The organism is Nocardia sp. CWNU-33, assembly GCF_046764895.1.
Taxonomy (GTDB): Bacteria; Actinomycetota; Actinomycetes; order Mycobacteriales; family Mycobacteriaceae; genus Nocardia.
On sequence record NZ_JBKOQN010000024.1, the window covers coordinates 1 to 57,671 of the forward strand.

Consider the following 57,671-nt stretch of genomic DNA (forward strand, 5'->3'; position numbering starts at 1 on the left):
GGTGCTGTTGCCGAACAGCTGTGAGCGGCCGGGCCCGAAGTCGGTGAGCGCCGCGACGAACTGCTCGGGCGTCGAGGTCGTCGTCTCCTTGAAGTGAATGGTGGACATGTTCGCTCCTTGTGTTTCGGCGGTGATGGGTGTTGTTCCTTCGTCGACGACGTTCCCGCCGCAGAGCGACGGCGGCCGCTGCGATTAGACCGGGAACGTCACGCCGGTCAATTTCTCCGAGACCGTCCACAAGCGTTGCTGGATCGCTGTGTCATGCGATTGTGGACTCGATTCGACGATTTTCGGATAGCCGCGGGTCTCCAAGAATCCACCTGGTCCGTAGTACTGACCGCCGAGCACGTCGGGGTCGGTGGCCGCGCGGAGTATCGACAAGGCACCCATCGCCGGGCTCTGCGTGGCGATGGGTGCGATAACAGGCACGAGCGCACGCAGCGCAGCCGGCATGTTGCGCATCAAGTCGGTGTTGGCGGCACCAGGGTGAGCCGCGACCGCGATCGTCTCGCCGGTGCCGGACAGGCGACGTTGCAGCTCGTAGGTGAACATCAGATTCGCCAGCTTGGACTGGCCGTACGCCGCCACCCGGTTATAGGACCGTTCCCCTTGCAAATCGTCGAAGTTGATCCGCGCCCGGATGCGATGGCCGACGCTGCTGACCGTGACTACCCGCGAGCCCGGTACCGGCAGCATTCTGTCGAGCAACAGCCCCGTGAGCGCGAAGTGTCCCAAATGATTCGTGCCGAATTGCAGCTCGAACCCGTCGCTGGTGATCTGCCTCGGCGTGTACATCACCCCAGCGTTGTTGACCAACAGATCGATCGTGGAATACGCGGACCTGAGCTGTTCGGCAGCATTGCGCACGGATTCCAACGAGGTTAGATCGAGCTGTTGAACGGTGGTGTCCGCGCCTGGGACTACAGCGGCAATACGGTCCGCGGCATATTTACCCTTGTCTACATCGCGCACTGCCAACACCACCGACGCGCCGTGCGCCGCAAGTGCCCGAGCGGCCTCGAACCCGAGTCCGCTATTGGCGCCGGTGACGATCGCCAGTCGGCCCTTCTGAACTGGTATGTCTTGCTCCGTCCACCTGTTCGCCATATTTTCCTCCCAAAGATCGGTCGGTCCGTCGGTTCACCCGACGAGCCCGGCGAGGGGCGAGACTTATATCCCCACCGTCGCGCTCCCGGTGCAGTTGCGCAAGGGGCGGCAACCGCCACGCACGCGTGCACGACACATCGCCGTGGTCATCGGTGTCCTGGCTCAATTAGGAGCGGGACGATGTCGAGTGAGCTCAGATGTTCGGGATCGGCGACGATATCGATGGCAGTGATCCGTGTGCCGGTGACGGTGACGTCGAGTACCAGCGCCGCACGACCAGGCGGTGTGTTGAGGATGCCGATGCGGCCGTCGATGAGCGCGATCCGCGCGTATCTGGCCCGCTCGGCGAAGGCGCGCGCCCCCCGTGCGACAGCCGTCGCGCCTCGCACCTCCAGCGGGTGGTGTGTCGGGGCCACGGTGGCGTCGACGTGCAGCACGACGTCGGGGTCGAGGACCGTGAGTAGGTCTTCGAAGTCACCGCTGCGTGCAGCGACGAGGAAGGCTTCGACGATGCGCCTGCGACGGGCTTGATCCGAGTCGAGGACAGGATCAGCTCCGCGGACCCGGCGGCGAGCACGAGAGGCCAGCTGGGCGGCCGCGTTCACCGAGCGGCCCAGAATCGGCGCGATCTCGGCCAACGGGACATCGAACAGGTCGTGGAGCACGAAGGTAACGCGCTCGGCCGGCGTGAGTGTCTCGATGACCGTGAGCAACGCCAACCCGACCGAATCGGCGACGATCGCCTCATGCTCGGGGTCCGTGCCGGTGCCGGGTGCGGGCTGACCCGGTTCGGGTGTCTGCAGTCCCGACGGTTCTTCACGCCGGGTGCTGCGAGCGCGGAGCATGTCCAAGCACACCCGCCCGACGACGGTGGTCAGCCAGCCGGTCAAGTTGTCCACGTGGTCGGTGTCGGCGCGGTCGAGCCGCAACCAGGCTTGCTGGACGGCATCGTCGGCCTCGCTGAGCGAGCCCAGCATCCGGTAGGCGACCGACCGCAGGTGGCCGCGGTTGCGTTCGAACCGTTCGGCAAGCAAGTCCCTGTCGTCCATCTGTCACCTCCGACGCCACTGTCATCTTCCTCCGCCGTCATTCGTCATAGATATGACGGAAGCAATCGGCCTCGGATGTCATCGCCGAGGCCGATCACCGAGGAGGAACCACTGCCATGCTCGAGAACTCGCGCCCGATGAAGCAGACAGCAGTCGAGCTGGGCGGCGAGCTCGACCGGGAGGCGGCTGCGTCGGCGCTGGACCCGCGGCGCTGGCTCGCGCTGGTCGTGATGCTGGTCGCCGGGTTCATGGATCTGCTCGACGTCACCATCGTCAATGTGGCGATCCCGAGCATGCTCGAGGACCTGGAAGCCGCCTACGCCCAGATGGAATGGGTCCTCGCCGGCTACGTGCTCGGGTTCGCAGCGCTGTTGATCACCGGCGGCCGGCTCGGTGACATCTATGGCCGCAAACCCGTATTCCTGATCGGCGTCGCCGGGTTCACCCTCGCGTCGGGACTGTGCGCCGCCGCCGACCCGGCCATGCTCATCTCGTCGCGGCTGTTGCAGGGCGCGATGGCAGGGCTGATGGTTCCGCAGATTTTGGCCATCGTGCACGTCAGCTTTCCCGCGAACGAGCGGGGCAAGGCGCTGGGCATTTGGGGTGGGGTGCTGGGCTCGGCGTCGGTGGCCGGGCTGGTCCTAGGTGGCGCGCTGCTGCAGTGGGATCTTTTCGGTTGGGGGTGGCGCCCGATATTCCTTATCAACGTTCCGGTGGGCATCTGCGCGCTGGTCGCGGCGTGGTTGCTGGTCCGCGACTCGCGGTCACCGGCCGCGTCCCGGCTCGACTCGGTCGGGTCGCGCTCGCCACGACTGCCGTCGTCATGGTCGTCTATCCCCTGACCGAGGGACGCAGTCTGGGCTGGCCCGCATGGACAATTGGGCTGATGACCGCAGGGGTGATGCTGCTCGGCGTGTTCGTCGTCTACGAGGGCCGGCGCACCCGCACCGTCGGGTCACCGTTGATGGCGCTCGCCCTGTTCCGAATACGGGCCTTCTCGACGGGCATGACGACGTGGGCGATCTTCTGGGTCGCGCTCGGTGGCTTCTTCTTCGTGTGGACGCTCTATATGCAGGTCGGCCTGGGCTGGACACCCCTGCGGGCCGGGCTGACCGCCGCCCCGTTCGCCGTGGCCGCGGCCGCCGGATCCGGGCTGTCGGTGCAAGTGTTCGTGCCCCGGGCCGGGCGCCGGGTCCTCGCGACCGGTGCCCTGGTCAACGCCGCCGGGTTCGCCGGCTACATCTGGGTGGCCATCCATTACGGACCCGCAATCACCTCCTGGCAGATGATCATCCCTCTGACGATCTCCGGTTTCGGATTCGGTCTGGTCGTCGCCCCGATGGTCGACCTGATCCTCACCGGCGTCCCCGCACCCGACGCGGGATCGGCATCCGGAACGTTGAGCACCGTCCAACAGGTAGGGATGGCCCTCGGGATCGCCCTGGCAGGCATCGTGCTCTTCACGCAGCTCGCCGACGACTCCGGACGCGGCGTCAGCGCCGTCACCCCCGCCCTGCATCAGCAACTCACCTCGGCCGGTGTGCCGACTGCGGATCAGGATGCCGTTATCGCGGGGTTCCGCGTCTGCGTCCGCGACAGGTCCGCCGCGACCGATCCCCCCCAAATCCCCGAGAGCTGCAGGGCCCGCCCTGACACGCCGCCTGCGGTGCAGCGCATCCTGATCATCGCCGGCCCGCAAGCCAACGCCCACAATTTCGCCCACGCGTTCGGCTACACCCTCTGGTACGGGGTGGGCACCATGATCGCGGTCTTCCTCGGCATCTTCGGGCTGCCGCATCAGATGCGGCGAACAGACCTCTCCGAACAACTGGCCTCGACCGCTGCATGACGGGGTTCCGGTAGTAATCGTGCGGAAAACAACGACAATGGCTTGACCAGCGGCGATGTCGGGCTTTCGGTTTGAGCTGCGGGACATCGTGATTGGTGCTTGGCTTGGCTGCCGATGAGGTTGGTCGGTGTGCTGGAGGTCGGGTTTCGTGGCGATACAGGTGTTCGCGGACGAGGAGTTGGCACGTCTGCGGGAGTTTCCGGAGATCAGCCGCGAGGAGTTGTTCCGGTTCTTCACGCTCACCCCGGCCGATATCGCATTCCTCACGCCCGGCCGCGGGCGCGGCCCGGCGGAGCGACTCGGACTTGCTGCCGCACTCTGCACGCTGCCATGGCTCGGATTTGTGCCGGACAGGGTGGCCGCCGCGCCACCGGTGGCGGTCGCGCGTCTGGCGGAGCAGTTGAAAGTCGATGCGTCGCTGATCCGTTCGTACGGTAAGCGGGCGCAGACGCGCACCGAGCATCTGCGGTTGGCGGCCCAGTATTTGGGGTGGCGGCCGGCGGGGACGATGGAGTTGAAGGAGCTCGACGAGTTCTTGCTGGCGCGGGCGATGGAGCATGATTCGCCGACGTTGTTGTTCCGGTTGGGGTGTGAGTATCTGCTCTCGGGGCGGGTGATCCGGCCCAGTCCCGACACTGTTGTTCGTCGCGTCGTGCATGCGCGCGAGCGGGCACAGCGCGAGACCTACGACCGGTTGGCGCACGTACTGACTCCGCAACGGTGCTCGGAGTTGGACGGTTTGCTGGTCACCGATGCGTCGATCCGGATGTCGCGGTTGCGGTGGCTGTCGACCGGGCCGGTGGAGGCGTCGGCGGCTGCGGTGCGCAACGAGGTCGAAAAGCTGGGATTTGTGCGCGGCCTGGGTGCGGACACCTTGGATATGTCGGTGCTCCCGGCGGAGCGCCGTCGATTTCTGGCCGCGCTGGGCCGCCGTCTGACCGGTCAAGCCCTGGAGCGGCGCGATCCGCAGCGGCGGTATCCGATCTTGTTGACGGTGTTGGCGCAGTCGGCCGCCGAGGTGCTCGACGAGGTGGTGGCGTTGTTCGATCAGTCGCTGTCGGCGAAGTTCAGTGCTGCCGAGAACCGGATGCGTGAGGAACTGGCCGAGCGCGGCAAGACCGGAGAAGACCGGCAAGCGCTGCTGGATGAGCTGCTGGCGATCATTATCGACCCGCAGATCCCCGACGAGGATGTCGGTGGATTGATCCGGGGCGAGGGCATCGGGTGGGAGCGGTTGCGGGCGGCGAAAGCCCAAGCCCGCCCGCGGTTGCCGCGCGATCATGGACATCTGGCCGCTCTCGATACCTCGTATTCGTATCTGCGGAAGTTCACTCCGGCGGTGTTGTCGGCGGTGCGGTTCGCTGGCGGTACCGCGTCGACGGAGTTGCTGGTCGCGGTGAACATGCTGCGCGAGCTCAACGCGACTGGTCGCCGGAAGGTGTTCGACGACGCGCCGACGGGATTTGTGCCGACCAAGTGGCGCGGCTATCTCGACGAAGCGCGCAAGACCGGGAACACCGTCGGCTACCGGCACTATTGGGAGCTGTGCGTGCTGCTCGGGTTGCGGGACGGGCTGCGCACCGGGGACGTGTTCGTACCCGGATCCCGCCGCTACGCCGACCCTGCGGCCTACCTGCTCACCGGTGAACAGTGGGAACCCCAGCGCGCCGAATTCTGCCGCCTGGTCGACAAACCTGCCGACCCGGCCTGTGCATTGGCCGCGCTCACCGACGAGTGGCAGGAGGCGGTCGGCGAGCTCGAGCAGATGCTCGCCACCGGCGACGGGCAGGTGCGCCTGGATGAGGCCGGTGATCTGGTGATCTCACCGCTGACCGCCGAAGACATCCCGACCGAGGCCATCGCGTTGAAGGCCGAGCTGACCGAGATGTTGCCGTTCGCGCCGATCGTGTCGCTGCTGATCGAGTTAGACAAACGCACCGGCTACCTGGACTGCTTCACCCACGCGGGCGGCAAACACGCCCGCAGTCCGGAGCTGAAACGCAACCTCATCGCGGTGCTGCTGGCCTCGTCGACCAATCTGGGGTTGACCCGCATGTCTGAAGCGTCCGGGATCTCCTACGACATCCTGGCGTGGACGGAGGAATGGTATGTGCGGGAGGAGACGCTGCGGGCAGCGAACCTGGCGCTCATCGGCTACCACCAAAGACTGCCGCTGACAGCGGCTTTCGGCACCGGCACCCTGTCCTCCTCGGACGGGCAGCGGTTTCCGACGCGCGGCAAATCGGTCACCGCGCGTACAGTGCCACAATTCTTTGCTGACCAGGGCTTGTCGACTTATACCCATGTCACCGATCAGCACACCATCTATGGCACCAAGGTGATCGTCACCACCCGGCGCGAAGCCCACTACGTACTCGATGAGATCCTCGGTAACGCAACCGATCTGCCGATCACCGAGCATGCGACAGACACTCACGGGGTGACCCTGGTGAACTTTGCGTTGTTCGACCTGCTCGGGATGCAGCTCTCCCCGCGGATCCGGGACCTGGGCAAGATCACCCTCTACCGGCCGTCGCAGCGCGCCGAGGTCGAGGCACGGTTCCCGCACGCGGGACCGCTGCTGACCCGCAAGCTGAACCTGGACCTGATCGCCGAACACTACGACGACCTGCTGCGGCTGGCCGGATCGCTGAAATTCGGCCACGCCACCGCATCCCTGCTGGTTGGCAAGCTGTCGGCATCGGGTCGCCAGAATGCCCTCGCGGCGGCGCTCAAGGAATACGGTGCCATGCGCCGCACCATCTACGCCTGTCGGTATCTGACCGATCCGGACTACCGGCGCAAGATCTCTCGTCAGCTCAACAAGGGCGAATCCATCCATGCACTGAAACGTGGCCTCATCTACGCCCACGAAGGGGCCTTCCACGCCCGTCATCTGGAAGCCCAGACCGAACAAGCCTGGTGCCTGACCCTGGCCACCAACGCGGTAATCGCCTGGACCACAGAGTATTACGGGCTCGCGGTAGACCAGATGCGCCGTCAGGGCCGCCGCATAGACGCCGATGTGCTGGCCCACATCTCGCCCGCGCACAGCGAGAACATCAATTTCTTCGGCGCGATCGAGGTCGACATCGACGCCGAGCTGGCCGCGCTCGGCCCGACCGGGTACCGGCCGCTGCGCGTGCGCGACACTGTTCTGACAACCCGTGCTGGGGTCGGCCGGGCGGCGCCACCCCATCAGGCACCCAGCCGCGATGAAAGGCCTTGCCGACCTCGCCGACCCGCACAGCTATCCACGATCTGGAATTGACTCGGTAGTGCCGGTCGAGCTCGTTTCGGGTTTCGTGTAGAGGACCTCGCGGCCCTGCGCTGCGGCGCGCAGGATGCTTTCGCTGATGAAGTCGCTGAAGCGGGCCATGTTCTCGAGGCGGGTGGCGGCCGGGGTGCCGCGGCCGTAGATGTCGACGCCTTGACGGGTGATCTCGGCGACCTTGGCGAGGCCACGGGCGCTCTCGATCGTCGACTGATACCAGACGTTGTCATCGACGATGTAGCGCTCGCGACGGCGTTCGTCGCGTTCGCGCCGGACCAGGCCCTGGCTTTCGAGGAACGCGATCGCCTTCGAGATCGAGGCCGGGGTGACCTGGAGGCGCGCGACGAGTTCGGACACGGTGGAACTGCCCGTGTCGGCAGTGAAAAGGCAGGTCAACACCCGGGCCATCATGGTGGGCATGCCCTGTGCCATGAGCAGGGTGGTGAACGTCTCCTCGTAGGCGCGCATGGCCTCGACATCGCGTCCGTGCGCTTGCGCCGGTGTTCGCTGCCCTCGGGGCGCGGCCTGGCGGCGCTGGTGCGCGCGGCGTTCGGTGGCGCGATGGGCCAGATCGGCGCGGTAGGCAGTCGGGCCGCCGTTGCGCATCACCTCCCGCGTGATCGTCGAGGTCGGCCGATCGAGGCGCCGGGCGATCTGGGCATAAGGGAGATTGTCGGCCAGTCCCAGTGCGATCTGGCGGCGTTCGGCCTGGGTGAGCCTGCCTCCCGACATCGCGACCTCCTTGGTGAATCCGTCGTGGCGGTCCGAGGTCCCGACTGTAGCGTCCAGTCCCCATTCAACGCAACGAACAAAGAACGGTTTCGTTGCGTTAGATCTACTGCTTTCGCAACAGTTTATGCGCATTTAGCTGGATTGACCCATATTCTACGCAACGTTTATGTTGCTGAAGAATGGAATGCAACATAGCGTTTGCGATGTCAGAAACAACAAACCAGTACCGGAGAGAACGATGCAGACCTTCGACACCCCCACCCCGATCACCGCCGTCCTGGACATCCCGGCCGGACGCATCCAGGTCATCGCCTCAGACCGCACCGACACCACCGTCGAGGTCACACCCGCCAACCCCGCCAAGAGCCGCGACACCAAGGTCGCCGACCGCACCACCGTCACCTACACCGAGGGCGTCCTGCGGATCACGGCCTCGACCCCGGGCAACCAGCTCTTCGGCCCCTCCGGATCCCTGGAGATCACCGTGCAACTGCCCGCCGGCTCCCATATCGAGGCCACCGCGGCCGGCAGCGAACTGCGCGGCGTCGGACGCCTCGGCGAGGTCGCCTTCGACGGTGCCGCACAGACCAAGATCGACGAGGCCGCGAGTGTCCGCCTCGCCGCGGTCGACGGCGACGTCGAGGTCGGCCGCCTCACCGGCCCGGCGGACATCAGCACCACGCGGGGCGATATCCAGATCGCCGAGGCCGTGCGCGGCACGGTTGTGCTCCGCACCCAGTCCGGCACCATTTCGGTCGCCGCCGCTGCCGGGGTCTCGGCCGCACTGGACGCGGACACCATCCACGGCCGAGTCAGCAACGCCCTGAAGAACGACGGCACGGCCGAACTCGACATCCGGGCCACCACCTCCCGCGGCGACATCATCGCCCGCAGCCTCTAAAAGGACCAGAACCCAGACACGACCAGGAGCAGACCCATGACGAACAACCGCACCCACCCGACCGATACGACCTGGACCGGCATGGTGCCCGTCGATGACACCACCCTGGCCGTCACCGACACCGGCGGCCCCGGCATCCCGGTGCTCTATGTCAACGGCCACGTCGCCACCCAGAAGAACTGGCGGCACGTGATCGCCGATCTCGGGCCGGAATGGCGCCACATCACCTACGACATGCGGGCCCGCGGCAAGTCAGGGACCTCGGCGGACTACTCGTTCGAAACCAACGTCGCCGATGTCGACGCCGTGCTCGCGGCCAGGGGTGTGGAGCGTGCGCTGGTAATCGGCTGGTCCTACGGCGCATTCGTCGCCGCACACTTCGCCAGCCGCAACCCCGACCGCACCGTGGGCGCGGTCCTGGTCGAGGGCGCCCAACCGCACGACTGGATCGACGAGGTCGATATCGAGGCGATGCGGAAACTGTGGCGACGGCTGGGCTGGATGATGCCGCTGATGCGCGCGATGGGTATGGGCGCGCGGATGACCGCCGAACAGATGGCCGACAGCAATATCGAGGCCGGCGAGATCGCCCGCGAACGAGTACTGGGTCCGGTGATGGACAACATCACTGTCCCGACCCGGTATGTGAACGCTTCGGGATCCTCGTTCGGCAGCAAGGGCGATTCGCAGGAACGCATCCGCGCCAGCCTGCACAAGGTGGTCGAACGCAACCCGAACATCACCATCCACGCGAAAGTCCCCAGCAACCACGGCAACATCCTGCGCAAGGACTACCGCACCGTCGCCCAAGCCGTCCGCGAGGTCGCCGGGCCCGAGGGCGGGCAGCACTGAAGACGAGACCAGCGAACTCGGTCAGCCAGGCAGCACGTGTGCCGGTGTCACGATGAAAATTGTGACACCGGCACAGTTGGTCGACGGCCCGGCGTCCGAAGCTGTTCCGTTAAGCGACCGGTGAACGGAACACCCCGTCGCGCGGCTCGGAGCCCCGGTCACGAGTGTTCCGTAGAGGTGTTCCGGGAACCGTCCCGGTCAACCCCCGCTATCCGGAACAATTCGACCATGGGTGAGCCATTTCGGGTGGGGTACTGCCGCTGCTCCACCGACGAGCAGGACATCGAGATCCAGACCGATCAACTGCTCGCGCTCGGAGTACCGCGCGAACGGATCTTCATCGATCGAGGCTTCTCCGGCACGACACGCAAGAACCGCACCGGACTCGATAACGCGCTCGCCGCGGTCACCTCGGCCGCCGCGGCCATCACCGGGCGGCAGGTGGTGCTGACGACAACGAAGTTCGACCGGTTCGCGCGGAACATGGCCGAAGCCGGGGAGATCCTGACCGGTCTGCGTTAGCGCAACGTGCTGTTCGGGCTCGGCACCTCGATCTACGACTGGCACGACCCGTTCGGCAAGCTCTTCCTGCAAACCCTCGCCATGGTCGCCGAGTTCGAGGCGAACCTGAACCACCTGCGCACCCGCGAGGGCATGGCCAAGGCCCGCGCGAAAGGCCGCCTCAAGGGCAAACAGCCGAAACTGCCTCTCGCAGCACGGAAAACGATCCACCGCCGTTACCACGACCCCGACGACGACGCGAGCCTGGCCGACCTCGCCGAGGAATACAGCGTCGGCCGCTCCACCATCCACCGCATCATCAGCGGCACCGCACCACGGGCATAGCGCCCACGGCGTTCATCTACCCGGTACTGGACACCCCGAACCACTCGACATCACCGCTGGTCAAGGCATTGTCGTTGTTTTCCGCACGATTACTACCGGAACCCCATGACACGACCGTTGTCCGCCATGTCGGCCTTCCGGAGAATCTTGCTCGGCCCGCCAAGGGAATCGACGATGAATTTCGACTCCTTGTGCGTTCAGGAGCAGCGGGGCTACGCGATATCCTTCGTTCTTCAACGGCTACTACTGGAACCTGTATCGGTGTTCTGAAGTGTCAGTGGGACGCGATGGGTCCCAGCGGACGCAACGACCAAGGCATCGCCTCGATCGGGACTGTCGCAACAGACCTGTCCATCCGGCTCGTCTTGGATCCGGTCGTGAATTCGGGATCGGTCCCCATAATGACGCGGCCTTCGCTGTTGACCAGCACTACTCGCTGACCGGATGCCTGGAATCGCGGAAGCAAGACCTCCTCGATCGCGGCGACCGGTACGTCGGCCCCGGCAATTCCGAGGAATGTTCCCGATGTGGTCGTGACCGGTATCGAGAATGTGCAAACATACTGATCGGAGCACGCGTAATCGAGGTGCGGCCCCTGCACCCATCGCCGACCCTGCTCGCGCGGAATCGTGAACCAGTCCATTCCGGTGTAGTCGTAGAAGTATTCGCTATCGGGATTCAGTTCCAGCAGCAGGCGTTGCGCGTCCGGAAGCCACCATTCCAGGTGACGGGGGCGATCAGCGAGAACGCTGTCGGCCATCACTACGCCTGCGCCGGTGAACAGCTTTCCGCGCCGCTCGAGCTCACCGGCAATAGTCTCGCGCAGCGGTGCCAGGTCAGTCGACTGGGGAGCGGACCGCAGATTCTCGGTGAGACCACCCCACAAGATTGTCAGTGCGGTTCCGATAGTTTCCAGCGACAGGTAGATCTCGTCGACCAGTTTTGCGACGGAACTAGCGAGCAACTCGACGGTCGCCGGGGCCGGAAAGCTATCGGTGTCCCTCATCAATCACTGAGCTCCAAGCGTAGGGCGACGAGACGGCGGATGCGTGATTCCGTATGCGATTCTGCCAGTTCTCTCGCCTGGGCATCGTCTTCTCGTTCGATCGCGTCCACCAGGTCATGATGGGAGGCCGCCTCAGCTGCCGGCTCCAGTTTCAGCCGCGGCAGCCAGAGCAAGGCGGAGAGTTCTGCTTGCAGACCGACCTCGGCGCGGGTCAGCCGGGTTGACTGCGCACACACCGCCATCTCGATATGAAAGCGGCTGTCGGCTTGGCGTGCCGCGACAAGTTCGGTGCTGTCCTTCAGCCGGTCGGTCAGGGTGCGGAGCCGAACTATGTCGGCCCGCACCCCGCGGCGTGCGGCAAACACAGCAACCGCTCCGGTGACGGCGAAGTGCTCGTCCCCCAGATCACGCAGCTCCTGGATGCTCATCTGCTGCAACCGCGCCAGCGAGGTGTTCTCGAAAACCTCCGCTGAAGCGCTGATGAAGCTGCCACCCCCGCGCCCGCGCTTGGTGTGCACGATGCCCTGCTGCCGAAGCACCACCAGCGCCTCCCGCAGGGTCATCGTCGATACCCCCAACTGGTTGGCGAGATCAGCCTCGCTCGGCAACTGCTGGCCGTCGACCATCACGCCGAGGCTGATCGCAGCGGACAACCGCTGCGCCACGGCCTCGGTTTTCGGACCGCCGCCCTCGAGCGGCGAAAGCACGGCGCCGAGCGCGGTCAATCCGGCCCTCTTCTGGTGAGGCAACGCGACTCCTCGGGTGGCGGGGACGTGACACGATTCTAGTCGACTAACACTTGAAATATGAACTCTAAAGTTAGATGTACATCACAGTGGGTCCCGCCCGCACCCGTGGTCACCCCGGCAGTGTTCGCAATCGCCAGGCGGCGGGGCGGTGGATGCCGAGCTGCCTGGCGACGAGGCGCGTCCTGGGTGGGCGGCGGGACTTAATGCGATTTTTACTGAAGAACCTCTTGAACTATGAAATCTAATGTCTTATGTTCAAGGCATGTGAACTGCCCCACCCGGACAACTTGACGCGCCGACGTCACGATCGAAGCAGGAATTCCTCATGTCCGAGAACCCGACCTGTCCTAGCGGGCACCTCCAGTGGTGCATCCGTGGCCGTGCCGAGTTGCCAGCCGAGATGGTGGCGCATAGCCGGGTGCGGCCGGTCGATGGTGGTCGCCAAATACCCGAGGCAAGAGTGCGACGGCGGGGTATCGAAGATGGATGATATGTGGCGAACGGAAGTCGACGGACTGCGTGTGACGTGGCGCTTGGTTCAGCATCATCTGATCGCAATTATCGCGGTGGACAACGCATCCGACGCTTCGCCGGTAGCTTCCTTCTGCCCGAGCAACTACCCGGATCTCGCCCTGGCGCGAGAACTGCTTCCGGAACTGGCGAGGCTGTGGGATGCGGTCCGTCACGAATTCTGGACGAAACTCATTCCGCCGATGTCTCTGGCGGCGAGGCAGCGGGTATTGGCATAGCGTGCCGAACGCCGACCACTCCGGTGCGTGCTCAGCCCCGGACGTCGTGGCCCACCCCCGCGTGGACTCGGAGTCTCGGCGCCGCCACCAGGGCCGGCTGTGTCATCGCCAGGAATGCTCCGCGTGGGCTCGACTCTCCGTGAACGCGCCTCGCACAATGCCGCGCGGGTCGTAGGGGCGGCGACAACCCACTTTGTTGTCCTTCATCGCGATCCCGGCACCGAATCGCTTGCTGCTCTTCCAAGCAAACTGCGGGAAATGCCCTGCCCGCATCAAGAAGCCGGGGTTGCCGACACGCCCCACAAGGTGGTGGGCTGTTTGGAAACGCCACATCACTCATATCCTGATCAGCTCGCAGTCCGGTCGGGAAAGAAGGCGGTTCACCAGGCAACCGCTTGGAATAGCCGGCCAGATATCAGCGCCGAGACGACCATGGAGCAACACATGGACGACGAGACCGAACGCACGCCGCGACTCACCGCGTTCCCGCGCATCGACGACTACGGTTTCATCTCCGATTGCGAGGTCACCGCACTTATCGCCCCCAGCGGAGCCATCGAGTGGATGTGCCTACCCCGCATGGACTCCCCCAGTGTCTTCGCAGCCATACTCGATCGTTCCGCCGGTTCGTTCCGGTTCGCCCCTGCCGACTTCATGGTGCCCACCGATCGCCGCTACGTCCCCGGCACGATGGTCATGGAGACGAGTTGGCGCAGTGGCGAAGGGTGGGCGACAGTTCGCGATGTGCTGCTGGTCGGCCCCTGGCGGCACCAGACACCCGGCCATAGCGCCCATCGCCGAACTCCCACCGACTACGACGCCGAGCACATTCTGCTGCGGACGGTGCACTGTGAGACCGGGCAGATTCAGTTCGTGCTCGACTGCCAGCCGTCCTTCGACTACGGCAGGCATCGCGCTCATTGGGAGTATCTCGACAGCTACCACCTCGCGCAGGCCAGCGCTGACGGAATCGATCTGCAGCTGACGCTGAGCACCGACATGCGCTTGGGGCTGGAAGGTACGCACGCGCTTGCCCGCACCCTGCTGAAGGCGGGCGACACACGCTTCTGTGCGCTCTCCTGGGGTAGTCGCGACGCCCCCCGCGCCGTTGACGACGCCGACGAACGGCTGCTACGGACAATCCACCATTGGCGGCACTGGCTGGCCGGCGGGCGGTTTCCGGATCATCCGTGGACTGCCCAGCTCACCCGCAGCGCGCTGACCCTCAAGGGTCTGACCTTCGCCCCCACCGGTGCCATCAGTGCTGCGGCCACCACGTCATTACCCGAAACCCCAGGTGGACAACGCAATTGGGACTACCGCTACTCGTGGATACGCGACTCCGCCTTCGCGCTGTGGGGACTGTACACACTGGGCTTCAGCTGGGAGGCGAACGAATTCTTCTCGTACATCATCAGCTTGACCGAAGATGTCCGCGACATGCAGATCGTCTACGGCATCGGCGGCGAAACCGACCTCACCGAACGGACTCTCACCCACCTGCGCGGCTACGAAAATGCCGGCCCCGTGCGCATCGGCAACGGCGCGTACCAGCAACGCCAGCACGATGTGTGGGGCGCTGCGCTGGACGCGGTCTATCTCTACGCACGCAACCAAGACCAAATCGACGCACGAGCGTGGCCGCTGCTGGGCCGGGCGGTCAAGAGCGCCCTCACCTACTGGCGCGAGCCCGACCACGGCATTTGGGAAGTACGCGGGGAACCCCAACACTTCACCTCCAGCAAGGTCATGTGTTGGGTTGCCGCTGATCGCGGCGCCCGGCTGGCCCGCATCCACCAGGACTTCGAACGCGCACATCGCTGGCAAAAGGCCGCAGACGAAATCCACGCCGACATATGCACCAATGCGGTCGACTCCCGGCAGGTGTTCACCCAGTACTACGGCAGCACGGCACTGGATGCTTCGACCTTGCTCATCCCGCTGGTTCGTTTCCTGCCCCCCGACGACGACCGGGTACGTAACACGGTGTTGGCCATCGCCGACGAACTGACCGAGGACGGCCTCGTATTGCGGTACCGCGTCAGTGAAACCGACGATGGATGTGCGGGGGAAGAAGGCGCTTTCACGATCTGCTCGTTCTGGCTTGTCTCGGCACTGTCGGAGATCGGCGAAAAGAAGCGAGCCAAACAGCTGTGCGAGAAACTGCTTGCCTACGCCAGCCCTCTTGGCCTCTACGCGGAGGAGATCGACCCACGAACCGGCCGGCACTGGGGCAACTACCCCCAGGCATTCACCCACCTCGCGCTGATCAACGCCGTAATGCACGTCATCCAGGACGAACAAGCCGTACTGCGGCAGGCGCTGGGCGGGGAATCGATCGCCCCACGACTGGACGTTGCATCATTTACACCGGGATACATGCACCGCTAACCCTGACGCTCGGGATAACGACGACAGCTCGACCACCGGACGCGAGAGGGTGCGGTTCGCCGATCGGTAATGCCACCGCTACAGTGGCTTCCGCGATCCAGGCGCAAATGTAGGTGATCTGGTCTTACCGCTCGAGCACCCCGAGTGTCGAGGCTTCGGACCGAAACGTGTCGGAGGTGGTGGCGATAGATGGGGCAGTCCCACGAGTGTCCGTACTGCGTAGGGCCTAAATCGACTGTAGACCCACAATTCTGGGTACGGTCCGTGCGTGGTGAACCACGGTAAGACGTGTGTGCTCCTTGTCAGGGGAAGCGGCTTACCAAGGCCGACGCTCGGACGCGCGCCTCTACCTCGGAATCAGGCAACCATGGCAATAACACGGCGACATGCCGTCGTCCTCAGTACTTTCGCGGCAGTCACGCTTGCTGCCTCGGCGTGTAGCACCCAGTCCACGTCGACACCGCCAACCAGCGCGCGGCTCACGACCTCGGCGGCACCCGCCACCCGCGCGACGCCCGCCCCGACGACAACCTCCTCGGTGATACCGACTACCCCGGCCACACCACCAGCGATCATCGCGCCCGCACCGCCGGCTGCCGCACCCGCGCCCGTCGCACCGCCGGCTGCGGCGCCCGCGCCGACAACCCCCGCATCTCCCAGCGTCTACTACTCGAACTGCGCCGCAGCTCGCGCTGCCGGCGCCGCGCCGCTACGACGCGGCGAACCCGGCTACAGTTCGAAACTCGACCGCGACAACGACGGCATCGCCTGCGAGTAAAGGCCGGCGAAGCCACCGAAAACCGCTGCGGCACACCCTTACTCGTGATCAGTGTGGGCACCCGGCTGGATATGGCGCCGACCGGCACCGCGACAAGTACAGTTTCGGCAAGCTCAGCGCCGTACGAGCGGGCGCGCCACCCGTCACTACGTGCGTGCGAGAGGGCCGCGCCGGATCGCTTCATTCCCCGTCGCCAACACCGCCGGAAGGCGATTCACCTACCGCGTAGGGGTGGTTGTGGTGGAAGGTGTCGCGTGCGCGGTGGTAGTGCTCATGCTCGCTGGGATGCCGAGCTCGACCTCGATATAGGGCCTCAGAAGGGTCTCCCACGCGGAGCGCATCCTGTTGTATTCGTCTACACACCCGGCGGCACGCTGATACGGCAGGCGCCCTTTTGCTCCAGCTCATCCGGTTGGGCCAACAGAACGCTGAGCGCGCTGGGTAGGGCACCGTAATCCCAGCACAACAGGTTGTAGGCGCGTACCTGGGAGAGCGAGTGTCGTCGGCGAAGGTGCGTGCGTCGAGACTGGCCGGATCGTTGGAGATGTCGAACCACAAGTCGGCCGCCGCGGCCACGCTGCCGACGCGACGGGGCCGGGGGTGGTCAACTCGAGCAGCGCGCCGAGCTGGTCTGCAGAGTCCTCCTCACGTCCCGTTGTTGGCAGCGAATACAGGTTGAATTGCGTCGCGGCCAACCCTGAGCAGTCAGACCGTGAGGACCATGCGGTATCGGGCCCGCCCCTGTTCCAATGCGGCATAGGCCTCGGCAGCTTGATCCAGTGGCCGTTCCTGGGTTCGCGCGCGCACACCGGATTGGACCGCGAATTGCATCGTTTCCTCGATATCGCGCGCGGTGCCGGAGGCGTGGCCGGTGACGCTGAGTCCGGTCATGATCAGCTGCGTCGGGGTGATCGGCAATGGCTCGGCGGTGACGCCGATGGCGATGAGTTCACCGCGCGGTAGCAGCCCACCAACCGTTTCGGCCATGGCTGTGGCGCTGCCGACGGTCCCCAGAACGACCGACACACCACCGAGCCCGCGCAATGCCTTGCTGACATCACCGGCGGTCGAGTCGATGTAGTGGTGGGCGCCGAGCGCGCGGGCGTCCTCGGCTTTGTCAGGGCCGCGGGCGATCGCAATCGTTTCAAAGCCCATCGCGCGCGCGAACTGCACGCCGAGGTGGCCCAGTCCGCCGATCCCCAGAATGGCCACACGGTCGCCGGGCACCGCCCTGGTTTCGCGAAGCGCGAGGAAGGTGGTGACTCCGGCGCAACCCATCGGCGCGGCCTCGGCCAGGGAAAGCTCGTCGGGGATGCGGGCCAGCGCATTGGCCGGTACGGTCACCGACTCGGCGTATCCACCGGGGTAGTGCCAGCTGGGGACCTGCAAGTTCTGGCAGTGGATGAAGTCGCCTTTCCGGCATGGGATGCACTTACTGCAATGCCCACCGAACCAGCCCACAGCCACGCGGTCACCGACGACGTAATTGTCGACATCGGCGCCCAGTTCGGCGATCGTGCCGGCGATCTCATGCCCGGGTGTCAGCGGCCACGCCATGCCGGGGAACGCGCCGCTGATGAACGCACGGTCGGTGCCGCAGATCCCACACGCCGAGACCGCGATGCGCACATGGTCGCGAGGTGGTGAAGTCGTATCAACATCGACCAGTTTCAGCGCCGCACCGGCGGACTGCACGTGAACAGCCTGATGAGTAGACATCGGTATCCTCGCTTTCCTCGGGGAGCGTCGGTGGCGGCGAGGGCCTCACCGCAGCAGGATCGAGGCAGTGGCGCCGGCAATTCTCGAACGGCAATCGGGGCACCGGATGAAACATCAGTTCTCACGGTCGGTGGCACCCTGGATGCCACCGACGCTACTATCGCCTTCAACGATGGTGCCAGCGGCACCCTGGTCGTGTCCGTAGAACTACCTGGTCGTGCCACCTTGCGCCGGCCGGCCACGGCTCGTCATCCGTCCTGCGCGGCGTCGCACGCCCGAGCAGAAGGTACCGACCCAACAAGGGTGCCTGGAGAATTATACGTTCGCCGAGGCGGCACTGAGGTGTAACGCCGCGGGTGCGCGGGCGCGTGGGTCGTCGAGCAACCTTCGGTGGGTGGTCCGGATGTCGAATCTTTGAGCCGACTGTGAAGTCGCGGACCGGCATCGAGTGCTGGTTGTGCCAGCAGATTCATGACGGACGGGAACTTTCTGGCGCCACCGGGGAAGAATCGAGCAGAAACCGGTTCAGTCGGTTGGTCGTCGCAGTTCGCGCGCGACCGAGTTCGTCTCGGCGATCAGTGAGCATGCCCAGTATGACCAGCTCCGAATCGGGCTCGACAGGAAGCAGATTCGGCGAATACAGCGCCGCCATCGCCACTGAGCGTGCGTCGACCGGGCCGGTCTTGCGGCCGTTGACGGTGGCGAATACTCGCTGTCTGGCCATCAGGTGACAACCGCCGATGCCAGGTCCTGTATGAACGCATGCATGCCCGCCAGCGTGTGCGCGGGCATCATGACGTCGCAGTACGGCAGGGCTGCCGCCATCGCACCGGTGGCTGGCTGGAACCGGGAGTCGCCTGCACGAGGGTTGAGCCAGATGACGCGCCAAGCCCGGCGTCGGATCCGGGCCATCGCGCGGGCGAGAACATCGGGGGTGTCGCTGTCCCAGCCATCCGAGGCGATGACGACGACGGCGCCGCGCACCGCATTGCCGGACGGAGTGGCAAGTAGCGTGCCGAGGCATCTGCCGATGTGCGTGCCGCCGTAGCGGTCGACCGCCTTGTCATTTGCCCGGGCCACCGCGACATCCGGCGAACGGTGCGCCAGCACCGAGGTCAGCCTGGTCAGCGAGGTGGAGAAGGCGAACACCTCGGGGCGATCGGGCGAACGGCGCTGCATCGCGGCCCGCATCAGGTGCAGGTAGATCGTCGAATACGGCTGCATCGAGCGGCTGACGTCGCAGATCATGACGATTCGGCGCGGGCGGCTACGGGGACGAGTGCGGACCAGCACCGCTGACTCCCAGCCGGTGCGGCGGGAGTTGTTCATCGTCGCCCGGAAGTCGATCCGCTTGCCGTGCGGATGGTTTTCGTAGCGCCTGCTGCTGCGCTGCGGCCAGTGCGCCGACGCCTGCTCCAGCCACGTTCCGACCGTTCGCAGATCGTCCGGATCGAAGTGATCGAACGGTTCCTGTGCTCGTGCCGCGAGCCGGCTCGGCAGGACGTCCGGCAGCGCCACACCCTGGTCGGTCGATCGGTCGGCAACGACCGCCGATCGCGTTGTCACCCAAGGGACTTCACCGCTTTGCCGAGATTGCCCCTGCCCGCTCACGCGCGGTGCCGACGGGCGTTCGGTCGGCAGGCTGCGCGTTCGGCTGGGCGGGTCCACGCCTAACACCGCGTCGGCGAACACCGTCGCGAAGACCGCGTCGAAGGCAGCGAGATCCTGCATGCGATCGACGAGCGTGAGCCGCGCAGCCCAGTAGAACTCGGTGCGCGACCGCGGCGCCATGCGGCGCAAGGCTTGCACGAACAGCGCCGGCCCGCTCGGGGCCACCGCGACGCCACCACGCCGCAGCCGCGCGACCACCGCGACAGCGAAGGCAGCGAGATCGACACCCCGTAACAGAACCGCCCGTGTCATCGCTTCCTGCGCATCAGCTTGCGTACCAGGACAATTGCGAGCACAGCCGCCAGCCCCGACGCGATCACCGGCGCAAATTTCTTGACTATCGCGGGCCCGACCAGATCGACGAGGTCGAGCGGTGCCGGCTCGGATTGCGCGACCGGTTGCGGCCGCATCCCTCGGCCATCCGGCCCCACCACCGGCTGCGCGGCGGCCGAATCGCCCGCCGCGAGTTTCGCTTCCAGGGCTGCCACGAACTGACCAACCAGTTTCTCGGACACCTGCAGCAGTATCCCGCTGCCGAATTGGGCAAGCTTGCCGACGATCTTGAGGTCGGTGTCCACGGTGACGCGGGTCTTGTCGCCGTCTTCGTGCAGTTGCGTGGTGATGGTCGCCGCTGCGTTTCCGGATCCGCGTGAATCCCGGCCGCTGCCGTTGATAACGGCGCGATGGTGGTGTTCGTCGCGCTCGACGAAATTCGCCTTCCCGGTGAATTCGCTGGTCACCGGGCCGACTTTGACCTCGAGTTTGCCGAGGAAGTCGGCTCCGTCCCAGCCGACCATCTGCGCTCCAGGCATCAGCGGGACCACTTGTTCGAGGTCGGTCAGCACCTCCCATGCCCGCTCGACGGGCGCATTGATGGTGAACTCGTTGGCAATCTTCATCGGAGTATCCCTCTCATCCGGTAGCCAAGCCTTGGGTGTACTCGACGAATGCCGTGTGCACGGTGGCGCGGTCGTCGGGTGTCTTCGCCAGTGCGCTCAGCGCGGTCACCGCCTCCGGCGCGGTGAGATCGGAGACGTCGAGCGTCGCCAGCGCGGCGATCCAGTCGATGGTCTCGGCGACGCCGGGCGGCTTGTCGAGATCGAGATCGCGGGCACGGCCGACGAATCGGGTGGCGTGCTCGATCAGCGCGTCGGTTGCCCCGGGCACGGTGCGTCGCACGATCGCCACCGCGCGGGCGGGCTCCGGGTAGTCGATCCAGTGGTAGAGGCAGCGCCGGCGCAGCGCGTCGTGCAGGTCGCGACTGCGGTTCGAGGTCAGCACCGCGGTTGGCGGGTGTTCGGCGACGAAGGTCCCGAGTTCGGGAACTGTCACGGTGGCCTCACCGAGGAATTCGAGCAGCAGCGCTTCGAATTCGTCATCGGCACGGTCGATTTCGTCGATCAACAGCACCGGCGGCGTCGGACCGCGATATCGCACACAGCGCAGGATCGGGCGGTCCACCAGGAATGCCTCGGTGAACAGGTCGGCTTCGGTGAGATCGGTGCCGCGCGCCTCGGCGAGCCGGATGCTGAGCAGCTGACGCTGGTAGTTCCAGTCATACAGCGCTTCGCTCACGGTGAGGCCCTCGTAGCACTGCAGGCGGATCAGCGGTGCACCGAGCACGGTGGCCAGGGTCTTCGCCGCCGTCGTCTTGCCCACTCCCGGTTCGCCTTCCAGCAGCAGCGGCCGACCCAAAGTGGTGGCCAGATAGAAGGCGGCGGCGGTCCCGGTATCGAGTAGGTAGTCGTCGGCGTCGAATCGTCGCACCACGTCCTCGACATCGTCGAACGGCGACATCATGGCGACGCCGCGGCACGCAGGCGCTCGTAGTCGTCCCAGGTGTCCACGTCCAAGGGCATCGGTGCGTCGATGTCGAGTCGGGACACCATGACGCGGCCCGACTCGATGATCTTCCACACGGCCTTGTCGCCGTGTAATCGGGCCAACTCGCTGAATACGCTGCGGCTCAGCCAGAATGGATGCCCGATACCGTCGTTGTAGCGGCAGACCGTGATCGCGGCCGACATTCCCTCTTCGATCAGTCGGTCGACGGTCGCCTCCGACAGACCCGGCTGATCACCGAGCATCAGCACGACTCCGGCGGCCCGGGGATGCACCGCGCTCAGTGCCGAACGCAACGACGACGAACAGCCCGACTCGAAGTTGTCGGCCATGGCCACCTCCATGCCGCTGAGATCGACCTGCTGCCGGACCGCCGCCGCTGCGCCACCGAGGGTGACGATGATCTGATCGAAAGCGCAAGATCGCACTATGTCGAGAGTGGCGCCGAGAACCGTCGTATTCCGGTACGGCAGTAGCTGTTTTGCAGTGCCGAGACGCCGTGAGGTTCCCGCAGCGAGTACGACTCCGGTGACAAACCCGGTTGTCATGAGCCCGTCTTCGCCGCGGCGAAGGAGGTACGACAGCCGGAGCTGCAGAACCAGTAGTCGATATCGTCGATAGTGAGATGTGGTGTGTCCGGCCCGATCGTCACGGCCATGCCGCACACTGGATCGAGCGCCTCGACCGCGACATCCACCGGGCGGGGCGTGACGGCCAGGCCATCTTTGCGGATCGCCTGGATCACTTGCGCGACAATCGAGACGGCGATCTCCGCGGAGGTCTTGGCGCCGATCGGCAAACCCACCGGGGTGCGCACGCGCGCCCGCTCGGCCTCGCTCAACCCGAGCTCGTCGAGAATCGATGCACCCCGAATCTTGCTGGCCACCAATCCGATATACCCCACACCGGTGTCGAGCGCGGCGCGGATCATCTCGGCTTCCGGGCCACCGTGGCTCGCGATCACCATCGCCGTCGTGTCCGCCGGCGAGTCGGCGCCGGCAGCACTGCGCTGCACCCCGAATCCCACCAGTTCGCACATTTCGGCCAGCGCGTCCGCGATGGGTGTCGCGCCGCAGATGCGCACCAGCGGCGCCGGGATCTGCGGCTCGAGGAAAATCTCCAGCGCTCCGCCGGACAGGCAGGGATTCACCACCACCGCCGCGCCGGGCGCTTCGGGAAACTGCAGATCGCCGTCGGGCAGCACGCGCAGCAGCACACTTTCATGCGACTGCAGGGCACCCAGCGCCGCCTTGCGGACCGAGTTCTGGGCGCACTGGCCGCCGACGAATCCTTCGATCGTCCCGTCTTGCAACAGGATCGCCTCGTCGCCGGCATGCGCCGAGGTCGGCTGTTGCGCGCGCACGACGGTCGCGTGCACGAACGGAGTCCGGGTGCGAACCAGCTGCTGTGCCCGCTCGGTCAACTTCATCGGTGATCTCATCGCTCGCACTCACTCAGATAGGCGGTGTGGCCCGCCCCTGCATCGCTTCCCACACCCGCGACGGTGTCAGCGGCATGTCGGCGTGCCGAACTCCGAACGGCGCCAGCGCATCCACCACCGCATTGACCACCGCTGGCGGAGATCCGACCGTGGCCGATTCGCCGATGCCTTTTGCGCCGATCGGGTGGTGCGGCGAAGGAGTGACCGTGTACCCGGTCTCGAGATGCGGAACCTCTAGCGCCGTCGGGATGAGGTAGTCCATCAGGGATCCGCCGAGGCAATTGCCGTCCTCGTCGAAGGCGATGATCTCCATCAGCGCCATGCCGATGCCGTCGGCGATGCCGCCGTGCACCTGACCCTCGATGATCATCGGATTGATCCGGGTGCCGCAGTCGTCGACGGCGAGGAAGCGCCGGACCTTTACTACGGCCGTCCCCGGGTCGATGTCGACGACGCAGAAGTACGCACCATAGGGGTAGGTGAGATTCTCCGGGTTGTAACAGATCTGCGCGTCGAGTCCGCCCTCGATACCCTCGGGCAGATCACCGGCGCCGTGTGCTCGCATCGCGATCTGCTGGATCGTCACGGCCGCGGACGGATCGCCCTTGACATGGAACGATCCCTTCTCCCACTCGAGGTCGGCGACGGAGACTTCGAGCATGCCGGATGCGATGATCCGCGCCTTATCGCGCACCTTCCGCGCCACCAGTGCGGCAGCGGCGCCCGAGACCGGTGTCGACCGGCTGCCGTAGGTGCCCAGGCCGAACGGAGTCTGATCGGTATCGCCGTGCACCACGTCGATATCGTCCGGCGGGATGCCGAGTTCTTCGGCAACGATCTGGGCGAAGGTCGTCTCGTGCCCCTGTCCCTGAGTCTGAACCGATATGCGCACAACGGCTTTGCCGGTCGGGTGGATGCGTAGCTCGCACCCGTCGGCCATCCCGAGTCCGAGGATGTCCATATCCTTGCGCGGACCCGCGCCGACGGCCTCGGTGAAGAAAGACATCCCGATGCCCATCAACTCGCCGCGGGCGCGCTTGTCCTGCTGCTCCTTTCGCAAGGCGTCGTAGCCGATCATCTCCATCGCCAGGCGCATGGTCTTCTCGTAGTCGCCGGAGTCGTAGACCCAGCCTGTTTTGCTGCGGTACGGGAACTGTTCGGGGCGAAGGAGATTTCGCAGCCGCAGCTCGGCCGGATCCATCTTCAGTTCGTAGGCTAGGCAATCCACCAACCGCTCGACGAAGTAGACGGCCTCGGTGATCCGGAACGAGCACGCGTAGGCGACGCCGCCAGGAGCCTTGTTGGTGTAGACCGCGGTCATCTTGCAGTAGGCGGCCTCGATGTCGTAGCTACCGGTGAAGACGCCGAAGAAGCCGGCCGGATACTTCAACGGCGCGGCCGTACCGTTGAAGGCGCCGTGATCAGCGAGCACGGTCGACCGGATGGCCAGGATCTTGCCGTCGGCGGTGGCGGCGATCTCGCCGACCATGATGTAGTCGCGGGCGAACCCGGTGCTGGTGAGGTTTTCGCTGCGATCCTCCATCCACTTCACCGGTTTGCCCAGCAACAGTGATCCGACGATGGCGCAGACGTATCCCGGATAGATGGGCACCTTGTTGCCGAATCCGCCGCCGATATCGGGTGAGATCACCCGGATCTTGTGCTCGGGCAATCCGGCCACCAACGCGTAGAGCGTGCGGTGGGCATGCGGCGCCTGGCTCGTCGACCACAGCGTGAGCTTCCCGGTCACGGGATCGAGATCCGCGACGGCCCCGCAGGTCTCCATCGGGGCGGGATGCACTCGCGGATAGACGATCTCCTGTTCGACGACGACGTCGGCGCGCGCGAATACCGCCTCGGTCGCGGCGGCGTCGCCGGTCTCCCAGTCGAAGCAGTGGTTGTCCTTCTTGCCCTCGAGATCGTCGCGGATCACCGGCATCTCGGGCGCCAGTGCAGTCCGGGCGTCGATCACCGGATCGAGCATCTCGTACTCGACATTGATGAGCTCCAACGCATCACGTGCGGAGTAGCGATCCTCGGCGACGACGAAGGCCACCTCCTGGCCCTGGAATCGGACCTTATCCGTCGCCAGCACCGCCTGCACATCGTTGGAGAGCGTCGGCATCCAGGCCAGTCCCTTCGCCGCCAGATCCGCACCCGTGACAACCGCCCTGACCTTCGGATGTGCCTGTGCCGCAGAGACATCGACGCTCACGATCCGCGCGTGCGCGAACGGGGAACGCAGGATCGCCAAATGCAGCATGCCGGGCAGCGACACGTCGTCGACGTAATTGCCGCGTCCGCGAATGAACCGCGGATCCTCCTTGCGGAGCATCCTGCCGTGACCGCACGGCTTGTGGTCGTTGTCGACACGGTCTTCGGGCCGGGACTCGACGGCGGTCATGACGCGCTCCCTACCGGCGCCGGCGCGGCAACGGGTTCGGGCTCCGCTGCTTCGCCTCGTTGCTTCGCCGCGGCCCACTGGATCGACCGCACGATGGTGGTATATCCGGTGCAGCGGCAGATTTGGCCCGAGATCGCCTCCCGGATGGTCTGCTCGTCGGGATTCGGGTTGCGGTCGAGCAGGGCGCGGGCAGTGATCATCATTCCGGGCGTGCAGAATCCGCACTGCAACCCGTGACACTGCATGAAGCCCTCCTGCACGGGATCGAGTTGGCCGTCCACCTCGAGCCCCTCGACGGTGCGCACCGCACGACCGCCGGCCATGACGGCCAGCATCGTGCACGACTTCACCGGTTCGCCGTCGACCTCCACCACGCAGGTGCCGCAGTTGCTGGTGTCACAGCCCCAATGGGTTCCGGTGAGCCGCAACTGGTCTCGCAGGAAATGCACGAGCAGGGTACGTGGCTCGACCTCCGCGGTCACCGGCTCGCCGTTGACGGTCATGGTTACCTGCATGGTTAATTCCCTTCCAGCGCAAGATGGTTCAGAACGCGCTCGACCGCGGTGCGTAGCACGCGAATCGTCAGTTCGGACGCGAGATGGCGTTTGTAGTCCGCGCTGCCGCGCGCATCGGAGCCAGGTGCGCACGCTGCGCTCGCCCGGCGGCCCGCCTCCGAGAAGACCTCCTCGGTAGGCGGCTCACCGAGGAGCACGTCCACCGAGGAGGCGAGCGCCGCTGGATCGGGATTGACCGCCGTCAGGCCGATCCGCGCGGCCGCGATCGTCCCGCCTTGCAGCGTCACCGTCGCCCCGGCCGCCGCGATCGCCCAGTCGCCGACCCGACGCTCCACTTTCGCGTAGGCACTCGATGTCCTATGCCGCACGGGAATTCGGATCTCGATCAGAAGTTCGTTGTGCGACATGGCGGTTTCGTACGGACCGACCAGAAAGTCGTCCATCGCGATCTCCCGGTCGCCGGACGGTCCGCGCACCAGGCAGGTGGCGCCGAGGACCGTGCAGACCGTGCAGAGATCTTCGGCGGGATCGGCCTGGCACAGCGAACCACCGATCGTGCCGCGGTTGCGCACGACCGGATCGGCGATCACGCGCTCGGCATCACGGAAGATCGGGCACACCGCGGCGAGATCGTCGGACTCGAGCACATGCCGATGCCGGACCATCGCACCGATTCGTACCAGGGTCGGATCGGTGACGATGTAACCCAGTTCGGCAGCCAGGTCGTTGATGTCGATGAGATATTCCGGATTCGCCAGACGCAGCTTCATCATCGGCAGCAGACTGTGCCCGCCCGCGACAATGCGCGCCTCCTCCCCCAGCCGGTCCAGTAGTCCGATGGCGTGATCCACGCCCGTTGCGCGCTCGTATTCGAATGGCCCAGGAACTTGCATGTGATCGACCTCACATCAGCGGGAATGCGTCAAGCCTCTGCCCCGCCCATTCAGTCGTCAAGACCGATTTAAGGAATCACTTAATTCGCTGTTCGCGACCGGTGTGTGGTGAATCCGGCCGCCGGTTTGGGCCAGTGAGCGGCCGTGTCCGCCCCAGCGTCGCGCGATGATCTCGGCCGCGATGGACACCGCCGTCTCTTCCGGCGTCCGGCCGCCCAGATCCAGCCCGATCGGGCTGGCAAGTCGGGCGAGTTGCTCGTCGGTGAGGCCCGCCTGTCTCAGCCGGGACAGCCGCTCGTCGTGCGTGCGTCGCGACCCCATGGCGCCGACGTAGCCGATCTGCGGCGCGCGCAGTGCCACCTCGAGCAGCGGAACGTCGAACTTGGGATCGTGGGTCAGCACGCAGACGACGGTCTGCGAGTCGACCGCCCCGGCCGCGATCTGCGCGGCCAGGTAGCGGTGCGGCCAGTCGACGACAACCTCGTCGGCGGTCGGGAACCGGGCCGAGGTGGCGAAGACCGGCCGCGCGTCGCACACCGTCACCCGGTAACCGAGGAACGATCCTTGCTGGGCGACGGCGGCGGCGAAATCGATCGCCCCGAACACCAGCATCCGCGGCTGTCGGGCATAACTGGCGACGAAAACACCCATGCCCTCGCCGCGACGCTGCCCGTCCGGACCGTAGGACAGCACCTCGCTGCGGCCAGCCGCGAGCAGACCGCCTGCGTCATCGATCACCGCATCGTCGGCGCGCGCCGACCCCAGCGTGCCGTGTGCATTGCTCGGCCGGATCAACAGCCGTCGCCCTACCCGGGCGGCGTCGGGGTGCTCGATAACGGTCGCGATTGCGACCGGCCGCTGGTCGGCGATGTCCGCGGCGACCTCGCCGAGTTCCGGAAACGTCTCCCGGGAGATCGCTTCGACGAAGATATCGATAATGCCTCCGCAGGTGAGACCAACGGCGAAGGCGTCCTCGTCGGAGAGGCCGTACCGCTGCAGCACCGGATGACCGCTCCGGACGACATCGGTGGCGAGTTCGTAGACTGCGCCCTCGACGCAGCCACCGGAGACCGAACCGCCGACCGTCCCGTCCGGGGCAACGACCATGGCCGCACCAGGCGGTCGCGGCGACGAACGGAAGGTCCGCACGACCGTCGCGACCCCAGCCGTGCCCCCGGCGTTCCATGTTGTCATCAGATCCGTGAGCACGTCCTGCATAATGCGTCCTCCAGACGCTGTGTGGCTCTCGGCGCTGCGTCCACCTCCAAACTAGACTCGGATTGTGACGCCCGCCCAGCTTCGGGCCTACTCGACCGTGGTGCGGCTCGGCTCCGTCCGTGCGGCGGCCAGAGAGCTGGGGATGACCGACGCCGGTGTCTCGACGCACATCGCCCAGCTGCGCAAGGAGCTCGACGACCCGCTATTCACCCGCACGGCGGCGGGTCTGGCTTTCACCCCCGGCGGGCTCCGCCTGGCCAGCCGGGCGATCGAGATTCTTGGACTGCAGCGCCAGACCGCCATCGAGGTGAGCGAGGCGGCGCACGGCCGACGGCTGCTCCACATCGCGGCATCGAGCGCGTTCGCCGAACATGCCGCGCCCGGCCTCATCGACCTGTTCGCGGCGCGCGCGAAGGATCTCTCGGTCGAGCTGAGTGTGCATCCCACCAGCCAGTTCCGCAGCCTGATCGAGTCCCGTGCGGTGGACATCGCGCTGGGGCCGGGGCAAGACGGCACCGACACGACCCTCACCGCCCGACCGTTCCTGAAATATCAGATCATTTCGGTCGCGCGCCCGGACAGCCCACTTGCGGACGTCGCGCCGCATCCGGCGCTGCTGCGGGAGCAGCAGTGGATGCTGGGCCCTGGGGCCGGAAGTGTCGACGGGCACATCGCGACGATGCTGCGCGAGTTGGCCATTCCCGAATCACACCAGCGGATCTTCCAGAGCGATGCTGCTGCCCTCGAAGAGGTCCGCCGTGTCGGCGGCATCACCCTGACGATCGGCTTCGCCGTCTCCTCCGACCTCGCGGCTGGTCGGCTGAGCCACATCAAGGGACCCGGCCTTCAGGTATCCGATGAGTGGTGCGCGACCACCCTGCCGCCCGACACCCGCCAGCCCGCGGTGTCGGAACTGCTGCGGTTCATCACGACCCCGCGATGCATGCAGGCGATGATCCGCGGGTCCGGCGTGGGCGTGACGCGGTTCCGCCCGAAAGTGCATGTGACGCTGTGGAGTTGAACCCGGGCACCGCCGCGCCGCGCTCGCCCGGCACTATCAGTAGTGCTCTTCCCGATAGACGCCGTCGGCGTCGACGCCACAGCCCCATTCACCAAAGCTCGTGTTCGCCAGCTCCATGTTGGCGACGAAGGAACCGGCCGCTGCGAGGGTGATCCTGAACGGATCGTCGTCATCGTCGGGCAGGTTGTTCACGGCCAGCAACGGGGACTCTGCGGAGGCCAGTGCCCGCTCGTCGGCGATGAGGACGACGGTACTGTCGGGCCGGTCCTCGTCATCGCGCCCGATCCGCGCCTGGATCTGATCCGCCGTGAAGCCCGCGTAGGCGCGGTTGTCGACGACGGTGATCGACTCGTAGTGTTCCGAGCATCCTTCGAGGGCCTGGAGCAGGCGTGCCCACCCATCTGGCTGCTCGAAGGACGTCCGCACCAGGAGCGGACCTGCGGCCTCCTCCATCGTGGCGGAGGCCGGCTCGGGCTCTGCCGCCGTACGCTCGCCGGGGATGACGTGGATGAGGAAGCGGGGCTTCTTGCCGTCCGACGACCGGTCACTGGCATGGACGCGGATCAGATAGGGACCGACTCCTGCGGTGGCGAGATTCTCTTCGCGCAGAGGCGCATATCCGCTGTCGCACAGGGCAAGGAAGCCGGTCGTGGAGATCACGGTGATCTCTTCGACCTCGTCCCAGCCGCTCTCTGCTCCCGGGTCATCTCCGGCGTAGAGGGTCACGATGGGGTTCTCCAGGGCGCTTCCGGCGTCGATGTGCAGCCAGTCTTTCTCGGCCGACAGGAACCCGCGTCCGCGCGGCTGCTTGTCGGCGTCGGGGTCCATGACGGCCAGGTCGCCCCACTCCTTCATCTCGAGCGGCCGGGTGCGGCCGTCAAGACGCGGCCGGTTGGAACGCTGCATGGAGAACCCCCATCGTGCTTGTGTGCCTGCCGGTTTGGTTGGCCGATCGGGAAGGTCAGCTTCCTGATCTGCCACCAGTGCCGCCGCGGTTCGTTGGCAACATCGACGTGCAGAAGAACATGTGGGGCCACGGTATCGCCACCTGCGCACTGACCGAGATCCGCGCGCAGGTGCCCGACTACGTCTGGCGCATGAGCCTGCATGACCTCACCGCGAAGAGTTTCTGGCTGCTGATGGCCGAACGCAGCGGCGAGGACTACATCGACGCAGACCGCACGCACAGGGCAGTAGTAGACGCCGTGTACACCGACATGAACGTAGGTGCCGCTCGGCCTGGTTCCGCATGACGACCTGCTCCACCACGCGTGAGCCTCATTGGAGGTGAACGCTTTCGGCAACTCCTGCCGTGGAGTGATGGTGTTCAAGGCTTCGCAACGCTGAGATGGCGGCCGAACCAGTCGAGGGCCAGATCCGCCACCTGCTCGAGTGCGCCGGGCTCCTCGAACAGGTGCGTCGCGTGGGGGACAACGTCGATCTCGCTCGGACACGGCATTCGCAGCCGGGCCTCCCGATTGAGCTCCAGCACACGCTTGTCGTCACCACCGACGATAAGCAGCGTCGGTGTGCGGACCAGCGCCAGCCGCGGACCGGCCAGGTCGGGGCGGCCGCCACGAGAGACGACGGCCGCAATCTCGGTGCCGGGTTCGGTGGCCGCCCAGAGCGCGGCACCGGCTCCGGTGCTCGCCCCGAAATATCCGGTGGGAAGGCTGCTCAGGGCCGACCGCGTGCGCAGCCAACGGGTGACGTCGACGAGACGATGGGCGAGCATCTCGATATCGAAGACGCGGGCACGATCGCCCTCCTCGTCCGCGGTCAGCAGGTCGAGCAGCATCGTCGCGAGTCCCGCACGATTCAGCACATCGGCGACGAATCTGTTCCTCGGACTGCGCCGACCGCTACCGCTCCCGTGTGCGAAGACGATCAGAGCAGTGGCGTTCTGTGGGACGGCGAGTAGGCCCGCCAGCCGGGCGGGCTCCGACGGCACGGTGACCTCGTCGGTCCGCGTCAAATGATCGGATGCAGAGGGCGGCATCGAACACCTCCTGGTATCCGGAATACTCGACCAGTCCGTCATGTGCAAGAGGTATGGCTGTTCCGGTAAGGCACCGAGGTTGCAGTCCGCGAGGTCGAGCAGCGCGTTGAACTGTCACACCCGTTCTAGCGCCAGACCGAGGTGGGCGTCGGGTCGCGGCCGGCTAGGCCTGCGGCAACGAACGTACCGACACCGAGCACTCGCGTGGCAACGTCCACGCTCAGGCGATGGAGGTGTTTGCCGCGAGCATTCCCGCCGTCAACGCACCAGAACTGCGGCACAGCGAGCGAACTGAAGCACAGGCACTATCGGCGCGCCGGGTAGTTGTTGACCAGGCACCACCGAGCCGGAGCGGTATCCATGAGAGCGCAAAAGCACACTGACATGGTCGAATCGGCGCCCCGCGTGGCGGAAATCACCACCGCACCGATCAGCCGGTCAGGTCCATCGACGGGTCGCATAACAGCTGGAAGATGAACGCGCCGTAGGGACCCCGCAGTTGGTTACTCGCGTCATACCCCGGCGCTGGTCAGCGGCGCGGCCGATCCATCACATGACGGCGCGGTAGCATCACAAAAAAAGGTCATGACTCGTCATCAATTCGAGCCATGACGACAACCGGGCCGCACAACTGCGGTGATGGTTGCAGAGCCCCTGTGGGGCAAGGCATTTGCGGTGCGGAGCTCAGTTCCATGACTGATATTTTGGCCATGGCATGGCGAGAAGCCGCGCAGCGCGTCGGTGTAACGCTCACCGAGCGGACTCCCTTTGTGCTCGCGCATATCTACCATTCGCCCACAGCGGAGCTGAACTTCATGGTCTCGAAAGTCGAGCAACTGGACATCGAAACCGCGAAGCGCATCATGAAGGCGGCGGAGGGTGGAGTGCAGAGTCGCCTCCCAGTGGGCGCAATCGCACGAAATGTGGAGCACATCCGAAGCACGCGTAGCGCTGGCCTTGCAGCCAAAAACCAGATAAAGGTCCGGCTGCCGGAGACCCGGCAAGCTTTGGACGATCTGAAAGCGCCGCCCGCCACCGTGCGTCCGGATGCCGAATCGCAGGCATCCCCCACCTGATGTTCGTCAGTCCTTTTCTCTGGGACGATTCCGACTTCGAGGCCCAGACGATGACCGGAAAGACCGTGGCGTGGGTGCAAGGTGTCGCGATCAGCGACGCCGAGATGGAGTACGTCCGGGCGCATGATTCGGACGCTTTGGAGGACTTGTTCGTGTCCGCCCAGCCCGACGTACTCGATCTCCATCGGCCCTCCGTGGTGTGAGCCACGCAAAGCCGAGCGGCGCTGGGGTCGAGTTGCGGACCGTCAGCGACGTTCTGCGGATCACCGTCCGCCGGGCAGCGCACCTATGGCACGTCGCGCGAAGTCGGACCCGATTCCTTGGGCATGTTCCTCGAGTACTCGACCGATCTCGGAAAGCGCTTCGGGCGTGGTCATCTCGTCGTGCATGACGTCGAGTGGATAGATGGCGACGGTTCCCGCGACATGCCTGCGCCAACACCGCGCCGCTGCGTTCGGGTCCGCCTTCACGGCGCCCTCGTGGTCCCGTGCCGCGGCGAAGAAGACCAGATCGCCGTCGAATCGCCGCGGGCGATGGCACCCGACCATGCGCACTGACGCGTTGTAGGAGGCAATCCACCGCTCGAGGTCGGCGCCGGTGACGTCGAGTGTGCCCGCCGGACTGTGCCGCAGCGCCGCGGCAGCCGCCGCGGCATTCAGTTCACTCGATTCGACGTGCAAGCCGAGCAACGGACCGAACTCGTGGACGAATTGACCGGAGGTGAGCTGATCCGGTGGCTCGAGGTGTCGCGCCGCCAGATCGGTGTCGAGCAGCACCAGCCGCACATGTTCACCGGCACGTCGCAGCCGTGCCGCGATCTCGTGTGCGACGAAGCCGCCGAAGGACCAGCCCAGTAGTTCGTACGGGCCGCGCGGCGCGATCTTGCGGATCTCGTGTACATAGCGGTCGGCGTACTGGCCGATGGTCGCCGGACCGTGGTCGCCGGGTTCGGCCGTCAATGTCGGCGACTGCAGCCCGTAGATCGGGCGGCGCGGGTCGATATACGCGCCCAGCCCGGCATAGCACCAGGCCACGCCCGAGGAAGGTGCTACACAGAACAGCGGTGGCAGGTCAATGCTTCCGAGCTTGGCGCGGATCGGCAGCAGCACCTGCAGGGCCGCTCGAAGCGCTGCGGCCGGTTTCTTCGCTCCCGCCACACCCTTGTCGATGCATTCGGCCAAGCCGGCGACGGTCGGATCGGTGAACACGGCTGGAACCGCGATCTCGGTGTGCAAGGCTGCCCCGAGCAGCCGGGCTATCCGCACCGCGCCGAGCGAATTGCCGCCCAGATCGAAGAAGGAATCGTCGATGCCGATGCCTTCGATGTCGAGCACCTTCTCGAATACGTCGATGATGGTCCGCTCGCGGTCGGTGCGCGGCGCCCGGTAGGCGCGACGCGGCCCGGCATGCAGGTCCGGTGCAGGCAGGGCGGCGCGGTCGAGTTTGCCGACCGGTGTGATCGGGATGCTGTCGAGCGGGACGATGACGGCAGGCACCATGTAGGAGGGCAAAACCGAGGCGATCCGGCTGCGTACCTCATCGATATCCGGCCGTATCCCGTCGGTGGGCAGCACGTAGGAGACCAGCACGGTGGCGCCTGCCGGACCTTCTTGCCCTGTGGTGATCGCGAACTCGATATCCGGTAGCCCGGTGAGCGCGCTGTCGATTTCGCCGATCTCGACCCGTAAGCCTCGAATCTTCACCTGGAAATCGGTGCGGCCCACGTATTCCAGCGTGCGGGCGTCCGCACTCCAGCGCACGAGGTCTCCGGTGCGATACATCCGCCCGCCCGCGTCGCCGAACGGATTCGCGACGAATCGCGTGGCAGTCAGGCCGTACCGGTCCAGATAGCCACTCGCCAAGGCGGGACCGGCCAAGCACAGTTCACCGACCGTGCCCGCGGGCACCGGGCGCAGCCAGGAATCCACCACCAGCGCCGCCGCGCCGTGGATCGGGGCGCCGATGGTGACCGGCTCGTTCACGGCCAACTGATCGCTTCCGGTTGCCCAGATCGTGAATTCGCTCGGGCCGTACACATTCACCATGCGCCGGCCCGGCGCCCACTTGGTCACCAGTTCCGGACCGCATGCCTCGCCCCCGACAACGAGCACCCGCAGGTCGGGTAGATTCGCCGATTCCATGGTGGACAGCACCGATGGGGTGATCGCCATGTGGCTGACGTGTTCGTCACGCAACAGATCTTCCAGTGCCCCACCGGCATACACATCCGGACGCGCGACCACCATGCGCCCACCAGAGCCGTGTGCCATCAGCAGCTCGAACATCGAAGCGTCGAAACTCGGTGAGGCCACGTGCAGCACGCTCGCGGAGGGATCAACCAGCAGCGATTCCTGTTGGGCGGCAACAACACCTGCGATGCCACGATGTCCGATCTGCACCGCCTTCGGCGTGCCGGTGGAACCGGAGGTGTAGATCAGGTAGACGGCCTGATCCGGGTGCATCACCCCGCCGCGCTCGCTGTCGGTGATCGGCGCGGTCGAGCGGGTCACCGAGGCGGCCGCTGTGGCGACATCATCGAGGAGCAGCCAATCCACCGTGTCCGGCAGGTTCGCTCGGTGGCCGGTGGTGGTGAGACCGAGCTCGGCCCTGGTATCGGCAACCACGTAGGCGATCCGGTCGGCCGGATAGCCGGGATCGAGCGGGACGAACGCGGCTCCAGTCTTGGCGACGGCCCACACGGACACCACCGATTCGACCGAGCGGGCCAGGGCGAGCAGTACCCGGCTGTCCGGTCCGGCGCCATGCTCCAGTAGTAACCGGGCCAGCTGATTCGATCGCACGTCCAGTTCGCGGTAGGTCAGGTCGATGCCATTGCATGACAGCGCGATCGCCTCGGGCGTGCTGGTGACGACCGCGTCGAGGATCGCGGGCAGCGTCCGAGGCTCGGGCGCCGGCGGTCCCGAGACCACCGCCACGGCAGCGGCTGGACCGAGAGCGGCCAGCTTGGTCTCGGTAGCAGTTGCGAGTTGTGCCAGCAGCTCCTCGAAACGGTCGAGCAGCCCGGCAGCTTCAGTGGTATCCATGACGCCCCCGCGATACTTCAACGTCACCCGCAGCGTTTCGGTCCGCTCGCCTTCGGCGTCGCGCTCACGGCCGGGCACTACTTGCAGGCACAGCGGATAGGGCGTGTTGTCGGTGGCGGTGACATCGAGCACCCGCATACCCGCGATGTCCGGCGCCTCGGCCAGTGTCGCTCGATCGAGCGGGTAGGACTCGAACACGGTTGCGGTGTCGAACAATTCGCGGTGGCCGATGGCATGCTGGATGTCGGCCAAACCGGCGTGATGATGGTCGAGCAGCGCGGCCTGCTCGGATTGGATGCGGCACAACAGTTCGGCGACGGTCAGGCCCGGCTCCAGCCGCACCCGGACCGGAACCGTGTTGATGAACAGGCCGATGGTCGATTCCACGCCGGCAAGCTGCGGTGGGCGACCAGAAACGGTGACGCCGAAGACGACATCGTCGCGGCCGGTGCGAGCGTGCAGGATCAGCGCCCATGCGGCCTGCACAGCGGTGTTCACGGTGACGCCGAGTGTCCGGGATAGCTCCTGTAACCCCGCCGATGTTCGCACGTCGATCTCGCGCGACAGCTGCCCGGCCGCCGCTGCGGCAGGACCCGCCGCAGCGGCCAGGGTCGGCGCGTCGATCCCCGCAAGGGCGGTGACCCACGCGTTTCTGGTCACCTCTGCGTCCTGTGCCGCGAGCCAGGCAAGGAAATCCCGATATGACGGCGCGGCAGGCAGTCCGCGCGCATCGCCGTTGGTCGCGTACAGGGTCAGCAGTTCCCGCACCAGCAGCGGGGTCGACCATCCGTCCAGCAGGATGTGGTGGTTGGTCAACAGCAACCGATAGGTCTCGGCGCCGAGCCGGATCAGGTGCAGTCGCAGCAGCGGCGGATGCGCCAGATCGAAGCGAATTTCCTTGTCCTCGGCGATAATTCGCTGGTATTCCGCGTGTGCCGAATCCTCCGGCAGCCACGCAAGGTCGGTGGTGCGCCAGCCGATCTCGGTCGACCCAACGACAAGTTGCCGAGGCCCGCCGTCGGCGGCGACGAACGCCGTCCGAAGACTGTCGTGGCGGGCCAGCAACGCGGCCGCAGCGCGGCACAGCCGATCAGCGTCGACGGTTCGCGCCAACGACAGCACGATCTGCACCACGTAGTCGTCGACGCCGTTGTCGAATGATGCATGGAAGTACATTCCGAACTGCAGTGGCGAAAGCGGCCACACATCGGTCAACGCCGGGTAGCGCCGCTCCCAGCCGTCGATATCCCGCTGAGTGGTGGCGGCGAGCGAGAAGTCCGACGGGGTGTGTCCGCCCGCCTCGGCCGTTTCAGCATGGCGGCCCAGTGCACCGAGCGCCTCGACCCAGAGGTGCGCTAGTGCCTCGACCTCGTCCGTGCCAAGGATCTCGGCGGCGAAGGTCCAGGTGGCGGTGATCTCGTGGCCGTCGGACAGGGCATCGACACCGACCACCGCGGGCAGTGGCATCGCATCGTCCTGGGTAACCGCGAACGGCTGGCCGGAACAACCGGATATCACAGGGCGGGGCAGCCACGGTCCCGATAACCCCTGGGTAGGGACCCGGCCGAGATAGTTGAACCCGACCTGCGGCGCGGGCCGGTCGGCCAGCACGGTCGCCGTGCCGGGGTTGAGGTGGCGCAGTAGACCGTAGCCGATGCCGTTGTCCGGCACTGCGCGCAACTGCTCCTTGATTTGCTTGATCGCCCGGCCTGCATGCGAGCCACCGGCGAAGGCGTCGTCGATATCGATCCCACTGAGGTCGAGGCCGACAGGGAACACCGTGGTGAACCAGCCGACGGTGCGGGCGAGATCGGCCCTCGGTGCAGGTGTATCCCGCAGTGCGACAGCTGGACTCGCGGCGGCATCCGCCGGGTTGGCACTCGGCCCCGGCGCAGCGCCTGTGCCGCCGCGGGCTGCCACATTGCGGGCGGCATCCTCCTCACGGCCGTGGCCTTCCAGCGCAACCAGCGTGCATGCGGTCTCCACTGCACCGCGTTCGGCTCGCCAGCGGGACACCGCCAACGCGAGTGCGGTCAACAGCACGTCGTTGGCGCCACCGTGGAAGCGTTCCACCGCAGTGCCGAGCACGGCCGCCGTGATGTCCGCGGGCACCCGGATATCGATACGACCCATGGTCGCTACGGTGTCGCGAACCGGATCCAGCTGTCGCACATCGAGATCGGCGTGCGGCAGGTCGAGTACTTCCTGCCAGTAGGGCAGTTCGGCGACCCGGACCCGGTGTACCGCCTCATCGGCCATTGCCCGCGCCCAGCGGCGCAGCGAGGTACCGACCGGTTCCAGCACAGGCGGCCGTCCCGAAATCAGCTGCCCCCACGCGTTTGCCAGGTCCGGCAGGATGATCCGCCACGACACCCCGTCGACCACCAGGTGGTGCAGCACCAGCCACAACGAATCGGGTCGGTCCCCACCGCGTTGCAGCCACACCGCCCGCACCATGTCGCCCGAGGCCGGATCCAACTCGTCGGCGGCGAGTTGCAACTCCCGCGCGGCCCAGCTGCCGTTTCCGGCAGCAGTTTCCTGGGCGGCATGTTCGCCGCTGTCGTCACCCGATCGACACGAAATGCCCAGGCTCGGAAGCGCTTCCCGACCGGCAACCCCGTCCGGTGCGGCGGCGGGCCCGCGGTCGGACTCGGAGCGATCGACGTCGGCGTCGATGCGGCTGTGCCGCAACACGGATTCGGCACGCACCATGCCGACCGGCTGAGTGACCATTGTCCATGTTTCGCCGGTCCGGGCCAGCCGGGACCGGAGCATGTCGTGGTGGTCGATGACCGCCTGCAAGGTGGCGCTCAGAGTGGCACGGTCGATGCCCGATGGGAGCTCGACGAGCACCGCTTGGGCGAAACGGGCGAAGTTGCCGTGCGCCAGCACCTCGTCGGCGATCGGCATCGGCGCTATCACGCCGATGCCGCCGCCGGGCAGCTCCTCCAGTATCGCTGCCGCACCGGCCACCTCGGTGGCGACGGCGGCCAGGCCGGCAACGGTCTTTCGCTCGAACACATTCCGCGCGGTGAAGGCCAGACCGGCCGCATTCGCCCGCGCGACCAGCTGTACTGCGACGATGCTGTCGCCGCCGAGCGCGAAGAAGCTCTGCTCTGCTCCCACCTCGTCCAGGCGCAGGACCTCCGCGAACAATCTGGCGAGCAGGTGTTCGCGCGGTGTCGCCGGCGGTCGCGAGACCTGGTCGCGCGCACCGAAATCCGGAGTAGGCAGTGCGGCGCGATCCACCTTGCCCGCAGTGGTCAGCGGCAGCTCGGCGAGCAGCACCACGGCCGAGGGCACCATGTACTCCGGCAGGAAATCGGCGACGAAGACCCTCAACTCGACCGGGTCCGGCACGGTCTCCGACTTGGGCGCCACGTAGGAGACGAGCACAGTGCCGCCGGCCGGTGTGGTAGCGGGGACAGTGACCGCCATCGCCACCTCCGGATGCCGCTCCAGGCAGCTGTCCACTTCGCCTGGCTCGATGCGCAGGCCGCGAATCTGCACCTGCAGATCGCTGCGGCCGAGGAATTCCAGCTCGAGGCCGCGTCCGTGGTCGGCCCACCGCATCATGTCACCGGTGCGGTACATCCGTGTGCCGGGCGCGGCGAACGGCGCGGCCACGAAACTCGCCGCCGTGAGGCCGCATCGGCCGAGGTAGCCGCGGGCCAGGCCGGAGCCGATCAGGTACAGCTCACCGGCGGCGCCCACCGGGACGGGACGTAGTCTGCGGTCGAGAACGACGGCCGTCATCCCGGGCATCGGCCCGCCGATCGCCATCGGGGCATCCTCGTGCATGGGGTCGGGCATTGTCGCGGCGATGGTGGCCTCGGTCGGCCCGTAGCTGTTCACCAGGCGAACCCGGAAGGCCCACCGCGACACCAGGTCTACCGGGCAGACGTCCCCACCGACGACCACCGCACGCAGTGCGGGCACCTCGTCGGGGTCGATCGAGGCGAGCACGGCCGGGGCGACCGAGAGCTGGGTGACCTCGTTGCTGCGCAGCACCGCGGCGAACTCCGGTCCCGCGTAGGCCTGCGGCGGCACGATCACCGAGGTGGCGCCGGAGGCGAAGGCTGCGAGCAGTTCCTCGATGGAAGAGTCGAAACTGGGCGAATCCGCGTGCCCGAGCCGGGATGTCGCGTCGACGTTCAGCGCACGGCGCGACTCGGCGACCAACGTTGCCAGTCCGCGATGGGAAACGGCCACGCCCTTGGGCAACCCGGTGGATCCGGAGGTGTAGATCACGTACACGGTGTTGTCGAGGCGGATCGGGGCGCGGCGGTCGGCGTCGGTGATCGGGGCCGGATCTTGCCGTGCGCACAGTGTTTCGACGCGCGCGTCGTCCAAGTCGAGCCAATCGATGCCGACGGACAGTCCTGCCTGCGCCTCGGTGACGGTCAATCCGAGGACCGCGCCGCAATCTGCGAGCATGTGGGCGATCCGATCTGCGGGCAGCATCGGGTCGATCGGGACGAATGCCGCGCCGGTTTTCGCCACCGCCCACACCGCGAGTACCGACTGCACGGACCGTCCGATCACGATGGCGACCGTGCGTTCCGGGCCCGCACCGCGCGCGATGAGCACCCGGGCGAGCCGAGTCGATTGCGCATCGAGTTCGCTGTAGGTCAGCTGTGTTTCGTCCGAGACAACGGCGGTGCCGTGCGGATTACAGCGTGTACCCAGTGCGAGCAGCTCCGGGAAGGATTGCGGCGCAACCGGTTCCGCCCCCCGCACGGACGTCAGCTCGGTGTACTCGCCGGAGTCGAGCAGTTCGACCGACGACACCGGCCGCTGCGGCCCGGCCGCGAGGAACCGGTGCAGGTAGCCGACGAACCGTTGATGGTGGCGTGCCAGCTCCGCCTCGGTGTAGAGATTCGGGTTGGCTTGGAAATCGATATTGGCGCTCTCGCCGCCGATGCCCGGATACAGATTGACGAACAGGTCGTCGATGATCCCGGAGGTGAGCACCCGCAGCCGACCAACGGCTTCGCCGAGGACCACTTTGGTATCGAGCGCCATGATGTTGATCGAGGGGCCGAAACTCGCGGCTTGATCGCTGGCATAGCCGAGGTCTCGGAAGATGTCTTCCTGGCGATAGCGTTGCCTGCGTAGCGCACCGGTGAGCTCATGCTGCGTGGCACGGATGGCCGCGCCGACCGTGATTTCCTCATCGATGGCGATACGCAGCGGCACCACATTGGCCACCATGCCGCCGGAATGACGCAGTGCGGCGGTGGTGCGCGCCGAAACGGGCAGGCTCAGCAACACATCGTCACTCTCACTGTCCCTGGTGCCGCTCGTGACTCTGGCGAGATACGCCGCGAACGCGGCGACCAGGACCGGCGCCGGGCTCGAGTTCGCCGCATGAGCCACCGATTCGAGCAGCTCGGCGGTTTCCTCCGGCAGGGTTGCGCTCACCAGCAGTGGATGCGCGTCCGCCACCGCCACCGCGCCGGAAAGGCTCACCGCGGTCGGTGCCCCGTCCAGCCGCTGGGCCCAGTACGCACCATCGGCGCGAAAGCGCGCGGAATCGCGGTAGGCGGCGTCGGCAGCGACGATGTCGGTCAGGCACTGCGCCCGCGACGGTGGCTCCGGCGTTCCGTTGACTGCGGCGGTGTAGAGCTCGGCGATCCGGCCGACCATCGTTGCGGCCGCGTAGCCGTCCAGCGCGATGTGGTGGATCCGGCAGTACCACAGCCAGGTGTCGTCGCCGATACGCAGACCGGCGCCCTTCACCAGGCGGTCGTGCAGGAGATCCAGCGGCGCGGTGTAGTCCGCGTGCATCCATTCTCGGGCCGCTCGCATCGGATCCGGTTCCGCACGCAGATCAATGATCGCCTGCTCGGTCTCCATCGTCGGGTCCACCGCCTGGTACGGAATGCCGTCGATCTCGATCAGACGCAGGTAGCCGGTGCCGAACTCACGTCCGGCGCGACAACTCGCAGCGATCATTGCCTCGAGGTCGATGTCGCCGATGCTCTCGATGTACTGAGCCATGGAGATCGGCACCGACCCGGCGATCTGCTGCGCGAACCAGATGCCACGCTGCGCCGCCGAAAGCGGAAACGGACCGGCCGCCATATCCCGTGTCGTCGTGGGATCGGTGTCTACATCCGCCGGTCGGTGCCGCATTGTGTTCCTCGCTCGAGCTATTCCTTGCCCCCGACCATCGGGTGCAAGGACGCTCCCGCAAATCGCTGCATTCGAATCTCTCGCTGCACGCGTATCACATCCTGACGCCACTGTCCGGATGACGTTCCAAGGGGTGCCGTATCCCTCACCATGTGGGGCATACGACCTGCCTGGACCGAATCCCGTCTACCAGTGAATCGTGCCACCGATCTTCACGTGTTACACGACAAAACGAAATGCGATGCTCGAGAAGTTCACCTCCGACGCCGAAATGGCCGAAAAAATGTCGCAGAGATCTGGGCTCGACCTAAAGGTGAGGTTTATATTTCCCGGTGTCGACCTGCGGCATGACCAGTAGAGGCTTACGCCGCCAAAGAGGTAGCCCGTCGCGAATTCACAGAGAGAATTCGTCGACCACAGCATCAACGCAGTGTGTGTGTGATTCCCTCACGCATGCAACCCGCCACCGAAGCGCCCCCTCTGGCATGAATCTGCTCAATGAGTTCTGGGTCATCGACATCAGCAGGTACGCAATCGGGTGCGAATTATCGGGGGCACTGCGCATTCCCTGGAAAAACAAACACAAAGTGCCCGATTCGCACCGCCTTTCATTATTCGAGTCTTGGCCATCGGCTCGAGGGTTCGCTCCAATTTCCCGGAATCACATTGGGGCATGTGGAGATCGGTAAGGGAGATCATCGGAGGCAGAGCACAGCCGCCCGCAATCCGCCTCGTCCTCCTAATGCTCATGCGTAGCAACACGATCAGGTCGGCTCGCCTTTCGCTACTCCTTCTCGGCGCGGCGCACCCTGGCCAACCAAGCCGCTTCGTCGACCACGCTGCCCGGGGTGAGTCCGAGTTGCTCGGCCTCGACAACCACCTCGGTGACACGGCCACGGTAGCGAACGGGCTGCAACTCCTCGAGCACCCAGCCGTCACCGAACGCGTCCGCAATGGCCTCGCGGCCGATGCGCGGACCGAAACCCGGTTCGGCGGTCGAGAGGGCAAGGACATGGACCAGCCCGCCGGGTTTGCACACCCGGTGCAGACTACGGACGTAGTCGGTCGGGTCGCCGTTGTCGTGCGCGAAGACATGGAACAGCGCGCTGTCGATGATGGTGTCGTACAGGGGTTCTCGGCCGAGATCCAGTGCATCGGCAACCTCGAAACGCGCGGAGACACCGTGCGCCTCCGCATTGGCCCTGGCGTAGGCGATCGCGCTCGGCGACAGATCCACCCCGAGCACGTCGTAGCCGAGCCGGGCCAGATGAATGGTGTGCTCTCCGGCTCCACACCCGACGTCGAGCACCGCGCCGCGCACCAGGCCCTGTGCGATCACGTCGACGATCGCGGGCTGAGGCTCTCCGATCACCCACGGCGCGGCACCGCTGTCATAGACGGAATTCCAGAATTCGGCAGGTTGGATCATCCCTCCAGTGTCCAACCTCAACTTCGATTCATGTCAACGCCGGGCCGCGTCGTTCTCGGCCGTGACCGCGGCCGAATCTCGCTGATACATTGCGCAGATGACGGATGCCGGTGCGGCCGTGGAGCTGCGTGAGGCGCGGGCCGAAGACGCGGAGTCCATTGCGGCTATCTGGTACGCCGGATGGCGCGACTGCCATCTGGGAAACGTTCCCGACGAGCTCGTCGCGATCCGTCCGCAGGAGTCGTTCGCACTGCGCGCTGCGCAACGGATCGACGACACGACGGTACTGATGGTCGCCGGGTTCGATGCGTCAGCGACGATGCGCCATGTCGTACCACTCGTGGGGAACCGACCAATCCCACCGCGCGGCAGGCTGTGCGTCGGCGGGATTGTCGCGAGTCCACTCCGCGTAGCACCGCGCCGATCCGCCGAAGCACGCTCCGCACAGGATCAATCCACGAAGCAGGTGGCGCCACAGGGCGCGGCCTGAAATGCGTCGCGGCATCGCGACCTCCTCGACGGTGACGGCGGTTTCGAGCAGAGAGATAGCCTCAGGCCACGGACGATACCGCCGGGTAGCCCTGGAGGAATGCGAAATGAAAGTTGTCGGTGCCCGGTGGCACGATCGGCGCATGGTCACCGTCGAGGACGTGCGCGGACTTGCACTCACCCTCCCTCGCTCCTACGAGGCGGTCGTAGCGGACCGCATCAAGTTCCGCGTCGGTCGGATCGTGTATCTCGCTTTCTCCCGCGACGAGTCGGTCATGGGCTTCGCCTTTCCCAAGCAGGAACGCGCCGCGCTCATCGCGGCCGAACCGGAGAAGTTCCGGATGCCGCGGGTGTCGGATCAGCGCTACAACTGGGTCGACTGCTGGGCGGCCGCCATCGACGAGCAGGAGATGCGCGAACTCGTCATCGACGCGTGGCGCATGGTGGTGCCGAAGTTTCTGCACGATCACCCGAGCACGTCCACGTCCGATTCGTAATGCGGCTCATATCCATCGCGCCCATGGCTCCGCGGCACGAGCCGCCGCGACGCCGGCGAGCGATCGTGCCGCCTCGGCCGTGCCGACGGGTTAACCTCGGGCATGCCAACTACGTTGCCTGCCAAGGCTGTGGATGCGATCAACGGCGGTTTGCTCGCCCATCTGGTCACGACCAACGCCGACGGCTCACCGCACGTCCGCTGCGTGTGGACCCACGCCGAGGCCGACGCACTCACTATCGGGTCGATGGGCCTGGACAAACGCTATGTCCGCAACCTGCAACGTGATCCCCGCGTCGCGGTGTCCTATCAGTCCGGCCGGATCGACGACTACGGTCTCGCCGAATACGTGGTCGTCGAGGGCAATGCCGTGGTGGCCGGGCCCGGTGGCCGTGAGCTGCTGAACCGGCTCGCCAAGTTCTACATAGGACCCGACTCCGACTTCCTCTCCGATCCGGCGGCCGGTGACGGTGACCTCATCCGCGTGACCATCACCAAAGTCAGTGGCATCGGCGACTGGCTGAACTGACTCACCCTCGCGGCCGCGACAGCGGCGCCGCCGAGCGCGGCCGCGCGGGTTCCGATGGCCCGGAGCTGGACCTGGTGTTCGGCAATCGACTCCCCGGCGAGCTGATCTGGCGCGACCGCCTGGTGTGGGCAGGCCCGCCCGGCGTTGCCGCTGCGGACGATCCGATCCCCTTCGTGACGTACCCGCCGCCCAGTCTCACCAGACGGATCGCATTACAGGCACTCGATCGCGCAGGCCGAGTCTGGCGCACCACCTGTGTCAGCGACAGCCAACTCGGCCTGCGCGCCGCAGCGCTCGCCGGCCTCGGCTACGTCGTCCACGCCGCAAGCCTGCTGCCCGACGGCCTCGTCGAACTCGAGGCGCCCCACCTGCCTGCCCTCTGCGACCTCGAATTCGTCCTCATGCATCGCCGCACCCACCCGACCGCTCCAGAACAGGCACTCCACGCTGCCGTCACTGCCAACGCGCGTCGCCTGCACGGACTTCGGCCTTCCGACACCGATGGCCGTTAGCATGCACCCCATGACGCAGACCCGGAGATGGCGTACGTCGATGCTGGGAGCCTGCGTGGTAGCGCTGACTGCCACGGGATGCATCGGTGCAGTCGATCGCGGCGACTTCGAGAACCTGGTACACGAACGGGGCGGCGGGTTGGTGACCGCACTGCCGGCCGCGGCGATCGAGGCCTTGCGGGAGCGCTTGGGGGTGGCGGACTTTCAGACCAGCGTCATCCTGTTGACCGCGCCGAACTCGTCGCAGTTGCGGATCGTCGTGCCCGATCAGCCGCCCCAGCTCACCCGATTCCTCAGCGAGAAAAACAACCTCGCGGGCCCGCAGGCGTGGGCGCACTTGCGTATTCGGGTACCGCAGCAGTCCGAGCAGCTCGACGACTACACGTTCGGTCAGGGGTCGCTGAGCAAACCTACGCCGGTGCAGGTGTCGGCCTCCGACGATCTGGACGGGGAGGCGTTCGCGGTCAGCGAGGTGACCGGCTTGTCGCGGATCGAGGATGTCGTCGATACCGCACTCGCGCGCAGCGGGCTCGAACAAGGCTATGTATCAACGATTTTGGCGAATCGATTCGGCCGCGACATTCTGATCACCGTCAACGTCACCTCGCCGCGTGCCGCAGCGGTCGCCCAGTTCGACAGGGCCGGAGCGTTCATTCGGGTGCAGCGGGCATGAGTCTCGGGAAGCTGACGATGGCCCTCGCCGCGATCGCGGCATGCACCGCCATTGTCGGATGCATACTGCCGATTGCGATCTGGCCCGGAGAGGCGAAGCTGACCGCACCGTTGTTCTGCGCCGAACCGTACCTCGAACCGATGATCGTATCGGACACCTTCGTCGACTCCGAAGGCACCGGAACAAATTTCACGCTGTATTGCGTGGGCGATCGTGGCCAGTTCACCGATGAGGGCTTCCTGCTGCCGTGGCTCGCACTGTGGGCCGCACATACGGTGCTCGCCGGCGTGGTGCTGCTGCTGATCGCCGCATCCCATCGCAACAGACCCGAAATTTCCGACACCGTGCCCGAAATCTCCGACCCGCTGTAGTCCGGGCACGGACCGGCGGTGGGCCGGTGTTGACACTGGCCAGTGTGAACACCGATCAGGACGTGCCCTACCTGCGCAAACAGTGGACATCCTCCGATGGCAGACGTTGGATCGAACCATTCAGCACTGTGGAGGGAGGTCGACGATGAAGCTTTCCGCGCTCATCCTCGCCACCGCCGGGATAATCCTTGCCGGATCCGGAACCATCGAATTGCTCGACGCCATAGACGGGCCCGAGCAGACCTCGGTCGTCCAGCTGACCGACAACCACCCGATCGGTGAGTGCCAGTAGGGCAAACGTCGTTCCGGGCTCGACGATCGTGGCCGTGCGTGCACAGCGCGTGGAAGATGCGCTGAGGCAAGTAAGTTGAGTCCATGAGTGTCTGGATGGGCCTGGTTTCCTTCGCCGCTGTGGCAGGACTGCTCACGCTGGTTCCCGGCGTGGACACCGCACTGGTGCTGCGCGCCGCCATTGTCCGAGGCTCCCGCCACGCCTTCGCGACGGCGCTCGGCGTGGGGACCGGTGTGCTGGTCTGGGGCGCGGCTGCGGCGTGCGGCCTTTCGGTATTGCTGACCACCTCGCATCTGGCCTACACGGTGTTGCGGATTGCGGGCGCGGTGTATCTCGTCTGGCTCGGCGTCAAGACCTTGGTCACGCTGTGGCGCGGTCGTGGGTCCACCGCCGGCGTTGACGACGGCGCCGGCGACGCGAGCGGTGGCCTGCTGCGCGCGTGGGCGCGCGGTGCGGCCACCAATCTCCTCAATCCGAAGATCGGCGTCTTCTACATCGCGATGCTGCCCCAGTTCATCCCGCCGGAGGCGCCACACCTGGCGATGGGGGTGGCGCTCGCGGTGGTCCACGACATCGAGGGAATGCTGTGGTTCAGTGTGCTGATATTCGGCGTGCGGTTCACGAGAACGTGGATAGCCCGCCCCTCGGTCAAGCGAGCGATGGAAGCGATGACCGGCTCGGTCCTGCTGGCTTTCGGAGTGAAGCTGGCATTGTCCGAGACGCCGTGAGCATTGCGGCTACTTCTCGATTCCTTCGAAGTCGAACAGTCCGTTCCAGGTGAGCTCGGCCTTCTTCACTCGGTCCGACCGTCCCGCGGCAGCAACGTAATCGAACAGCGGGATGTCGGCCATGTCCTTGATCAGCAGAGTCTGAGCCTGGGCCACGATCTTGTAGGACTCCTCCAAGGTCGCAGCGGCGAGCGCCGCATCGAGCAGGGCGTCCAACTCGGGGTTCTTGTAGTCGACATTGTTGATCGTGGAGAAGCTGTAGTACATGGAGGTCAGGAACTGCAGCATGGTGGGGTAATCGCCCTGCCAGCCGTAACGGAACGCTTTACCGATGGCCCTCGAATTCACCAGGTCCCGAATGTTTTTGAACGTCGGATACGGCGCACCGGCCGCATCGATACCGAGGGTGTTCTTGATACTGTTCGCGACCGCTTCGACCCACGCTTGGTGGCCGCCGTCGGAGTTGTAGGCGATCTCGTAACGACCCGACCACGGTGACATGGCATCCGCCTGCGCCCACACCTTCTTGGCCTCCTCCGGGTTGTACTTCAATACCTCGGAGCCCGGCAGGTTCCCGTCGAACCCGGGCAGGGTGCTCGCGGTGAAATCACGCGCGGGCTTCCTGAGACCCTGGAAGATGTTCTCGGAGATCTGTTCTCGATTGATTGCCATCGACAACGCTTTGCGGCGCAGCAGACCCTCCTCGCCGCCGAAGTGCGGAACATTGGTCTGGATGCCGAGGCACGCCTTGTACGCGATCGGCTTGGTGATCGCCCGGTCGCCCAGATCTTTTTTGTAGGTCGAGAGTGCTGAGTCCGGGATGATATCGAGGGTATCGAGATTGCCCGCCAGCAGATCGGAGTAGGCCGTGTCGAACGACTGGTACATCACAAATCGCAGACCCTTGTTCTTGGCCGGGCGCCCGCCTCGATAATCGGGGTTGGGCGCCAGATCGATCTTGACGTTGTGCTCCCACGTTTCGAACTTGTACGGCCCGTTGCCGACCGGGTTCGCACCGAAGGCCTTCATGTCCTTGAACGCCACCTCGGGCAGCGGATAGAACGCGATGAAGCCCAATGCGGTCTCGAAATCGATGGACGGTTGCTTCAACTCCACGGTGAAGGTTCGTTCGTCGACGATCTTCAGCCCCGACATCGTCTGTGCCGTAGGCTTTTCCGCCGACACCTCGTCATATCCGAGGATCGGGTCGAACATCGAGCCCTGCAGCTGCGCATTGGTGCCGAGTGCGCCGTAGTTCCAGGCGTCGACGAACGACTTCGCCGTCACGGTCGTGCCATCGGTGAACTTCCAGTCCGGCTTGATGGTGATCGTGTAGTTCTTCCGATCCGTCGACTTGATCGACTCCGCCACCTCGTCATGGGCTACCCCGTTCGCGTCGTAATACTTCAGACCCGCGAACAGTCGATCGGTGACACGACCGCCCATATTCTCGTTGGTATTGGTGGGCACCAAGGGGTTCTGTGGCTCGCCGCCATTCGTTGTGACGATATCGGTCTCGGCATTGTCGCTCGACGAACATGCGGACAGCCCGACGCTTGTGGCAAGCAGTGCCGTCGCGATCAACGCTGTAGCTCTGGTGAATCTCAACGCGTTCTCCTGGTTAGAGAAGGAGCGAATCCACGGCACGCACGTGAGGTCGACCACCGCAATGCCGATGTGGTTCGCCTAATGCCCTCGGACAGTAGCGATTCGAACGCACGTTGTCCTCGGATCCACCGATCATCCGATCCTTTCGGGCTCGTCGCGCGGTCGACCGGCACCGCAGCTCAGGTCAATGTCTGCGCCAAGAACTCATCGATTATGTGGGGAGATTTTCCGCCACCGCCACCGCCACCGCCGACGCGGCCCGCGGTAACTGCAAAGATATTGGCTCATGACCAGCTATGTCCTCGCCGTCGACCTCGGCAAGACAAGCTGTCGGGGCTCCTTGCGGGTCGACGGCGGCCAGACGCGATACGCCGAAGGGCGGGGCTCCCCCGGCCTCGCGAACGCGGGCGGCGTTGCCGCGGCGGAGCATGCGATTCGCGCCGTCATCGACCAGATCGCTCCGACAACGCCTTTCGTCCTGTCTGTTGGTGCGGCGGGGGCCGCGTCCGCTCCGGAGGCTGCCGCGGTCCTCGCGCAACACCTGGCCGCAGTGCGCACCATTTCCTCGGTCGCCGCCACATCGGTCGCGGTGACCTCCGACGCCGTCACCGCCCATGCGGGAGCGCTCGGCGGATCACCGGGTGTCGTCCTCACGGCGGGCACCGGAGCCGTTGCGACAGCGGTCGACGCCGCCGGACGTTTCACCAGGGTCGATGGTTGGGGACCGCTGCTCGGTGACGAGGGCAGCGGCGGGTGGATCGGTTCCGAAGGCCTGCGGGCCGTATTGCGCGCCCACGACGGCCGCGCTCCACGCACCGCTCTGGTCGATTCGGTCGGTGAGCTGTATGGCATCACCCTGGACGAGTTGCCGAAATATCTGGGGCAACAAGACAATCCAGCTCTGATCGCCGCTCGCTTCGCCCCGTTCGTCGCCACCGCCGCCGCGACCGACGAGACAGCGGCCACCATCATGACGGCCGCGGGCGGTGCGCTGGCCCGGACGGTCCTCGCCGCGATCGACCGATCCGGCATCCGTCCTCCGGTGCCGTATGCGATCACCGGAGGCCTGCTGAAACTCGGCGCAGCGTTACTGGACCCCCTCGATCATTCGATAGCGCACGCGATCGATCGCCGGGCACCGCTGGGTGATCCGATCGACGGCGCGGCACTCCTGGCCCTCGACCCGACGACCGCGCTCGAAGCATTGGTGGCGCGAATAGCCTGACAAATATTGACACCGCACATGTGACGACTGACACTTATTTGCATTAGTCCGCCGCGTCACCGGGGAGTTGCGATGAACGCACTCAATCTCGCCGTCATCGTCGTATACCTCGTCGTCGTCGCCTGGATCGGCCTACGCCTGTCCGGGAAGCAGAAATCCAGCAGCGACTACTTCGTCGGCGAGGGGCGAATGCCCTGGTGGACAGTGTGTTTCTCGGTTGTCGCGACCGAGACGAGCGTGCTCACGGTCATCTCCGTCCCCGGCGGCGCCTACACCGACCAGGGTTTCGGCAATGTCGAGCTGGCACTGGGCTACATCATCGGCCGCACGATCGTGGCGATCGCCTTGATCCCGCTGTACAAACGCGGCGGCTTCGTCAGCGCCTACCAGTACCTCGAGCTGCGGTTCGGCCGCTATCTGCAGGGTGTCGCTTCGGTGACATTCGTCTTCACCCGGTTGCTCGCCGAGGGCGTGCGCCTGTTCGCCTCCGCCATCCCGATCAAGCTGCTGCTCAGCGAGTTCGGCCTGAACATCGGCTACGACGTCATCATCGTCGCACTGACACTGCTGACGGTCGTGTACACCTACCTCGGCGGCATCAAGGCCGTCATCTGGACCGACGCACTGCAGATGGGCCTCTACCTCACCGGAGCCATCATCGCGATCTGCGTCCTCACCGGTCATGTCGGAGCCGACGGCTGGTCGGATGCGTTGCACGCAGGCAAGTTCCGTGTCTTCGACACCGATTTCGATCTCGGGCACGTCCTCACCAACAGCTTCGCACTGCCGACGGCGATCCTCGGCGGCGCACTCTTCGCCATGGCCTCGCACGGCTCCGACCAGTTGATCGTGCAGCGCATCCTCGCGACGAGGTCACTGCGCGACAGTCAGCGGGCGATGATCGCCTCCGGTGTCTTCGTCGCGCTGCAATTCGCGGCGTTCTCCCTGGTCGGTGCGTTGCTGTGGTCATACAACGGTGGCAAGACACCCAAAGAGCTCGGCCTGTCCAGCGCCGACAGCCTGTATCCCGACTTCATTCTGCACGGCCTGCCGGTGGTGATATCGGGGCTGCTGGTCGCCGGAATCCTCGGCGCGGCGATGGGTTCGCTGTCCTCCGCGCTGAACTCGATGGCGAATTCGACCGTCGCGGACATCATTCGCAGCTTCAGCCGCACCGCGATCTCCGATGAGTCACTGCTGCGGCTGGCGCGGGTCATGACGCTGGTGTGGGCGGTGCTGATGGCACTGTTCGCCATGGGATTCAGCGCGACGACCGGCAACGTCTACCTCACGGCGCTCACGATCGCGGGATACACCTACGGGGCGCTGCTCGGGGCCTTCTTGCTCGGTCGGCTCGTCGCGCGCGCCAACCAATTCGATGCCATCGTCGCCTTCGTCGTCACCGTGATCGTGATGACGTTCGTCGTGCGGGTCATCAAGATTGATGTCACGGTCGCGGGGAAGGTGACAGAGAAGGGCATCGCCGCTCAGTGGCTGGTGCCGATCGGCGTGCTCGTCACGTTGGCGCTCGGTGGGCTCACCAGCCGCTTCCATCCGGCATTCGCACGCACCGAGACCGAACCGATCGAGGTGGTGGTCTGATGCGGGTCATCGGGTTGATGTCGGGCACCTCCCACGATGCGATCGACGCCGTCGGCGCGGACATCGTCGCGCGGGAGGGCACCATGTATGTCCGCGTAGTCGGGCTGCTCAGCCGGCCATATCCCGACTGGCTGCGCGCGGAACTGATCGCGGCACTGCCGCCCGGCTCGCTCGACATGGCGGCCGTGTGCAGGCTCGACACCGCCATCGGACAGGCGTTCGCTGCTGCCGCCGGTGCAGCCATCGACGAGTTCTTCGGCGGCACAGTCGATCTCGTCGCATCGCATGGTCAAACCGTCTACCACTGGGTGCGCGACGGCACCACGCACGGCACGCTGCAGCTCGGGCAGCCCGCGTGGATCGCCGAGCGCACCGGTGTGCCGGTCGTCAGCGACTTCCGCGCACGCGACGTCGCCGCGGGCGGGCAGGGCGCACCACTGGTCGGGCTGTTCGATGTGCTGTGGCTGGCCGGGCGCCCGGGTTGCTCGGCAGCGCTCAATATCGGCGGCATCGCCAACGTGACCGTCACCGGCGACCCACCGGCGGCGTTCGACACCGGACCGGGCAATGCGTTGATCGATGCGGCGGTCGAGCTCGTCACCGGCGGCAGCGAACACTTCGACCGCGACGGTGTCCGCGCTGACCGCGGGATGGTGGACGACTCCCTACTGGAAACCCTTCTCGCAGAGCCTTATTACGACGCCATGCCGCCGAAGACGACCGGTAAGGAGCTGTTCAATCGCGGCTACCTCGAGCGCGTGTTGCAGGGCCGGACGTTGGCCGACGACGATATCGTCGCCACCGTGACCGCAGTGACCGCACGCACCATCGCCGATGCCCTCGGCTCTTTCGAACCCACCGAAGTCATCGCCTCGGGCGGGGGAACACGCAACCCCACCCTCATGGCGATGGTGCGTGAGCACCTGCGCACCACAACGCTGCGCACCTCCGACGAACTCGGCCTGCCCTCGGCCGCCAAGGAGGCCACGGCATTCGCCGTACTCGGCTTCCTCACCGTGCACGGGCTCACAGGCAACCATGCAGCCTGCACCGGAGCGGCACATGCGACGGTGCTCGGGTCTCTTACACCCGGCGCAGCGGGATTCGACTTCCCCGCGACTCCGACCACGCCCCTGCAACGCCTCACGGTGGCGGGGTGAACCATGACAGAAGGTGAGGATATCCGCACCCGACTACTCGCGGCCATCCCACAGCTCACCCCGAGCGCGCTGAAGGTTGTGCGGGTGATTCAGCACAACCCTTCGGGCGCCGCGCAGCTGACGGTGAATCAACTCGCGGAGCGGTCCGCGACCAGCACGTCTGCGGTCGTTCGGCTGGCCAAAATGCTCGGCTATGAGGGCTATCCGCAGCTGCGTCTCGCACTGGCCGCAACGGGCGCCGAGGACCGGGCACCGGTGTTCGCCACCGACATCGACGCCGACGATGCGCTGTCGAAGGTGCTGCACAAGCTGACCGCCTTCGAGACCGAGGGGATGCTGGCGACCGCGGAACTCGCCGACCCCGCGACCATGGAGGCGGTCGTCGACGCACTGGTCGGGGCGCGGCGTGTGCAGCTCATCGGAATCGGGGCGTCCGGGCTCGTCGCGATGGACATGGCGCAGAAGCTGACCAGGATCGGAATGTGGTGCGGTGCTTGCACATCCGAGGACGACGCACTCGTGCAGGCGAGCCTGCTGGAGCCAGGCGACGTGACTGTCGCTTTCTCGCACTCCGGCCAAACCGCAGGGGTCGTCGACGCGGTGCTCCGCGCGGTGAGCGCCCAGGCGACGACGGTCGCCGTGACGGCCGGAGCCCAGTCGAAGCTGGCTCGTTCGGCCGCACACACAGTGCTCGTGGCCGGTCGCGAAGACGGATTCCGTTCCGCGGCAATGGCGAGCCGGATGAGTCAGCTACTCGTCGTGGACGCGCTCTACGTCGGTGTCCTGCAGCGCACGCCATCGGCGCCTGCGGCCTTGCGCCGAACCTATGACGCTGTCGCGGATCGTCGGACGAAGGAGCTGGGGTGAGCCGCACTCGCGGTGCACTGACGGCGTGGGCGAACACCTACGGCGCACGGATCGGGTCGATCTCACGCGGGACACAGGAGGCGAAGTGCACAACATCGGATCATTGACCACCGAACTGCCGAACCCGCGCACCACCGCACTCGACTCGATGCCGCTCGTCGAGCTGCTGGCCACCATGAACGCCGAAGACGCAGGCGTGGCCGCTGCTGTGGCACAAGCAATTCCGCAGATCGCACGCGCCGTCGAGCTGATCGTCGAGTCGCGGCGGCGCGGCGGCAGGCTGATCTATATCGGTGCAGGCACCAGCGGCAGGCTCGGCGTGCTCGACGCGGTCGAATGCCCACCTACCTTCGGCATCGATCCCGGTGAGGTCGTCGGGATCATCGCCGGCGGTCCCGAAGCATTCTCGAAGGCAGTGGAGGGCGCCGAGGACGATCCGGCGCGCGCCGAACAGGACCTGGCCGCAGCAAATCTCACTGCTGCGGATGTCGTCGTCGCCCTGGCGGCGAGCGGGCGAACCCCCTACGCCATCGGGGCGTTGCACTACGGGCGGTCGGTGGGTGCCGCAACCGTCGCGATCTCCTGCAACCGCAATGCCGACTCGAGTGCGCATGCCGACGTGGGCATCGAGATCGAGACCGGCCCGGAGGTAGTGACCGGTTCCACCCGGCTGAAAGCGGGCACCGCACAGAAGATGGTCTGCAATATGCTCTCGACCGCGACCATGGTCCAGGTCGGCAAGGTCTACGGCAACCTCATGGTCGACCTGCACCCGACCAACGTCAAGCTGGTCGACCGGGCCCGTCGCATCATTGCCGAGGCCACCGGAGTTGACGCGCCCACTGCCGCAGCCCTGTTGGATGCCGCGGGCGGTCACGCGAAGACCGCCATCGTCATGCAGCTGGCCGGGGTCGACGCAGCAGCTGCACGGAAACTGCTCGACCGAACGCAAGGATTCGTACGCACCGCCGTTCGGTGAATTGTGGCCACCAGTGTCGAGCGGCAATAGCGCAGTGGCGCACGGGATCGGATTTCCTCTGTGCGGTCCATTCGATGACCGCGCCCACCCCATCACCCCTGACCAGGAGATCACGAAACTACCGGCACGCTGTGGCGATCCACGCTGCGATCTTGGTCGAGCCCTGAAAGCTGGTAGCTCCAGTCCGCTTCTCGTCGAGCAGGCACGTGGGGTCCACTGACGCGAAAAGTCGCGCTTAGCGGTGTGTGCCGTGTTCGGGCAGGGGGTCCGGGAACATCGGCGAGAACAGTCACGCTAAGCATTTACCGCACATAGCCGCACACTATGTGCGGTAACCTTTGAGTCGTCCTGGCGCGATGCGTCTTTCGGGTGAGGTCGACTCAGGAAGCTATCTGCGATAGCGCGGCGGAGGTTGCGGAGTGGGGCGGGTTCATAGGATGCCGACACCAGTGCGGGGTGTGCGGTTGGCGGACGCGGTGCGGATTTACTTGGCGACGATCACGGTGCCCAACACCCGTGCGACCTACGCGGCGGCGCTGGATCGATTGGTGGCCGACTTCGGGGCCGACACCGATGTGGCGCTACTGGGCTCGGAGCCCGATCGGGTCAGCGGCTGGCTCACGTTCGTGTGGGGCGACAAGGCCGCCAAGACGTTCAACATCCGGTTGACCGCGCTCGCGGCGGCGTGCGGATACTGGCGCGAGCAGGACTGGCTGGTCGGTGATCCGCTGGTGCGGCTGCGGGCCCGCCCCGCGCCTCCGGACACCAGCAAGGCGTTGAGTCGCGACCGAGTCGCGCGCATCCTGGGATCGGATGCGCCGCTGCGCGAACGGGTGTTGTGGCATCTGCTCTACGAATCCTCCGCCCGCGCGGAGGAGGTGCTGATGTTGGATGTCGGCGACCTCGACACCGCGAATCGGTGTGCGGTGGTCCCCCGTAAGGGCGGGGCACGCGAGGTCATCGCGTGGCAGACCAGCACCGCCCGGCTGTTGCCGCGGATGCTCACCGGCCGCAAGTCCGGTCCGCTGTTCCTGACCGACCGCAAGGCCCGCCCGTCGGTGGCGACCAACGACGTCGACCCGACGACGGGGCGAGCACGACTGTCCTACCGACGCGCGGCCGAGCTGTTCGAGGCCCACACCGAGGATTTCGACGGCGGCCCGTACACGCTGCACCAGCTACGTCATTCCCGGTTGACGCACGCCGCCGAGGACGGCGCGTCGACACCAGTGCTGATGAAATTGTCGGGACATACCTCGGTACGCAGCCTCGCGAAATACGCGCGGGTGTCCGACGAAGGGCTACGGCGCTATCAGGCAGACAGTGACCCGGCCGCACGTCGCCGGGCGGGCCGCTGATGTGCCGCCGATTGCCGGTCACCCCTGCCCACAGCAGGAACCAAGGGACCACCTCCGACCGGGGGCTACGCCATATCTGTTGTCTTTCCGGCATTGTCGAACACGTCCACAATCATCCCGGGATGGGTGTCGTCCATCCTCACCCGAGCATCGAACCCTCCTAGCAGCAGGATCTCGTGAATCGCAGCGGCCATGATGCGGCGGACTTGATCGCGGTAGCCGTAGCGCGAGGAGGATGAAAACAGCTCATCCAGTCGTTCGTCCATAGGTCGGTGATCCTCGGATGGCGAGAACAAACTCGCGCTCACCTGCTCTGCTTCGTCAGAAAGGTCTCCGGAGACAACCCACGCCGCCGTGACATGAGGTGTGTCGTCGAACCCCGCGCCGAGTGCAATTCCTCCTGTGCCGCGAAATGCGCTGTGAAACGACTCGTGATCCAAGAACGGCAGGCCAACTTTCCGCAGTTCATCGGCGACCAGCTTTGCAAGTTCAGAGCTATCCATCAGGCAATGGTGGACAAATCCAGTCACGTCGCCTTCTCAGGACTGGAAAATGGTCTCGTAACGCCTCAGCCGCACGATGTCCTCGACGAGTACCGCCGTGGCCGCCGACACCGGCGGCTCATTCGTCGTCGGGGGTGTCGGGATCGCGCAGCGGCCGGTGGGCTCCGCCGAGGTCGGGCAGGTAGAAGCTGTAGTGCCCGTCGATGCCGATATGACCGCGCAGGAACGGTGACAGCCTGGCCACGTCCGCCTCGGCGACCGGGTAATCCTGGGCGCGCAGTTCGGTCAGGGCGCGGTCGAGGTAGACGGTGTTCCACAGCACCACACAGTTGAGGACCAGACCGAGCGCGGAAAGCTGGTCTTCCATGCCTTCGTAGTAGGCGCGGGTCATTTCTCCCTTGCGGCCGTGGAAGATTCGCCGCGCGAGGTCGTGGCGGCCCTCGGTGAGGTGGGCCTGGGCCTTGATCTCGCGGCGGTAGGGTTCGTCGTCAGCCAGCCGCAACACGTGCAGGGATTTGAAGATCCGCCCGAAGTGAGCGACGGCGTGCCCGAGGGAGGTCGGTTGCCCGTCACGGGAGATCATGCGGGTGACCTCGTGGGCAGAGACCTCACCGGTGTGGATCGATACCGCGATCCGGCACATATCCTCCCAATGCCGGGTGATCCGCTCGAGATCGATCCGGCCGCGGGCGGCCTTGTCCAGGGGCCCGTAGTCGGCGGCCGGGTTGATCCGCCACAACCGCTGATCGGGCAGGTTCGCCAGCTGCGGCCGGTATTGACCCCCGAGCAGGTGCAGCAGCCCGAACACGATGTCGCTGTATGAGCCTGTATCGGTGATGATCGTCTCGGGCACGGTGCCGCCTTGCTGGCGCAGCACCACGTCCACGGCATGCAACGAATCGCGAGGGGTGCCCGAAAGCACCTGCGCGGCAAGGCCAGCGGCCTGATCGTTGATCATGTTCAACCAGGTGATGCCGCGTTTGCGGCCGAAATACTTCGGGTTGGGGCGGGCGTGGATGGTGCGGACCGGGACCACGAACCGCAACCCGTCCACCGAGGCGACCAGCCCGCCGCCCCACGCGCGGGCCAGCGGGATCCGCGCTTGGGCCTCGATCAGCGCGGTGTTGGCCGCGGCGAGGGTGTCGAACCGGATGTAGGACTGATCGACGTGGTGCAGCCGATCCCTGGTCAGCGCCTCCACGCCGGGGCTGGTCACCGGCCCGAACCCGACGTTCATCGCGTGCGCGCACAACACCGCCGCGACCGACAACCCGAGATCGGCGACCCGCGCGGGGTTGCCGGAGACGTGGGTGAACGCCTCGGTGAACCCGGGCTGCCACGACATCACCTCCAGCACCAGCTCGGGCAGATCGATGCGCGGCAGCATCGACTCCACCCTCCGGCGCAGATCGGTCAGGCTCGGCGGGTCGGGCACCGCGACCAGCGCCGCGGCGTGCAGCTTGCCTTCGTCATCGACCGTCGCCGGGGTATCGGCGTCCAACCGGGACGCTACCTCCCGATACGCGGCGTCCAGCACCGTCGCGTGATCGGCGAGCATCCCGGCCGCCTCGACCGGAAGGCCCAGC

Annotated in this window: 47 protein-coding genes and 3 pseudogenes (1 of these 50 running past the window's edge); 27 read left to right on the top strand and 23 right to left on the bottom strand. The window is 66.0% G+C overall.

What is annotated here, in order from left to right; genetic code table 11:
• Positions 1 to 192 precede the first annotated feature (192 nt).
• Positions 193 to 1,107, bottom strand: a complete 915-nt coding sequence (locus tag ACLMAL_RS27215) for an SDR family NAD(P)-dependent oxidoreductase (RefSeq protein WP_328401155.1) — start codon at positions 1,105 to 1,107, stop codon at positions 193 to 195.
• A gap of 146 nt (positions 1,108 to 1,253) precedes the next feature.
• Entirely contained in the window at positions 1,254 to 2,156 is a 903-nt protein-coding gene (locus ACLMAL_RS27220) for a sigma-70 family RNA polymerase sigma factor (protein ID WP_412001677.1), read from the bottom strand.
• Positions 2,157 to 2,272: 116 nt separating this feature from the next.
• Between ACLMAL_RS27220 and ACLMAL_RS27225 the strand changes: the two genes are divergently transcribed.
• From ACLMAL_RS27225 to ACLMAL_RS27235, 3 genes and pseudogenes are all read left to right on the top strand, one after another.
• Positions 2,273 to 2,998: an MFS transporter gene (locus ACLMAL_RS27225; protein WP_412001678.1), complete on the top strand. Its 726-nt coding sequence runs from the start codon at positions 2,273 to 2,275 to the stop codon at positions 2,996 to 2,998.
• Complete coding sequence (locus ACLMAL_RS27230) at positions 2,980 to 4,005, top strand: MFS transporter (protein WP_412001679.1); 1,026 nt, start codon at positions 2,980 to 2,982, stop codon at positions 4,003 to 4,005. The genes ACLMAL_RS27225 and ACLMAL_RS27230 overlap by 19 nt, the downstream gene beginning before the upstream one ends.
• Positions 4,006 to 4,153: 148 nt before the next feature.
• Positions 4,154 to 7,162, top strand: a pseudogene (locus ACLMAL_RS27235) (Tn3 family transposase); the annotation flags it as partial.
• A gap of 93 nt (positions 7,163 to 7,255) precedes the next feature.
• Here the strand turns inward: ACLMAL_RS27235 and ACLMAL_RS27240 are convergent.
• Positions 7,256 to 8,011 (bottom strand): helix-turn-helix domain-containing protein, encoded by a 756-nt coding sequence (locus tag ACLMAL_RS27240; RefSeq protein WP_412001680.1) that lies wholly within the window; start codon positions 8,009 to 8,011, stop codon positions 7,256 to 7,258.
• A 238-nt stretch (positions 8,012 to 8,249) separates the two neighbouring features.
• Here ACLMAL_RS27240 and ACLMAL_RS27245 point away from each other — a divergent pair, with 238 nt between their 5' ends.
• The 3 genes and pseudogenes from ACLMAL_RS27245 to ACLMAL_RS27255 all read left to right on the top strand — a co-directional run bounded on the left by ACLMAL_RS27245 (position 8,250) and on the right by ACLMAL_RS27255 (position 10,610).
• Positions 8,250 to 8,912, top strand: coding sequence for a DUF4097 family beta strand repeat-containing protein (locus tag ACLMAL_RS27245; RefSeq protein ID WP_412001681.1), 663 nt, complete (start codon positions 8,250 to 8,252; stop codon positions 8,910 to 8,912).
• Between the two features lie 36 nt (positions 8,913 to 8,948).
• Positions 8,949 to 9,764 (top strand): alpha/beta fold hydrolase, encoded by an 816-nt coding sequence (locus ACLMAL_RS27250; protein WP_412001682.1) that lies wholly within the window; start codon positions 8,949 to 8,951, stop codon positions 9,762 to 9,764.
• A gap of 228 nt (positions 9,765 to 9,992) precedes the next feature.
• Positions 9,993 to 10,610: pseudogene (locus ACLMAL_RS27255) on the top strand (recombinase family protein).
• Positions 10,611 to 10,884: 274 nt separating this feature from the next.
• Here the strand turns inward: ACLMAL_RS27255 and ACLMAL_RS27260 are convergent.
• Together ACLMAL_RS27260 and ACLMAL_RS27265 are read right to left on the bottom strand one after the other, a co-directional pair.
• Complete coding sequence (locus tag ACLMAL_RS27260) at positions 10,885 to 11,616, bottom strand: cache domain-containing protein (protein WP_412001683.1); 732 nt, start codon at positions 11,614 to 11,616, stop codon at positions 10,885 to 10,887.
• Positions 11,616 to 12,365, bottom strand: coding sequence for a FadR/GntR family transcriptional regulator (locus ACLMAL_RS27265; protein ID WP_412001684.1), 750 nt, complete (start codon positions 12,363 to 12,365; stop codon positions 11,616 to 11,618). Before ACLMAL_RS27265 ends, ACLMAL_RS27260 begins: the two co-directional genes overlap by 1 nt.
• A gap of 431 nt (positions 12,366 to 12,796) precedes the next feature.
• On the opposite strand from ACLMAL_RS27265, the gene ACLMAL_RS27270 reads away from it, so the two are divergent.
• Positions 12,797 to 13,114: a hypothetical protein gene (locus ACLMAL_RS27270; protein ID WP_412001685.1), complete on the top strand. Its 318-nt coding sequence runs from the start codon at positions 12,797 to 12,799 to the stop codon at positions 13,112 to 13,114.
• Positions 13,115 to 13,558: 444 nt separating this feature from the next.
• The gene (locus tag ACLMAL_RS27275) at positions 13,559 to 15,505 is read left to right on the top strand and encodes a glycoside hydrolase family 15 protein (RefSeq protein WP_412001686.1); all 1,947 of its coding nucleotides are present in this window, start codon (positions 13,559 to 13,561) and stop codon (positions 15,503 to 15,505) included.
• A gap of 357 nt (positions 15,506 to 15,862) precedes the next feature.
• Here the strand turns inward: ACLMAL_RS27275 and ACLMAL_RS27280 are convergent, their stop codons facing one another.
• Positions 15,863 to 16,081, bottom strand: a complete 219-nt coding sequence (locus ACLMAL_RS27280) for a hypothetical protein (RefSeq protein WP_412001790.1) — start codon at positions 16,079 to 16,081, stop codon at positions 15,863 to 15,865.
• Between ACLMAL_RS27280 and ACLMAL_RS27285 the strand changes: the two genes are divergently transcribed.
• Positions 16,044 to 16,283 (top strand): excalibur calcium-binding domain-containing protein, encoded by a 240-nt coding sequence (locus ACLMAL_RS27285; protein ID WP_412001781.1) that lies wholly within the window; start codon positions 16,044 to 16,046, stop codon positions 16,281 to 16,283. The genes ACLMAL_RS27280 and ACLMAL_RS27285 overlap by 38 nt on opposite strands.
• Positions 16,284 to 16,988: 705 nt before the next feature.
• On the opposite strand, the gene ACLMAL_RS27290 is transcribed toward ACLMAL_RS27285, so the two are convergent.
• The 10 genes from ACLMAL_RS27290 to ACLMAL_RS27335 all read right to left on the bottom strand — a co-directional run bounded on the left by ACLMAL_RS27290 (position 16,989) and on the right by ACLMAL_RS27335 (position 27,986).
• Complete coding sequence (locus tag ACLMAL_RS27290) at positions 16,989 to 18,002, bottom strand: alcohol dehydrogenase catalytic domain-containing protein (RefSeq protein WP_412001687.1); 1,014 nt, start codon at positions 18,000 to 18,002, stop codon at positions 16,989 to 16,991.
• Between the two features lie 723 nt (positions 18,003 to 18,725).
• Positions 18,726 to 19,925 carry a vWA domain-containing protein gene (locus ACLMAL_RS27295; RefSeq protein ID WP_412001688.1) on the bottom strand — a complete coding sequence of 400 codons (1,200 nt, stop codon included), beginning with the start codon at positions 19,923 to 19,925 and terminating at the stop codon, positions 18,726 to 18,728.
• A complete protein-coding gene (locus ACLMAL_RS27300; RefSeq protein ID WP_412001689.1) occupies positions 19,922 to 20,572 on the bottom strand; it encodes an SRPBCC family protein in 651 nt (216 codons plus the stop codon). Before ACLMAL_RS27300 ends, ACLMAL_RS27295 begins: the two co-directional genes overlap by 4 nt.
• Before the next feature lie 13 nt (positions 20,573 to 20,585).
• Positions 20,586 to 21,473 carry an AAA family ATPase gene (locus ACLMAL_RS27305; protein ID WP_412001690.1) on the bottom strand — a complete coding sequence of 296 codons (888 nt, stop codon included), beginning with the start codon at positions 21,471 to 21,473 and terminating at the stop codon, positions 20,586 to 20,588.
• Positions 21,470 to 22,063, bottom strand: a complete 594-nt coding sequence (locus ACLMAL_RS27310; protein WP_412001691.1) for an NTP transferase domain-containing protein — start codon at positions 22,061 to 22,063, stop codon at positions 21,470 to 21,472. The genes ACLMAL_RS27305 and ACLMAL_RS27310 overlap by 4 nt, the downstream gene beginning before the upstream one ends.
• Entirely contained in the window at positions 22,060 to 22,944 is an 885-nt protein-coding gene (locus ACLMAL_RS27315) for an XdhC family protein (RefSeq protein ID WP_412001692.1), read from the bottom strand. The genes ACLMAL_RS27310 and ACLMAL_RS27315 overlap by 4 nt, the downstream gene beginning before the upstream one ends.
• Positions 22,945 to 22,969: 25 nt before the next feature.
• Positions 22,970 to 25,360: an aerobic carbon-monoxide dehydrogenase large subunit gene (locus ACLMAL_RS27320; RefSeq protein ID WP_412001693.1), complete on the bottom strand. Its 2,391-nt coding sequence runs from the start codon at positions 25,358 to 25,360 to the stop codon at positions 22,970 to 22,972.
• A complete protein-coding gene (locus ACLMAL_RS27325; protein ID WP_406230177.1) occupies positions 25,357 to 25,875 on the bottom strand; it encodes a (2Fe-2S)-binding protein in 519 nt (172 codons plus the stop codon). Before ACLMAL_RS27325 ends, ACLMAL_RS27320 begins: the two co-directional genes overlap by 4 nt.
• Before the next feature lie 2 nt (positions 25,876 to 25,877).
• Positions 25,878 to 26,768 carry an FAD binding domain-containing protein gene (locus tag ACLMAL_RS27330; RefSeq protein WP_412001694.1) on the bottom strand — a complete coding sequence of 297 codons (891 nt, stop codon included), beginning with the start codon at positions 26,766 to 26,768 and terminating at the stop codon, positions 25,878 to 25,880.
• A 57-nt stretch (positions 26,769 to 26,825) separates the two neighbouring features.
• Positions 26,826 to 27,986, bottom strand: coding sequence for an XdhC family protein (locus ACLMAL_RS27335; protein ID WP_412001695.1), 1,161 nt, complete (start codon positions 27,984 to 27,986; stop codon positions 26,826 to 26,828).
• Between the two features lie 64 nt (positions 27,987 to 28,050).
• Here ACLMAL_RS27335 and ACLMAL_RS27340 point away from each other — a divergent pair, with 64 nt between their 5' ends.
• Positions 28,051 to 29,007 carry a LysR family transcriptional regulator gene (locus ACLMAL_RS27340; RefSeq protein ID WP_412001696.1) on the top strand — a complete coding sequence of 319 codons (957 nt, stop codon included), beginning with the start codon at positions 28,051 to 28,053 and terminating at the stop codon, positions 29,005 to 29,007.
• Between the two features lie 36 nt (positions 29,008 to 29,043).
• On the opposite strand, the gene ACLMAL_RS27345 is transcribed toward ACLMAL_RS27340, so the two are convergent.
• Entirely contained in the window at positions 29,044 to 29,913 is an 870-nt protein-coding gene (locus tag ACLMAL_RS27345; RefSeq protein WP_412001697.1) for a DUF6924 domain-containing protein, read from the bottom strand.
• Positions 29,914 to 29,927: 14 nt separating this feature from the next.
• On the opposite strand from ACLMAL_RS27345, the gene ACLMAL_RS27350 reads away from it, so the two are divergent.
• Entirely contained in the window at positions 29,928 to 30,260 is a 333-nt protein-coding gene (locus ACLMAL_RS27350; protein WP_412001698.1) for a hypothetical protein, read from the top strand.
• 74 nt (positions 30,261 to 30,334) lie between these two features.
• On the opposite strand, the pseudogene ACLMAL_RS27355 reads toward ACLMAL_RS27350, so the two are convergent.
• Positions 30,335 to 30,988: pseudogene (locus ACLMAL_RS27355) on the bottom strand (dienelactone hydrolase family protein); the annotation flags it as partial.
• Between the two features lie 710 nt (positions 30,989 to 31,698).
• Here ACLMAL_RS27355 and ACLMAL_RS27360 point away from each other — a divergent pair.
• Both ACLMAL_RS27360 and ACLMAL_RS27365 read left to right on the top strand, forming a co-directional pair.
• Positions 31,699 to 32,082, top strand: a complete 384-nt coding sequence (locus tag ACLMAL_RS27360) for a hypothetical protein (protein ID WP_412001699.1) — start codon at positions 31,699 to 31,701, stop codon at positions 32,080 to 32,082.
• Positions 32,082 to 32,285, top strand: a complete 204-nt coding sequence (locus ACLMAL_RS27365; RefSeq protein ID WP_412001700.1) for a suppressor of fused domain protein — start codon at positions 32,082 to 32,084, stop codon at positions 32,283 to 32,285. Before ACLMAL_RS27360 ends, ACLMAL_RS27365 begins: the two co-directional genes overlap by 1 nt.
• 60 nt (positions 32,286 to 32,345) lie before the next feature.
• On the opposite strand, the gene ACLMAL_RS27370 is transcribed toward ACLMAL_RS27365, so the two are convergent.
• Entirely contained in the window at positions 32,346 to 41,264 is an 8,919-nt protein-coding gene (locus ACLMAL_RS27370; RefSeq protein ID WP_412001701.1) for an amino acid adenylation domain-containing protein, read from the bottom strand.
• A 784-nt stretch (positions 41,265 to 42,048) separates the two neighbouring features.
• Complete coding sequence (locus ACLMAL_RS27375) at positions 42,049 to 42,693, bottom strand: class I SAM-dependent methyltransferase (RefSeq protein WP_412001702.1); 645 nt, start codon at positions 42,691 to 42,693, stop codon at positions 42,049 to 42,051.
• Between the two features lie 97 nt (positions 42,694 to 42,790).
• Here ACLMAL_RS27375 and ACLMAL_RS27380 point away from each other — a divergent pair, with 97 nt between their 5' ends.
• The 8 genes from ACLMAL_RS27380 (at position 42,791) to ACLMAL_RS27415 (ending at position 46,783) form a co-directional block, all read left to right on the top strand.
• The gene (locus tag ACLMAL_RS27380; RefSeq protein WP_412001703.1) at positions 42,791 to 43,183 is read left to right on the top strand and encodes a hypothetical protein; all 393 of its coding nucleotides are present in this window, start codon (positions 42,791 to 42,793) and stop codon (positions 43,181 to 43,183) included.
• Positions 43,184 to 43,325: 142 nt separating this feature from the next.
• Positions 43,326 to 43,679 carry an MmcQ/YjbR family DNA-binding protein gene (locus ACLMAL_RS27385; protein ID WP_412001782.1) on the top strand — a complete coding sequence of 118 codons (354 nt, stop codon included), beginning with the start codon at positions 43,326 to 43,328 and terminating at the stop codon, positions 43,677 to 43,679.
• A gap of 102 nt (positions 43,680 to 43,781) precedes the next feature.
• Positions 43,782 to 44,207: a pyridoxamine 5'-phosphate oxidase family protein gene (locus ACLMAL_RS27390; RefSeq protein WP_412001704.1), complete on the top strand. Its 426-nt coding sequence runs from the start codon at positions 43,782 to 43,784 to the stop codon at positions 44,205 to 44,207.
• 74 nt (positions 44,208 to 44,281) lie between these two features.
• The gene (locus ACLMAL_RS27395) at positions 44,282 to 44,719 is read left to right on the top strand and encodes a LysR substrate-binding domain-containing protein (protein ID WP_412001705.1); all 438 of its coding nucleotides are present in this window, start codon (positions 44,282 to 44,284) and stop codon (positions 44,717 to 44,719) included.
• 10 nt (positions 44,720 to 44,729) lie between these two features.
• The gene (locus ACLMAL_RS27400) at positions 44,730 to 45,392 is read left to right on the top strand and encodes a hypothetical protein (RefSeq protein ID WP_412001706.1); all 663 of its coding nucleotides are present in this window, start codon (positions 44,730 to 44,732) and stop codon (positions 45,390 to 45,392) included.
• Positions 45,389 to 45,763 carry a hypothetical protein gene (locus ACLMAL_RS27405; protein WP_412001707.1) on the top strand — a complete coding sequence of 125 codons (375 nt, stop codon included), beginning with the start codon at positions 45,389 to 45,391 and terminating at the stop codon, positions 45,761 to 45,763. The genes ACLMAL_RS27400 and ACLMAL_RS27405 overlap by 4 nt, the downstream gene beginning before the upstream one ends.
• 145 nt (positions 45,764 to 45,908) lie before the next feature.
• Positions 45,909 to 46,055 carry a hypothetical protein gene (locus tag ACLMAL_RS27410; protein ID WP_412001708.1) on the top strand — a complete coding sequence of 49 codons (147 nt, stop codon included), beginning with the start codon at positions 45,909 to 45,911 and terminating at the stop codon, positions 46,053 to 46,055.
• Positions 46,056 to 46,138: 83 nt separating this feature from the next.
• The gene (locus ACLMAL_RS27415) at positions 46,139 to 46,783 is read left to right on the top strand and encodes a LysE family translocator (protein WP_412001709.1); all 645 of its coding nucleotides are present in this window, start codon (positions 46,139 to 46,141) and stop codon (positions 46,781 to 46,783) included.
• 9 nt (positions 46,784 to 46,792) lie between these two features.
• Here ACLMAL_RS27415 and ACLMAL_RS27420 read toward each other — a convergent pair whose 3' ends face one another.
• Positions 46,793 to 48,391 (bottom strand): peptide ABC transporter substrate-binding protein, encoded by a 1,599-nt coding sequence (locus ACLMAL_RS27420; RefSeq protein ID WP_412001710.1) that lies wholly within the window; start codon positions 48,389 to 48,391, stop codon positions 46,793 to 46,795.
• Between the two features lie 286 nt (positions 48,392 to 48,677).
• Here ACLMAL_RS27420 and ACLMAL_RS27425 point away from each other — a divergent pair, with 286 nt between their 5' ends.
• From ACLMAL_RS27425 to ACLMAL_RS27450, 6 genes are all read left to right on the top strand, one after another.
• Positions 48,678 to 49,616, top strand: coding sequence for an N-acetylglucosamine kinase (locus ACLMAL_RS27425; RefSeq protein WP_412001711.1), 939 nt, complete (start codon positions 48,678 to 48,680; stop codon positions 49,614 to 49,616).
• Positions 49,617 to 49,688: 72 nt separating this feature from the next.
• Complete coding sequence (locus ACLMAL_RS27430; protein WP_412001712.1) at positions 49,689 to 51,218, top strand: sodium:solute symporter; 1,530 nt, start codon at positions 49,689 to 49,691, stop codon at positions 51,216 to 51,218.
• Positions 51,218 to 52,378, top strand: coding sequence for an anhydro-N-acetylmuramic acid kinase (locus ACLMAL_RS27435; protein ID WP_412001713.1), 1,161 nt, complete (start codon positions 51,218 to 51,220; stop codon positions 52,376 to 52,378). Before ACLMAL_RS27430 ends, ACLMAL_RS27435 begins: the two co-directional genes overlap by 1 nt.
• Positions 52,379 to 52,381: 3 nt before the next feature.
• A complete protein-coding gene (locus ACLMAL_RS27440) occupies positions 52,382 to 53,245 on the top strand; it encodes a MurR/RpiR family transcriptional regulator (RefSeq protein WP_412001714.1) in 864 nt (287 codons plus the stop codon).
• A gap of 85 nt (positions 53,246 to 53,330) precedes the next feature.
• The gene (murQ, locus tag ACLMAL_RS27445) at positions 53,331 to 54,224 is read left to right on the top strand and encodes an N-acetylmuramic acid 6-phosphate etherase (RefSeq protein WP_412001715.1); all 894 of its coding nucleotides are present in this window, start codon (positions 53,331 to 53,333) and stop codon (positions 54,222 to 54,224) included.
• A gap of 437 nt (positions 54,225 to 54,661) precedes the next feature.
• Positions 54,662 to 55,582: a tyrosine-type recombinase/integrase gene (locus ACLMAL_RS27450; protein WP_412001716.1), complete on the top strand. Its 921-nt coding sequence runs from the start codon at positions 54,662 to 54,664 to the stop codon at positions 55,580 to 55,582.
• 65 nt (positions 55,583 to 55,647) lie between these two features.
• Here ACLMAL_RS27450 and ACLMAL_RS27455 read toward each other — a convergent pair whose 3' ends face one another.
• On the bottom strand, positions 55,648 to 56,112 hold the full coding sequence (locus tag ACLMAL_RS27455; protein WP_412001717.1) for a hypothetical protein: 465 nt from the start codon (positions 56,110 to 56,112) through the stop codon (positions 55,648 to 55,650).
• A 91-nt stretch (positions 56,113 to 56,203) separates the two neighbouring features.
• Positions 56,204 to 57,671: the 3' portion of a Tn3 family transposase gene (locus tag ACLMAL_RS27460; protein ID WP_412001718.1), read on the bottom strand. Its footprint extends 1,187 nt past the window's final position; the window shows 1,468 of its 2,655 coding nt (coding positions 1,188–2,655); the start codon falls outside the window, past its right edge — the gene reads right to left on this strand; the stop codon is at positions 56,204 to 56,206.

Coding starts and splice junctions, on each gene's coding strand:
- ACLMAL_RS27240 (WP_412001680.1), bottom strand. CDS start 8,011: ATGTCGGGAGGCAGGCTCACCCAGGCCGAACGCCGCCAGATCGCACTG.
- ACLMAL_RS27320 (WP_412001693.1), bottom strand. CDS start 25,360: ATGACCGCCGTCGAGTCCCGGCCCGAAGACCGTGTCGACAACGACCAC.
- ACLMAL_RS27440 (WP_412001714.1), top strand. CDS start 52,382: ATGACAGAAGGTGAGGATATCCGCACCCGACTACTCGCGGCCATCCCA.
- ACLMAL_RS27450 (WP_412001716.1), top strand. CDS start 54,662: ATGCCGACACCAGTGCGGGGTGTGCGGTTGGCGGACGCGGTGCGGATT.
- ACLMAL_RS27280 (WP_412001790.1), bottom strand. CDS start 16,081: ATGATCGCTGGTGGTGTGGCCGGGGTAGTCGGTATCACCGAGGAGGTT.
- ACLMAL_RS27390 (WP_412001704.1), top strand. CDS start 43,782: ATGCCAACTACGTTGCCTGCCAAGGCTGTGGATGCGATCAACGGCGGT.
- ACLMAL_RS27245 (WP_412001681.1), top strand. CDS start 8,250: ATGCAGACCTTCGACACCCCCACCCCGATCACCGCCGTCCTGGACATC.
- ACLMAL_RS27215 (WP_328401155.1), bottom strand. CDS start 1,107: ATGGCGAACAGGTGGACGGAGCAAGACATACCAGTTCAGAAGGGCCGA.
- ACLMAL_RS27360 (WP_412001699.1), top strand. CDS start 31,699: ATGACTGATATTTTGGCCATGGCATGGCGAGAAGCCGCGCAGCGCGTC.
- ACLMAL_RS27415 (WP_412001709.1), top strand. CDS start 46,139: ATGAGTGTCTGGATGGGCCTGGTTTCCTTCGCCGCTGTGGCAGGACTG.
- ACLMAL_RS27220 (WP_412001677.1), bottom strand. CDS start 2,156: ATGGACGACAGGGACTTGCTTGCCGAACGGTTCGAACGCAACCGCGGC.
- ACLMAL_RS27335 (WP_412001695.1), bottom strand. CDS start 27,986: ATGCAGGACGTGCTCACGGATCTGATGACAACATGGAACGCCGGGGGC.
- ACLMAL_RS27295 (WP_412001688.1), bottom strand. CDS start 19,925: ATGACACGGGCGGTTCTGTTACGGGGTGTCGATCTCGCTGCCTTCGCT.
- ACLMAL_RS27380 (WP_412001703.1), top strand. CDS start 42,791: ATGACGGATGCCGGTGCGGCCGTGGAGCTGCGTGAGGCGCGGGCCGAA.
- ACLMAL_RS27430 (WP_412001712.1), top strand. CDS start 49,689: ATGAACGCACTCAATCTCGCCGTCATCGTCGTATACCTCGTCGTCGTC.
- ACLMAL_RS27435 (WP_412001713.1), top strand. CDS start 51,218: ATGCGGGTCATCGGGTTGATGTCGGGCACCTCCCACGATGCGATCGAC.
- ACLMAL_RS27325 (WP_406230177.1), bottom strand. CDS start 25,875: ATGCAGGTAACCATGACCGTCAACGGCGAGCCGGTGACCGCGGAGGTC.
- ACLMAL_RS27370 (WP_412001701.1), bottom strand. CDS start 41,264: ATGCGGCACCGACCGGCGGATGTAGACACCGATCCCACGACGACACGG.
- ACLMAL_RS27330 (WP_412001694.1), bottom strand. CDS start 26,768: ATGCAAGTTCCTGGGCCATTCGAATACGAGCGCGCAACGGGCGTGGAT.
- ACLMAL_RS27425 (WP_412001711.1), top strand. CDS start 48,678: ATGACCAGCTATGTCCTCGCCGTCGACCTCGGCAAGACAAGCTGTCGG.
- ACLMAL_RS27250 (WP_412001682.1), top strand. CDS start 8,949: ATGACGAACAACCGCACCCACCCGACCGATACGACCTGGACCGGCATG.
- ACLMAL_RS27405 (WP_412001707.1), top strand. CDS start 45,389: ATGAGTCTCGGGAAGCTGACGATGGCCCTCGCCGCGATCGCGGCATGC.
- ACLMAL_RS27270 (WP_412001685.1), top strand. CDS start 12,797: ATGGTGGTCGCCAAATACCCGAGGCAAGAGTGCGACGGCGGGGTATCG.
- ACLMAL_RS27365 (WP_412001700.1), top strand. CDS start 32,082: ATGTTCGTCAGTCCTTTTCTCTGGGACGATTCCGACTTCGAGGCCCAG.
- ACLMAL_RS27385 (WP_412001782.1), top strand. CDS start 43,326: ATGGTCACCGTCGAGGACGTGCGCGGACTTGCACTCACCCTCCCTCGC.
- ACLMAL_RS27315 (WP_412001692.1), bottom strand. CDS start 22,944: ATGAAGTTGACCGAGCGGGCACAGCAGCTGGTTCGCACCCGGACTCCG.
- ACLMAL_RS27375 (WP_412001702.1), bottom strand. CDS start 42,693: ATGATCCAACCTGCCGAATTCTGGAATTCCGTCTATGACAGCGGTGCC.
- ACLMAL_RS27225 (WP_412001678.1), top strand. CDS start 2,273: ATGCTCGAGAACTCGCGCCCGATGAAGCAGACAGCAGTCGAGCTGGGC.
- ACLMAL_RS27345 (WP_412001697.1), bottom strand. CDS start 29,913: ATGCAGCGTTCCAACCGGCCGCGTCTTGACGGCCGCACCCGGCCGCTC.
- ACLMAL_RS27230 (WP_412001679.1), top strand. CDS start 2,980: ATGGTCGTCTATCCCCTGACCGAGGGACGCAGTCTGGGCTGGCCCGCA.
- ACLMAL_RS27310 (WP_412001691.1), bottom strand. CDS start 22,063: ATGACAACCGGGTTTGTCACCGGAGTCGTACTCGCTGCGGGAACCTCA.
- ACLMAL_RS27275 (WP_412001686.1), top strand. CDS start 13,559: ATGGACGACGAGACCGAACGCACGCCGCGACTCACCGCGTTCCCGCGC.
- ACLMAL_RS27410 (WP_412001708.1), top strand. CDS start 45,909: ATGAAGCTTTCCGCGCTCATCCTCGCCACCGCCGGGATAATCCTTGCC.
- ACLMAL_RS27260 (WP_412001683.1), bottom strand. CDS start 11,616: ATGAGGGACACCGATAGCTTTCCGGCCCCGGCGACCGTCGAGTTGCTC.
- ACLMAL_RS27305 (WP_412001690.1), bottom strand. CDS start 21,473: ATGATGTCGCCGTTCGACGATGTCGAGGACGTGGTGCGACGATTCGAC.
- ACLMAL_RS27290 (WP_412001687.1), bottom strand. CDS start 18,002: ATGTCTACTCATCAGGCTGTTCACGTGCAGTCCGCCGGTGCGGCGCTG.
- ACLMAL_RS27400 (WP_412001706.1), top strand. CDS start 44,730: ATGACGCAGACCCGGAGATGGCGTACGTCGATGCTGGGAGCCTGCGTG.
- ACLMAL_RS27300 (WP_412001689.1), bottom strand. CDS start 20,572: ATGAAGATTGCCAACGAGTTCACCATCAATGCGCCCGTCGAGCGGGCA.